Here is a 41,984-nt window from a genome sequence, read left to right as displayed (position 1 = left end):
GTTACGGGGCCCGTCCGGGGTCGGGCTCCACGTCGCCTGCCGGACCACCCGCTCCTCGGTCCGCTCCGAGACGCCGCGGATAGGATCGGAGGATGCCCGCCGCCTCCCCGGAGCCCACCGACTCCAACCCCGGCTACGTCACCCCGCTCGTGCGCAAGCTCGCCGGCGAGAACGGCATCGACCTCTCCACCCTCACGGGAACCGGAGTCGGCGGCCGCATCCGCAAGCAGGACGTCCTCGACGCTGTCGAGGCCGCCAAGTCGGCTCCGGCCGCCCCGGTCTCGGCGCCCGCCGCCGCAGCCGCCAAGGCCGCGCGCACCCCGCTCGAGACCTCGCCCCTCCGCGGCACCACGCAGCCGATGTCGCGCCTGCGCAAGGTCCTCGCGCAGCGCGCCGTCGAGTCGATGCAGACGAGCGCCCAGCTCACCTCGGTCATCGAGGTCGACGTCACGGCGGTCGCCCGCTTCCGCGACTCGGTCAAGAAGAGCTTCCAGGAGAAGACCGGCGCCAAGCTGTCCTTCCTCCCGTTCTTCGCCCTCGCGGCGGCGGAGGCGCTCAAGGCCTACCCGGTGATCAACTCGACCCTCGACGGGGAGTCGATCGTCTACCCGGACCACGAGAACATCAGCATCGCCGTCGACACCGAGCGCGGCCTGCTGACCCCGGTCCTCAAGAACGCGTCCGAGCTGAACCTCGCGCAGATCGCCTCCACCATCGGGGACCTGGCCGAGCGCACCCGCAACAACAAGCTGAAGCCCGACGAGCTCGCCGGCGGCACCTTCACGCTGACCAACACCGGTTCGCGCGGGGCCCTGTTCGACACTCCCGTCGTGTTCCTGCCGCAGACCGCGATCCTCGGCACCGGCATCGTCACCAAGAAGCCGGCCGTCGTGCAGGTGGACGGTACTGACGCCATCGCGATCCGCTCGACCGTCTTCCTCGCGCTCTCGTACGACCACCGCACGGTCGACGGAGCCGACGCGGCGCGCTTCCTGGTCGCGATCAAGGAGCGCCTCGAGGAGGGCTCGTTCGAGAACGACCTCGGCATCTGACACGCTCCCCCTGAGCGCGCCTCTCACGAGGCCGCTCCGGTGTAGACGTCGCGGATGAGCCAGCCGGCCTCCGTCCTGATGATCAGGACGGAGGCCGCTGTCGTCCCCGGGGCCGTCCGGAGGTGCACGACCGCCGATGCCCCGTTCACGTCGACGAGGACGGCCGACGCCTCCCCCGTCGCCGGGACAGCGGAGGCGGGGCCGTCCGCTGCGTCGCCGAGCGGCGAGTCCGCCGTGACCAGACCGCGGGCGCACTCCCGGTCCCCGCACGCGCGCACCGCGTCGATCAGCACCTCCGCCGCCTGCTCGGCGTCGAGTGAGGTCGCCGCGACCGGAGCCGGCGGTGCCGCGGTCGCCACCGCCGGCGGAGCCGACCGAGCCGGAACGGGCGCGGCTGCGGTCGACGCCTCCGCATCCTGCACCTGCCGATCGGGCCCGCCCGCGAGCGAACCGGCGAGCACCGCTCCCAGCACGATCGCCGTCCCGACGGAGAGCGGTCCCCGACGCCGGACGACGAACGCCCGGAGGCGGTCCTGCCAGCCGTCGAGCGGATGGACCCGCCTGTGCCGGGCAGCCGGAGCGGGCACCGCCTCCCGACCCCGGGCATCCGCGCCGGACGTCGGCAGCGCCCGCACCGCTTCGCCTATCCCCTGCGGATCAGCGAGTCCGTAGAGGTTGCCCTCCAGCGCCAGCAGGTCGCGGTGCCGCGCGAGGGCGGCGACCGGCAGCTCCGGGCAGAGCATTCCGAGGCGCTCCAGGACCCGCTGCAGCGCGTCGCGCGCCGCACGCGGGGTGTCGACGGCGGGCGTCGTCAGCAGCACCAGCGGCCGACCCTCCTCCGTCAGGCCGATGTCGTCCGTCGTCGGAGCCAGCCATGCTCCCTCGAGCGCGGCCGACCGGACCGCGCCCACCACGGGGGCGAGGAGGGTGACCGCGGCGCCGAGTGCGATCCCCCGCTCGACCCGCAGGAACCTCTCGAGTGTGGCGACGACGGGAGGGGCGGTCGAGACGATTCGCCTCCTCGGAGACGACTCCACCCGGACGATGCGTTCGCGGTGGCGGTGCTCGGCGAGCCGAGCCACCGCCGACACCTGTAGCGCCTCGGCCTCCCGCGGCCGCATCGTCCGCTCGGCCGGCGGTGCGGCATTCGGCGCAGGCGTCCGCCGCCTCCCCGTCCGCACTCCGCCGATCCTCCGGCCCTGGACCGTCCCGCTGCTCGTCATGAGGCGAGCCTGACCGCAGGTCGGGGCGGAGGACGCCCGTCGATCCCGATCGGTGGACGGATCGGCGCACGTGCCCTCTGTGGAGGAGTCGGATCCGCGTCCGGGGTCCGCCGCCGCGCTCCCGCTCGGTATCCTTGACGTCATGGCACGCAGCACGGAACCGTCGACGAAGGCGGTCAAGGAACCCGGACGTCTCAAGCAGATGTGGCAGGTGTTCCAGATGACCCGCCGCTACGACAGCAGCGCCGTCTGGATCATCCTCCTCGCGCTCCTGCTCCCGATCCTGCTCGGCGTGCTCCTCGGCATCCTGCTCGGCAACGGCAACGGCTTCGTGATCGCGCTGTGGATCATCGTGGGCGTGATGGCCGGCCTGGTCGCCGGACTCGCCGTACTCTCGCGTCGCGCCGAGCGCGCCGCCTACGGGCAGATCGCCGGGCAGCCCGGCGCGGTCGGCGCCGTCCTGCGAAGCGGACTGCGCGGCACCTGGACCGGCGGCGAGATGCCCGTCGCCGTCAACGGCAAGACCCAGGACGCCGTCTACCGCGCCGTCGGCCGCGGAGGCGTCGTGCTGATCGCGGAGGGCCCCGCCTCCCGGACCAAGCGCATGCTCGAGGACGAGCGGCGCAAGGTTTCGCGGATCCTGCCGAACGTCCCCGTCACCTTCGTGCACGTCGGCTCCGACGCCGATGCGACTCCGCTGCACAAGGTGCCGAGCCGCCTCTCGAAGACGAAGAAGGTCCTCACCAAGGCCGAGGTCCTCGCGGTGAAGAACCGGCTCTCCTCACTCAACACGTCGCTGCCCATCCCGAAGGGCGTCGACCCCTTCAAGGTGCGCCCTCAGCGATCGCGCTGACGCACGACGCGACAGGCCGGTCGGGATCTCTCCCGGCCGGCCTGCTTCGTCTGCGGCGCAAGTCAGTAGCGGACGAGAACCGTCCCGGCCACCTTGTCGTGGAAGCCGCGCTGGTCCGAGTCCCAGACGAGCGCCGGCACCAGCACGGCCAGCAGCACAGAGCGCACGATCGGGCGCCACACGCCGACCCAGCCCCCGCCGAGACGGATGACGCGCATCCCGAGCAGGCGGTGCCCGATGCTGCCGCCGATGGTGGGGATGAAGACGACCTGCAGCAGGACGAACAGCAGCAGGCTCGCCCAGCGGTCGTAGTCGAAGAACGCGAGCGACAGCAGAGCGGCGACGGCGAAGTCGACGGCCAGGGCGGCGATGCGGCGGCCGGACCGTCCGACCGAGAGGCGGCCCTCTCGGGGGAGGCCGAGACGCTCTCCCGGGTACGAGCTCGGGGCGGCGTCGGCGAAGGTCCTGCGGTCGGCGGCTGGCATCCTCCGATCCTATCCGCGGCGTCTCGGAGCGGACCGAGGAGCGGGTGGTCCGGCAGGCGACGTGGAGCCCGACCCCGGACGGGCCCCGTAACATGTCGGAAACAACAGGGACACGGTGGGGAAACCCCCCGTCACTACGCTGGAACGGCTGCGCTCTGCAGCACCCCGTTACGCCATTGGAGACCTTTGCATGTTTAAAGATTCTTCCGAGGTGCTCTCGTTCATCAAGGACACGGACGTCAAGTTCCTCGACATCCGGTTCACCGATCTCCCCGGTGTCCAGCAGCACTTCAACATCCCCGCCTCGACTGTCGATGAGGAGTTCTTCTCCGTCGGTCAGCTCTTCGACGGGTCCTCGATCCGCGGATTCGCGAACATCCACGAATCGGACATGCAGCTGATCCCTGACGTGACCACCGCCTACGTGGACCCGTTCCGCGTCGAGCGCACGCTGATCCTCGTCTTCGACATCTACAACCCGCGCAACGGCGAGATCTACTCCAAGGACCCGCGTCAGGTCGCGAAGAAGGCCGAGAAGTACCTCGCGTCGACCGGCATCGCCGACACCGCGTTCTTCGCCCCCGAGGCGGAGTTCTACATCTTCGACGACGTCCGCTACGAGATCACGCAGAACTCCGCGTTCCACTCCGTCGACTCGGTCGAGGGCGCCTGGAACTCGGGACGCGTCGAGGAGGGCGGCAACCTCGGCAACAAGACGCCCTACAAGGGCGGCTACTTCCCGGTGAGCCCCGTCGACAAGCAGGCCGACCTCCGCGACGACATCTGCCTCAAGCTGATCGACGCCGGCCTCATCCTCGAGCGCTCGCACCACGAGGTGGGCACCGGCGGCCAGGCCGAGATCAACTACCGCTTCGACACGATGGTCCACGCGGCGGACGACATCCTGAAGTTCAAGTACATCGTCAAGAACACGGCCGAGCAGTGGGGCAAGACCGCCACGTTCATGCCGAAGCCGCTCTTCGGCGACAACGGCTCGGGCATGCACACCCACCAGTCGCTGTGGAACGACGGCACGCCGCTCTTCTACGACGAGAACGGCTACGGCGGTCTCTCGGACCTCGCGCGCTGGTACATCGGCGGACTGCTCAAGCACGCCCCCGCCGTCCTCGCGTTCACGAACCCGACGGTCAACTCGTACCACCGCCTGATCCCGGGCTTCGAGGCGCCGGTCAACCTGGTCTACTCGGCCGGCAACCGCTCCGCGTCCATCCGCATCCCGATCACGGGCACGAACCCGAAGGCCAAGCGCATCGAGTTCCGTGCGCCCGACGCCTCCGGCAACCCGTACCTCGCGTTCGCCGCCCAGCTGATGGCGGGCCTCGACGGCATCAAGAACCGCATCGAGCCGCACGAGCCGGTCGACAAGGACCTCTACGAGCTGCCCCCCGAGGAGGCGAAGCTCATCCCGCAGGTCCCCGCGACCCTGGGCGAGGCGCTCGACGCCCTCGAGGCCGACCACGACTTCCTCCTCCAGGGCGGCGTGTTCACTCAGGAGCTCATCGACACCTGGATCGAGTACAAGCGCGAGAAGGAGATCAAGCCCCTCGCGCAGCGTCCTCACCCGTTCGAGTTCGAGCTGTACTACGGGGTCTAGCTAGATCCCGCGGAAGTAGCGGAGTCAGTCCGCAACGAGTCCGCACGAGCGGCCAGCACCTGTGCAACGGCCGCTCGTGCGGACTCGTCTTTGTCTGGCCACATGTGCCCGTACGTGTCGAGCGTCGTCTTCGCGGACGAGTGCCGCAGGCGGGCCTGCACGACCTTCACGTCTAGGCCCGAGGCGATCAGCAGCGACGCGAAGTAGTGGCGGCAGTCGTGAATCCGAAAGCCCTCGGGCAGGCCGTCGATTGTCTCGCGCGCGGCTCGGAACTGAGTCTCGATCGTGTACGGAGCGACCGGCCGGCCGTAGGCGCCGACGACGAGCGTGCTGCTCCCCCACTTCGCCGGCACCCGGTTCAGCTCGAGGGCGAGCTCGGTCGGGATCGGGATCGGGGTGCGCGACATCTCCGTCTTGAGCGGCTCGGCCGGGTACTGGATCGCCGGCGTGATGATGCCGCGCATGAAGTCGACGTCGACGGTCCGCAGCGCGGCGATCTCGGCGACCCGCAGGCCCGCAAACGCGCCGAGCAGGATGACCGGCTTCATCCCCTCCGGCATCGCGTCGTAGAGCGCCCAGATCTGCTCGGTCGTCGCCACGTAGGGCCGCTGCTTCCCCGCGCCCGGAGAAGTGCGCCTCGAGACCGGGGAGCGCGGGACGAGCCCGTCGTGGACGGCATCCGAGAACAGGTGCGACAGGCGAGCGTGCAGGGCGTACACCGTCGAGTCCGCGAGGCCCTGCTCCTTCAGCTGAGCAGTCCACGTCTTCACCTCGGAGGGGCGGACGCTCGCCAGGGGTCGCGAGCCGAAGGCCGCGCGAATGTGCTTCAGATGCGTCCGCGCCTGGCGGACTGTCGACGGGCGCTTAGTTGCGTAGCCGGCTAGCCAGCGATCGCACCACTCCCCTACGGTCATGCGCGCGGTCTCGGGGTCGAGGTAATCGCCGCGGACAACGGAGGCGGTCACAGAGTCGAGCCAGTGCCGTGCGGACTCGGCCGGCGCCTTCGGGTTGTCCTTATAGCGGAAGTGTCGAGAGTGCTCCTTGCCCTCCCCATCCCGGTAGCGCGCTCGCCAGGCCCCGTTAGGGCGCTTCTGGATGCTCGCCATGATCGGCTCCGTCAAACTCTTCGGCTTGGTTCCGCCAACGCTCGATCACCGGGTCGAAGCGACGACGGATGCGAGCCAGTCGCTCCTCTAGAAATGGGCGCTGATCGGCCATTTGCAGGTCTCCTGCGCTGGCCCAGATGCTCAAGGTCGCAACGCTTTCCAGTAGCTGCCCAGTCACGAGGTCGAGCGCCGTTACGGCTGCCTCCTCGGTAAGTTCTTCCTCCTGCTCGTCACTGAGCTCGACGTCGCCGAGATCCGAGACCACCCCGGCGACGACGAGGAGGTAGGCGCTTATCGCATCTTTGAAAGCGCGTTGCCCGTCGATGAGCCTCGCGTAGGCCTCATTCCACGCCACGTTGCCGGTGGGCTCGAAGAACAGCCGCACGTCGGTGTGAAGTACGGCGGCGATCTCGACGGCCTCGGTCAGGCGTAGCGGTCGCTCCCCGGTCTCGACTTTCCAGACCGTCGCTTGCGACCACTTCAGCCCGCGGGTTCGCAGCGCCGCCGCCAGGTCCTTCTGGCTCAGCCGCCCGCGAAGGCGAGCGACGTTTCTTCCGATCTGCTCGTCAATGATTGGCACGCACCAAGCTTAGGCGTAAAACGTAGTTGCGGACGACTCCGTATTGTGCGACCCTGGCGACGGCTACAAAACGTAGTCACCGCTCATCCCGTTTGGAGTCGCCGTGAACCAGGCCACACCCGCCCTGACGTCCCGCGTCGCGTCCACCTCTGCTGTGACGCTGCTGACGCTTCCCGAAGTGGCGTTCATGCTGCGCAAGACGCCCCAGGCGCTTCGCTGGCAGATGCACCAGGGAACCGCCCCCAAGAGCGCCCTCATCGGCGGCCGCCGTATGTTCCGGCGCGTCGACGTCGAGGCGTACATCGACGCCGCTTTCGAGGAGGCGGTCTGACGATGTCCGCTGCTACACAGAACGCCCCCGCCGCGGGTGCAACCGCGAGCGAGGGCAACAGCGCCACCCGAACCCATCTCACTGAGAACGAAGGAGCTAACCCCATGATGCTACAGAGCACCCCCATCGTCACCGAGAGCCTCGAGGACGGGTCGGCCGCTTGGCTCAGGCTGCCCGACCCGGACAGCCGAATCCCCGGCGAGATCTTCGCGACGTTCGAGTCCGGACAGTGGCGGACGTACGCACATGTGCAGCCGGACACCGCCGACGGGCTCTTCGACGCAGACCAGTCGAGAGCGATGGCGGCCGCTCTGACTGCAGCTGCAGCTCAGTGCGACGCGCTCAACGCGGAGATCGCGGAAGCGCGCCAGGCCCTGGACCGCACCACCGGCCAGACCCTCCGCGAGCTGCGCCACACCTTCAACTACTCCCTCGAGCAAGCAGCCACTCTCGTCGACTTCCCCAAGCGCGTGCTCAGCGACATCGAGGAGGGCGTGCTCCCCATCTGGGACTCCCTCAATGCGCAGATTACGAAGGCGTACGCGGGAGGCGCAAGGTGACGACCTCGACAGTGCCAGTGTCCAGCGGCGAGACCGTGCGCGCCTCTACGCGGGAGATCGGCGGCGTCGCTCGCGTCCTCTTCTGGACGAAGCGCGCGTCCCTCACGCTCACCCCGGATGAGGCTCGAGCAGTCTCGATCGCCCTCCTCGACCAGGCGCTGAGGGCCGAGCGCGCGGTTGACGACTCCTGGCCCGACGAGGCGCCGTGCTGACGCCGGCCGTCGTCGGAGCGAACGATGCCTGACGCGAGACTCCCTAGCCGTTGGCAGACGGACCCCGATCGCGTCGGGTTGTCCGACGCTGCATGGCGCATCTACTCCTGGGCGCTCATGTGGTCAGCGGAGCAGTGGACGGACGGACGGGTTCCGACCGCCGCCGTCCGGATGTTCCCGGTCGATGAGGGAAGGAGCCGCGCCGCCGTCATCGACGAGCTCGTCGAAGCCAAGCTGTGGCGCGTCACCAAGGTCGGCTGGCAGATCCATCGGTGGGAGGCGACGCAGACCACCGCCAACGAGCACGAGACGAGGCGGCAACAGTGGCGCGATTCGAAGCGCCGCAAGCGCGCAGGAGTGCAGGAAAGTCCACACGACCCAAACGACGGAGCCCGCTCCGATCCCAGTGCTGACGCGGAGGAGTCCACAGAGGAGTCCACGTGGACACCTGAGGATGAGGAAGAGGCTGAGGCTATAGGCGATAGGCAGAGGTCGGAGGACGAGGACAAGGCTCCGGACCCTGCGGTGGATCTCGCTACCGGGGAAGTCCTCGAGCCCGGTTTCACCCGCAACGGGCAACAGGGCCGTTACATCAAGAGGTCGGCCTAGTGGGCGCCGTGATCCCGTGGCCGACGAAGGAGCCGGGTCGTCCGTACCGCTGGCTGCTGCACCTCGAGCATGATCGGCCGGCTCCGACGTGTCCCACGCATCGAGAGAAGACGGACGGTCTCGGCAACTGCGGGGCGTGCATCTACGAGTACCGACTCGCTTTAGATGCCGTCCCTGCCGACGTTTGGACGTACTGCCGTGTCTGCCAGATGCCTATTCACCCAGCAGTAGAAGGAGAAGGGGTCGAGACATGCCCGACGTGCGACGACACTTTCTTCCCTTACAAGGAGATGACATGACCGATTTAGTAGCGACTCGATCGCCGCTCGCAATTCGAGTCGCAGCACTAGAGGCCGATAACGCGCGCTTGCGCAGTGAGCTCGAGAAAGCTCGCAACGACGTCGCCCGCAAAGAGCGGGTGCTGAGGAACAAGTCCCGGAGGACGAACGATGACAACTGACCACGACGACACGATCTTCTGGGAGGACTCGGCGGGTGGCATCGCCACGTTCCCGCGCGAGCAGTACCAGCGGGACTCGACCCACCTGTTCGAGCTCGTCATCACCACAGGCGCCGACTCGAGCGTCAACGTGAGCAAGGAGACGCGGCGGATCTTCGACGAGACGAGCGCCGACTACCTGCTGGCCGTCGCGACCACCGTTGCGGGCACGTTCGCCGGCTACTCCCTCACCCACCCGAACACGTTCCAGGTGTCGGCAGCGCTCATCAACTTCGGCGCGTTCCTCACCACGTTCCGGGCGCTCGTGCCGCCCGCCCCCTACACGCCCCCCACTGACCAGAAGGAATCAGAATGACCCTCGCATCATCCGCTCTCGGCATCCGGAGCATCATTACCCAGTCGCAGGCAGTCGGGGCCACCGTGCCCGCGTCGCTGATCGAAGCGCTCGAGAATCACGAGCGCACCGCCGAAGCAGCGGCGACTCTCTACATCGGCGGCACTGCCCTCGAGGATGCCGTCGCGGCTGCACTCGACGCAGGCAAGGACCCGACCGTCGACAAGACCGTTCAGCGCATCCTGGCCAGCCGCCAGATCGGCGCTCAGGGCGTCGTGCAGTCCGTCGTGCAGTCCGCCCTCGGTCGACTCGTCGCAGCCGCTGAGGACGTCGCACACGATCTCCTCGAAGCGTGGCGCGCGCCGTTCGACCAGGCAGCCGCCGACATCGCGGCCGGCTACAAGATCCTCGGCGACATCGAGCTGCACCAGGCCGAAGAGATCCTCCGCAAGGGAGGCGCCGCCGCCGAGGCATGGATCAAGGCCAACGCCGCGAACCAGCGGATCAAGGACATCCGCGGACTCTTCGTTCAGCTGTCGATCCACACCGCCTTCGTCCCCCACTCGCCCGCGAACGGCGTGCTCATCATCACGGAACCCACCTACGACCAGTGGACGGGTCTCGGTCTGCGAGAGGCGCGCATCGACCCGTGGAACGCGCACCGGATGGGGCTCACGCTGCGGCTCGCCACCCCCGAGGAGTTCACTACCCTCCCCGACCAGTACCAGGCCGAGTGGCACCGCCGGCAGCAGGCGGACCAGCACCGCCAGGCCGGCAAGTTCACGCCCCGCGAACTGGTCGGAGCTGCGGGCCTGTGATGGACGACGAGAAGGTGACCGAGCATCCCCAGTTCGTCACCGATCCTGAGAAGCGCGCGCGGCAGATCGAAGCCGACGAAGCCGAGAAGCTGACGCAGGCACTCGAGCGGGCTCAGGCGACACCTGAGGTATCAGCAGCGCCACCCGAGGCCAAGCAGCAGTGGACACCAGCACCCACGCTCTCCGGTCCGTACGCACCAAGCGAGGGGCGAACAGCGAGCCCGCAGACCACGAGCAGCGAGCACCGCAACCGGCAGTTCGCAGGGCAGCTGTTCAACCCTGACAGCGCTGACTGGACGCAGCACTAGCGATCGTCGCAGAGGCGGCCGACCACCTAATCCGGGTCGGTCGGCCGCCTCTTTGTATCAGTACGAAAGACCATACGAGGGTGGGGGTGGTCCCCTCTCGAAGACGACGAAAGACCTCCGGGTATAGGGATGATCCCTCCCCGACATTTTTTCCACACGCGTGTGTGTTTTGTACCAAGTGGCCGTGGGCCGTTTGTACCAAGCCGCTCGCACTGAACTAGGCGCCCCTGCGGGATCTCTGCGAAGGCGCTTTCACGTACCGAAAGGACTACTCACATGGCTGATAGGACGGTCAAGGTCACAGCAGTACTGCAGGCGCAGCAGTACATCGCTGGGCTGGACAAGATGCAGAAGAAGATGCGCGAGACGACGAAGGACGGCGTCGACAAGCTCGCTGAACAGCGGGAGGCGATGAACCAGCTGGGGACTGCCGCGATCGGCGTCGGCGTCGTCGCGGTGGCCGCGGTGGGACTGGCGGTGTCCAAGTTCGCGGAGTTCGACAAGGCGATGTCGGGCGTCGCTGCTTCGACTCACGAGTCCACGGCGAACATGGGGCTCCTGCGGGATGCGGCTCTCGAGGCCGGCGCGGAAACTGTGTTCTCCGCCACCGAGGCGGCAGGCGCGATCAACGAGCTCGCGAAGGCGGGTGTCTCGACGAAGGACATTCTCGGCGGAGGCCTGACGGGTGCGCTGTCGCTCGCGTCTGCAGGCTCGCTCGACGTCGCTGACGCTGCGGAGATCGCAGCGACCGCTATGACCCAGTTCGGGCTGAAGGGGTCGGAGGTACCCCACATCGCGGATCTCCTCGCAGCTGGTGCCGGCAAGGCGCAGGGTTCCGTCGAGGATCTGTCGCAGGCGCTTAACCAGGGCGGACTCGTCGCCTCGCAGGCCGGGTTCTCGATCGAGGAGACCACCGGGACGCTCGCGGCATTCGCGGCTGCGGGTTTGGTTGGTTCGGATGCGGGTACATCCCTCAAGACGGCGATCCTCGCGCTGCAGAACCCCTCTGAAAAGGCGCGGGGGGTCATGGAGCAGTACGGCCTGTCCGTGTACGACTCTTCGGGCAACATGCTGTCGTTCTCTGACATCGCAGGGCAGCTCGAGAGCAAGCTTGGCGGTCTCACTGACGAGCAGCGGAACGCCGCCCTGGCAACGATCTTCGGAAACGATGCGGTCCGTGCTGCGAACGTCCTCTACTCCAACGGGGCGGACGGCATCACCGATTGGACGTCGAAGGTCAACGATGCCGGTTACGCGGCGATCACCGCGGCCACCAACCTCGACAACCTCTCCGGAGACCTCGAGTACCTGCAGGGCGCGATCGACACCGGGCTCATCAAGGCGGGCTCGGGCGCTAACGAGGTGCTGCGAGAGATGGTGCAGCACGCGACCGATGCTGTCGATTTCTTCGGGCAGCTCCCCGCTCCCGTGCTCTCGGCGGGACTCGCGGCCACCGGCACGGTCGGCGGATTCTCGCTCCTCGGCGGCACGCTCCTGATCGGCGCTACGCGCGTCGGAGAGATGCGACGCAGCCTCGCAGTGCTGAACGAGGAGATGCCCCGAACCGCGAAGTTCGCAACTGGCGCGGCGAAGGGCCTCGGGCTGATCGCGGGGCTCACCACCGTTGCTGTCGTCCTCGACGCGATCGCCAACAGCGGCAATCGGGCGGCGCCCTCTCTCGAGGAGACCGCTCGCGCCATGAAGCAGCTGGACGGCGTGGACAAGATCTTCGCGCAGCTAGACGGAGCTGGCCCGGTCGACGACCTCGACGGGGCTCTCAAGCGACTCCTCGGGAACGATCTGGACGAGAACCTCGACGGATTCAACCGGTGGGCTTCGGGAATCAACCAGGCGCTCGGAGGCCCCGTCAGCGACTCCGTGCAAACTACTCGGGATCAGTTCGAGAAGATCGACCAGGTGCTCAAAGCCCTCGTCGAGGGTGGTGCGGCCGACGAGGCAGCTCGACAGTTCCGGACCATCGCGGACGCGGCAGAAGCGCAGGGAATCCCCACGCAGAAGCTCATGGACGAACTGCTTCCCGGCTACCAGGAGGCCCTGCAGGGGACCGCTACGGCGCAGGAGGACACGGCCGCGGCGACCGAGGCGAACACTGAGAAGCTGGAAGGCCTCTCGGGTAAGGCGCAGTCGGCCAAGACCGACCTCGACGCGCTCGCAGATGCAATCCGCGGGTTCGGCTCCGCGCAGCTCGACGTGAACTCGTCGACGCGTGAGTTCGAGGCCGCTCTCGACGCCGCAACCGCTTCGGTTCAGGAGAACGGCACGTCGCTCGACGTGAGCACCGAGGCCGGCCGATCCAACCAGGCTGCCCTCGACGCGATCGCCTCCTCGGCGCTCGGAGTCGCCTCGGCCACACTGAAGCGAACCGGCAGCGAGGAAGACGCGCGCGCGGCTGTGCAGCGCGGCCGGGAGGAGCTGATCGCGCAGCTCGCACAATTCGGCATCACCGGGCAGGCCGCGGACGACTACGCAGACAACCTCGGGCTCATCCCTGACGACGTCAGCACGGCGGTCGGGCTTACGGGCGTCGACAAGGCGGAGGCGGATCTCGCGTACCTCACCCGCAACCGCACAACGTCCGTCACCGTCGTGACCAACAGCCCCAACGGCGCCGCATTCTCGGACGCGCGCAGCTCGGCCGGCTCCGCAAACGGCAACCTCTTCGCCTACGCGAACGGCGCAGTCGCAGCAGCCAATAACGCGCTCGCCTTCGCCAACGGCGGGTTCGCGCCCGGGATCTACGCCGGCCGTCAGGGGGCGATCCACAAGTTCGCGGAGCCGGAAACACGCTGGGAGGCATACATCTCCGGCAAGCCCGGGCAGGAGCGCCGCAACCTCGCAATCTGGGAGGCGGCAGGCGAACGGCTCGGAGCATTCGGCCGCGGAGGGGGCGGGATCGATAGTCGGACGCTCGCCCCGATGCCATCGCAGTACACGACCAACAACGTCTACGGCGGCAGGACCATCGCGCCGGTGGTGAACCTCAACGGCCCGTTCTACAGCTACGACCCAACTCGTGTCGCGAAGGACATCCAGCGCAAGCTCAGCCAGGCCCTCGCGCTCTACGCCAACTAGCGCCACCACTAAGCCCCCGCGGCTCGCAGCATCACGCTGCGGAACGCGGGGGCTTTCTGTCGTTGTGGGCCTAGAGCGCGCCACCAGCGCCGCAGTTCACGCCGACTCGCCCCGAAGCCCAACCGGCGCTAGACGATGGAGCCATGGACAGCTCCGAGCACTACCTCGTGACGACACGCCGCCCGTGGGACGAAGCGCCAACCGTCGTCGGGATCTTCACTACCTCCGACGACGCGGATGCCGCGGTTGCTTGCGCGCAGCAGGACGGGCTGACGCCCGACCGCTACTCGATCGAGGTGTGGCGGGGGAACCAGCGAGCTTGCGCCCTTCGCAGACCTTAACCCGTCGTGGTAAGCTTCATGAGCAGGAAGGAGACTTCCCGCCTTGCCGAACCCCCGCCCCAGGCGGGGGTTTCGTGCGTCAAGGCCAAGTTCTCGCTCGACCGTTCGGCCACTGGGTACTGCCTACGACAATGCGCCACATATTCCATTTCTGGTCGTGAGCCCTCTTGTCCGTTTCGTTGACAGTTGATATCCGGTTGTAAAGATACGTCAGTAGATCTGCGCACTGTAGCGCTCTCGATGTTGACGAATCGATAAAGTCAATGGACGGATCTACGTGCGGCAACTTTGATGATCGATAACCGTAAGTTCCAGTCGACTGATAGCTTCGGAAATTGGATCGACTTATTTCGGCGGTGTGATGGTCATCCGCAATAATCTTAATGGGCGGTTCGTCAACAGACCAGCAGCCGTTGATCTGCTCGAATAAGTGACTGAAAGCCAATTCCCGAGCTGGGGTGAGAACTGGATAGCCGCGCGCCGCTTGCCCGACGACATCGACGCCCTCAATGTAGATAGAGGCGCCGCTATCTCGGATTGCTTCGAGCGCCTCCTCGTAGATGCGGAACCTAAGCCTTAGTGGTACAGAGCGCCACGGTTCTTCGCTAGCCCGCATCATGGTGCTGCCGTGGAACTCGGTATCGGGTTCGAGGCCATCGGCGGTCGCTGCATGTTTTGCCATGATTGCATCTAATCGTTCCGTCAAGAACTGTTCTTGCTCAATCGAACAGACAATCGAACCCAGAAAATAGAACGCTTCATCGCGTTCAGACTCATCGACGAAGGCGCGCAACACTCGTCCAGTCTGCCGCATCGGTCGGCGGACCGCTGGTGTCGGCAGTACCAGCCACAATCTCGATCATGGGAACCCGCTACGACCCGAACCACCCCGCACGCCCGCGCGAAGTGTCCGTCTACGAACAGGCGTTCCGCGACGTCGGCGACGAGGCGCCCTGGTTGCTCGCCTGGCGCGACGGGAAGGTGATGACCAACCCCGATACCGGTCGGTACCTCTACAGCCATGAGGTGCCGGGACAGAGCGGAGACCTGAAGCGCGGGCGCGGCGGACGACGGCCGTGACCTCAGGGTGAAGGACCCCGTTTGTCCTCGTCCATGGCTGTCCTACTTCGGCGTCGGCACGCGGTGAGGCTGTCCGCACCGAGTCCGCAAGAGTCCCAATCTGAGCCGACCATCGTCAATCACCAACCGCGACCGAATCGGCGCAACGGCGGCGTTTACGGTGGTCTACAGCCACTGCCAATTACGGGTGGAGAGTTCGAGCTGTACTACGGGGTCTGATCCCGCAGCACTGCCGAAGGGCCGTTCCTCCTCGGAGGGGCGGCCCTTCGCCGTCCCCGGCGCGCGGGCGTCAGCGGTAGGAGGAAGCGTCTCCCGCGGCCGGCCCGTAGAACAGGCGCTCGAAGACCGCGCGGGAGCGGCGGGTCACGCCGAGGTAGTCGTCCTCGAGCGCCGTCGCGGACCCGGCCGGGTACTCCAGCAGGCGCGCGACGCCCTCGAGCTGCCGGCGGTCGGTCGGGAGGACGTCGCTGGTGCGGTTGCCCCAGAGCGTGGTGCCCGAGCGGACACGGGACGCGAGGATCCACGCGGCGCGCAGCCGCTCCGCGTCCTGCGGGCCGACCATGCCCTCCTCCTCCGCGACCGCGAGGGCGGTGAGGGTCGAGGTGGTCCGCAGCGCCGGGGTCCGCCGCGCGTGCTGCAGCTGGAGGAGCTGCACCAGCCACTCGACGTCGCTCAGCGATCCACGGCCGAGCTTGAGGTGACGGCGGGGGTCGGCGCCCTGCGGCAGGCGCTCGCTCTCGACCCGTGCCTTGATCCGCTTCACCTCGCGGATGTCGCGGTCGGAGACCGCTCCCGGGTAGCGGACCCCGTCGGCCAGCTCCTCGAAGTCCTCGATGAGCGCCTGGTCCCCCGCCACTCCCCGCGCCCGGAGCAGCGCCTGCGCCTCCCAGGTCAGCGACCAGCGGGCGTAGTAGGCGCGGTAGGAGTCGAGGGAGCGCACGAGGGGCCCGTTCTTGCCCTCGGGCCGCAGGTCGGCGTCGAGGTCGAGCGGCAGGCGGGAGTCCTCCGTGAGCCGGACCAGCTCGGCGACGACGAACTGCGAGTAGAGCTGGGCCTGGTGCGGCTCGGCGGTGCCGGGTCGCTGGACGTACATCACGTCGGCGTCGGAGCCGAAGCCCAGCTCCGCCCCTCCGTACCGGCCCATGCCGATGATCGCGAACTCCGCGTCGGCGCCGGGCCGGGTCGCACTGCCGCGCCGGATGGCGGCGAGCACGCCGCCCAGCAGTGCGCTGATGATGTCGGTGAGGCTGGTCGCGATCTCCTCGATCGAGCTGAGACCGAGCACGCCCCCCATGGCGGTCCGCAGCACCTCGCGCCGGCGCATCGAGCGGAGGACTGAGGCGACCGCGTCGGGCGTCTCGTGCCGGGCGAGCACGGCGCGCACCTCCTCGGCGAGCTGGGCGGCGCTGCGGGGGCGGAGGGCGTCGTCGTCCTCGAGCCAGGCCGCCGACTCCGGGATGCGGTCGAGCAGCTCGCCGACGAAGCGCGATCCGGAGAGCACCGTGGTGAGCCGCTTGGCGGCTCCGGACGAGTCGCGCAGCATCCGGAGGAACCAGGGCGTCCCGCCCAGTGCGTCGCTGAGGCGCCGGAACGCGAGCAGGCCGTAGTCGGGGTCCGGTCCGTCGGCGAACCACTGCAGCATCACCGGCACGAGGTGGCGCTGGATGCTCGCGCGACGCGAGACGCCCGAGGTCATCGCGGCGATGTGGCCGAGCGCCCCGCGGGCGTCCGCGAAGCCGATGGCGGCGAGGCGCGCCTCCGCCTGGCCGGTGGACAGCTCGGCGCCGCCGTCGGAGAGCGCGGCGACCGCGGAGAGCAGCGGACGGTAGAACAGGCGCTCGTGCAGGCCCCGGACGCGGTGCTTGATCCCGTTCCAGACGCTCAGCAGCTCCTCCGCCGTGCGGGCGAGCCCGCTGGAGCGGGCGAGGGTCCGCAGCTCGTGCTCGTCCCGCGGCATCAGGTGCGTGCGTCGCAGGCGCCGCAGCTGGAGGCGGTGCTCGAGCAGCCGGAGTGCTCGGTAGTCCTGCGCGAACTCCTCCGCGGCGGAGCGGCCGATGTACCCGCGGTCGGCGAGGGCGCCTAGGGCGAGCAGAGTCCCGGGCATGCGGATCTCGTCGTCGGTCTGCCCGTGGACGAGCTGGAGCAGCTGCACCGTGAACTCGATGTCGCGCAGTCCGCCGGGCCCGAGCTTGATCTGGTAGTGGACGTCGTTCTGCGGGATGTTCTCGGTGACCCGCTCCCGCATCCGCTGCACCGACTCGACGAAGTTCTCGCGGGAGGCGCTCGACCAGACCTTGGGCGCGACCGCGTCGACGTACGCCCGCCCCAGCTCCTGGTCGCCGGCGAGCGGGCGCGCCTTGAGCAGCGCCTGGAACTCCCAGCTCTTCGCCCACCGGTCGTAGTAGGTGATGTGCGACTCGAGGGTGCGCACGAGCGCGCCCTGCTTGCCCTCCGGGCGCAGGTTCGGGTCGACCTCCCAGAGCTCCGGCTCCATCGCCAGCGCGGAGGTCCCGCGCATGAGGAGCACGGCGAGCCGGGTGGCCACGTCGATCGCACGGGCGTTCGTCAGCTCCTTCTCCGGGTCGCCCTCGGCGACGAAGATCACGTCGACGTCGCTGACGTAGTTGAGCTCGGACGCTCCCGCCTTGCCCATGCCGATGACGGCGAAGCGGGTGGCGGCGACCTCGTCGCGGCCGAAACGACCCGGGCCCGTGCCCTCGACCAGCTCGGTCCGCGCCACGGCGAGGGACGCCTCCAGCGCGGCTCCGGCGAGGTCGGCCAGCGCCCTCGTCACCCGGTCGATCGCCGCGACGGGGTCGGCCTGGCTCAGGTCGTGGACGACGATCCTGGTGAGGAGGCGGCGGTACCGCACGCGCAGCGCCGTCCAGCCCGCCTCCTCCCGGAGCGACGAGAAGCCGTCGACGGCGCCGACCGACTCGAGCAGCTCGGCCTTCATCTCGGCGCGCCCGGGGAGCGTGCGCACCGGCTCGAGCACGCTGGCCAGCTCGTCGGGCCGGCGCTGGAGGAAGTCGGCGAGGCCGGAGGAGGCCCCCACCACCAGAAGCAGCCGGGTCAGGGCCTCGTCGTCGGCGAGGACCGCGTCCATCCGGTCGCGGTGCCGCCGCAGCAGGTCGATCAGAGCGAGCAGCGCCTCGTCCGGGTCCGCCACCCGGGCGAAGGAGGGCAGCACCGACTCGAGCTGCCGCCCGGCGAGCTCCTCCGCCTCGGCCAGCCGCGCCCCGGTCTCGCCGAGCGCGGCGAAGCCGAGGCGTGCGACATCGCGGAGGGAGCGTTCACGGGGCATGGCCGAGGCGTCAGAGCATCTCGAGATTGCTGCGCAGCTCGTACGGCGTGACCTGGGCGCGGTACTCGGCCCAATCCTTCCGCTTGTTGAGCAGCACGAAGTTGAACACCTGCTCGCCCAGCGTCTCGGCCACGAGCTCGGACTCCTCCATCAGCGAGATGGCGCGGTCGAGGCTGGCGGGCAGAGCGCCGTAGCCGAGCGCCCGGCGCTCCGCGTCCGAGAGGGCCCACACGTTGTCCTCGGCCTCGGCCGGGAGCTCGTAGCCCTCCTCGATGCCCTTGAGCCCGGCCGCCAGGAGCAGCGAGTACGCCAGGTAGGGGTTCGCCGCGGAGTCCAGCGCCCGGTACTCGATGCGCGACGACTGCCCCTTGTTGGGCTTGTAGAGCGGAACGCGCACGAGGGCGGACCGGTTGTTGTGGCCCCACGAGACGTAGCTGGGCGCCTCGTCGCCGCCCCAGAGCCGCTTGTAGGAGTTGACGAACTGGTTCGTCACGGCGGTGATCTCGGGGGCGTGCTTGAGCAGGCCCGCGATGAACTGACGGCCGAGCTTCGAGAGCTGGTACTGGGCGCCCTGCTCGTAGAACACGTTCACGTCGCCCTCGAAGAGCGAGAGATGCGTGTGCATGCCCGAGCCGGGGTGCCCGGAGAGCGGCTTCGGCATGAACGTCGCGTAGACGCCCTGCTCGATCGCCACCTCCTTGATCACGGTGCGGAAGGTCATGATGTTGTCGGCCGTGGTGAGCGCGTCCGCGTAGCGGAGGTCGATCTCGTTCTGGCCGGGGCCCGCCTCGTGGTGGCTGAACTCGACCGAGATGCCCAGATCCTCCAGCATGCGCACGGAGCGGCGGCGGAAGTCGTGCGCCGTGCCTCCGGGGACGTTGTCGAAGTACCCGGCGGAGTCGACCGGCTCCGGACCCTCGGCGCCGAAGGACGACGACTTGAGGAGGTAGAACTCGATCTCGGGGTGCGTGTAGAAGGTGAACCCGCGCTCGGCCGCCTTCGCCAGCGTGCGCTTGAGCACGTTGCGCGGGTCGGCGACGGCGGGCTGGCCGTCGGGCGTCGTGATGTCGCAGAACATCCGCGCCGTCGGGTCGATCTCTCCGCGCCACGGGAGGATCTGGAAGGTCGACGGGTCCGGATGCGCGAGGACGTCGGCCTCGAAGGAGCGGGTGAGGCCCTCGATGGCGGAGCCGTCGAAGCCGAGCCCCTCCGCGAACGCGCCCTCCACCTCGGCCGGCGCGATCGCGACCGACTTCAGCGTGCCGACGACGTCGGTGAACCAGAGGCGAACGAATTTGATCCCTCGCTCTTCAATGGTGCGAAGAACGAAGTCCCGTTGCTTGTCCATCCAGACCCCTCCTGTTTCGACCCTCAGGCTACTGCCTCCGACCGGGGCCCGCGGGGCGCCCGAGGCGCGCCGTAGACTGGCGCCCATGTCAGCGCAGCCCGTGAAACGCGTTCGAACCCGCCACTTCCAGAACGCGAAGGACTCCGGTGTCCGCATCACCGGGCTGACCAGCTACGACCAGCTGACGGCGAAGATCTTCGACGACGCCGGGATCGACTTCCTCCTCGTGGGCGACTCCGCCGGCAACACGGTGCTCGGCTACGACACCACTCTGCCCGTCACCGTCGACGAGCTCATCCCGCTGGCGCGCGCCGTCGCCGGAGCCGTCGAGCGCGCCTTCGTCGTCGCCGACATGCCCTTCGGCTCCTACGAGTCGGGTGCCGACGACGCGCTGCACACGGCGTTCCGCTTCATGAAGGAGACGCACGCGCACGCGGTGAAGCTCGAGGGCGGAGTCCGCTCCGCCGAGCAGATCCGGCGCATCGTCGAGGCGGGCATCCCCGTGATGGCGCACATCGGCTTCACGCCGCAGAGCGAGCACGGGCTCGGCGGTCACATGGTCCAGGGGCGCGGCGAGGGCATCGAGCAGCTGCTCGCCGACGCGCGCGCCGTCCAGGAGGCCGGGGCGTTCGCCGTCGTCCTCGAGATGGTGCCCGCGGACGCGGCACATCAGGTGACGGAGGAGCTGCGCATCCCGACGATCGGAGTCGGAGCGGGACCGCACGTCGACGGACAGCTGCTCGTGTGGACGGACTTCGCCGGATTCACCACCGGCCGCATCCCCCGCTTCGTGAAGCAGTACGCGGATCTGCGCGGCGTGCTCACCGGAGCGGTCACCGCGTACCGGGACGACGTGGAGTCCGGCGCCTACCCCGGCGCCGAGCACAGCTACGAGTAGCCGCGGTCAGCGGTCCTCGGCGGCGTCCTCCTCGGCCCACTTGCGGCTGTTCTCGTGCAGCCGCTCGAGGGCGTGCTCCGCCTCCTCGCGAGAGGAGAAGGGTCCCACCCGGTCGACGGAGGGGGACACGAATCCCTGCTCCACCGTGCCGGCCTTGAGGTTGTACCACCAGGAGTTCGCGTCGCCGTCAGCCATGCCGCGATCCTACGCCGCAGCCCGCGTCGGTCCGCACCCCCGCCCTTCGCTAGCATGGCCGCTATGACTGCTGCGGCGACCGCCATCGGGATCGACATCGGGGGAACGGGCATCAAGGGGGCCTCGGTGGACCTGGCCGCGGGCACCCTGCTCAGCGACCGGATGAAGCTCGCCACTCCCCCGGGAGGCACGCCGAAGGACATCGTCGCCACCGTCCAGCAGATCCTCGAGAAGATCCCGGACCTGCCCTCGGACACCCCGGTCGGCATCTGCTTCCCCGCCGTCGTCGTCCACGGACGGACGATGTCGGCGGCGAACGTGTCGGACGAGTGGATCGGCCTCGAGGCCGAGAAGCTCTTCGAGGACGCGATCGGCAGGAACATCTTCTTCGTCAACGACGCCGACGCGGCGGGCTACGCCGAGTCGCGCTTCGGAGCGGCGAAGGACAAGAAGGGCCTGGTCATCATGACCACCCTCGGCACCGGCATCGGGACGGCGCAGATCCACGACGGGATCCTCATCCCCAACGCCGAGCTCGGCCACCTCGAGATCCACGGCGGCGACTACGAGAAGAAGGCCTCGTTCGCCGCCAAGGAGCGCGACGACCTCGACTACAAGCACTGGGCGAAGCGCCTGCAGCGCTACTACTCCCACCTCGAGGCGCTGCTCTGGCCCGATCTCTTCATCGTCGGCGGCGGCATCTCCAAGCACCACGACGAGTTCCTCCCGCTGCTCGACCTGCGCACCCCGATCATCCCGGCGGCGCTCCGCAACAACGCCGGCATCCTCGGCGCGGCCGCACTCGCAGGGCGGGGCTGAGTCTTTTTCCTCGGCGGTCCCCGCCCGCCGAGGCGCGGTCGGCCTCGGGAGGTGACGCGATCCGGGGAGCGGGGTGCGGACGGCTACGGCGAAACGCTGGCACGCGTTTCGCCGGTTCGCCTGGTGCGTGGCGCCACGGCGGACGGACGTGATCAGACTTTCAGGGTTCAGCGGTCGCGGTGAGCCAGGACGGGGGCGGGGGCACCTGGTCCTCGGGGTCGATCCGCAGCGGCGTCTCAGGACCGTCCTCCGGGACCGTCGCCTGCCGGACGTCGTGCTGCGCCGCGTCGTCCGCAGGAGGCAGCGCGAGAGATGGACTGCGCCAGTCTTGACGAGTAGCCGCGCAAGGGTGTATCGAGACCCGGGAACCGCCCCCGCAGGCCGTCGCGCTGACTGCGGGCGGGAGCGCGAAGAAACCGGCGGAGACGCGAGATGCCCCGCCGGGGCGGGGCATCTCGTGGCGAAGGGGTCGGCTGATACGCCGGGTTCTGTTCACGCCGCGCCTCTCGGCGGGCGCTGGACGGCCATCTCTCTCGGAGCCACGTCGCCGTGACCCTCCAGCGGTCTACCCGAGGACCCGACGAGCAGCCGCATCGTCCTCTGTCTGACCTTGCTCCGGGCGAGGTTTACCGAGCGGACCGGATCACTCCGGCCCCTGGTGGTCTCTTACACCACCGTTTCACCCTTACCGCCGGCCGGAGCCGACGGCGGTCTGTTCTCTGTGGCACTGTCTCGCGGGTCTCCCCGGGTGGGTGTTGCCCACCGCCCTGCTCTGCGGAGCCCGGACGTTCCTCGGCACCACGGCTCTCGCCGCGGTGACGCGACCGTCTTGCCGGCCCGTTCGCCCGTCCAGTGTAAGGCTCAGGCGAGGGTGGACTCCTCGCCGCGCACCAGGATGCAGCCGCTGTCGGGGCAGAGGACGACCTCGTCGGGAGCGGAGGCGCGGATCCAGGAGAGGTCCGACTCGGTGAGGGCCACGCCGCTCCCCTCCGACACCTTCCCGCGGAGGAGGGCCGCGCCGACTCCGTAGCGGGCGCGCTGCTTCTCGTACAGCTCGACCAGGTCCTCCGGAAGGGTCGTCACCAGGTCCGCCCGGTCCCGGGCGAGCGCCTCCTGCTTGTCGCGGAGCTTCTCGGCCTGCGCGTCGCGCTCCTCGGCGAGGGTCCCGAGCGAGGCGACGACCTCGTCGCGCTCGGCCTGAGCCGCGGCGACCTCGGACTCGATGCCCTCGATCCGCTCCATCAGGGTCAGCTCGATGTCCTCGAGGTCTCCCCGTCGCTTCACGAGGGAGGTGATCTCGCTCTCGAGCGCGGCGATGTCCTTGGCCGCGGATGCGGTCTGCAGGCGGTCGCGATCGCGGGTGAGCCGCTTCTCGACCACGCTGACGTCGGACTCGATGCGCCCGAGCTCGGTGCGCACGTCCTCGAGGCGCCCTGTGCGCTCGGCGAGGGAGCGGCGGGTCTCGTTGTCGCGGGCCTGCATCGCCTGGATCCGCGCGATCTGCGGGAGCGTCGCGAGGGCGTGGCGCAGCTGCGCGCCCCTCGTGTCCAGACTCGCCAGAGTCAGGAGTTCGCGCTGGTGTGCGGGGCTGGCTTTCACGTGGCGGTCCTCGTTCCCGGCGCGCAGTACGGGCGCGCCGCGTCCATTCTCCCGTGCCCGCGGCGGGTCAGTGCACGATCGCGAAATCCCACGGGTCGGTGCGGGTCTCGCTCACCTCGACGGTGACCGTGGGCAGGGCCTCCCGCAGCGCGGTCGCGGCGACGTCGAGCCACAGCCACTCGCTCGCCCAGTGCGAGACGTCGATGAGGGCGGGGCCGGTGCCGTGCAGGGCCTTCTCGCGCGCCTCGGAGGCCGGGTGGTGCCGGAGGTCGGCGGTGATGAAGACGTCGCTCGTGCGGACGGCGGGGGCGTCCAGGAGGGAGTCCCCCGCTCCCCCGCAGAGCGACACGCGGCGCACGGGTGTCTCGTAGGCGCCCGCGACCCGCACTCCCCCTGCGGTGGCCGGCAGGAGCTCGGCCACGGCTCCGGCCAGGCGTCCGAGCGTCACCTCCTCGGGCAGATCGCCCACCCGGCCGAGCCCGACCGACGGGTCGGCGCCCGGGACGATCGGAGTCGTGCCGGTCAGGCCGAGGCGGGTCGCGATCACGTCCGAGACGCCGTCCGCGACGATGTCGGCGTTCGTGTGGGCCGAGATCAGTGCGCAGCCGCCCCGGACGAGGTCCGCGAGCAGGCGGCCCTTGTAGCCGTCCTCGGCGATCGAGGTGACGCCGCGCAGCAGCAGCGGGTGGTGCGCGACCAAGAGCTGGTATCCGCCGTCGACGGCCTCCGCGACGGTGTCGGAGACCACGTCGACCGTGAGCAGGATCCGCTCCACCGCGGCGTCGGGGTCGCCGGTGACCAGGCCGGGCGCGTCCCAGCTCTCGGCGGCCGCCTCGGGCCAGAGACGGTCGATGACGGCGTGGACGTCGCGCAGTGAGGGCATGCGTCCAGGGTAGGGCCGCTCAGGGCGGGTGGTCGGTCTCCACGGCGCGGATCCCGGCGTCGGCCGCCGCGTCCAGGTCGGCTCGCGGGTGGTCGTCCGACTCCAGCAGGAGGAGGGTGATGCCGCCGTACTGCTCGATCTCGAGCAGGCCCGCGACTCCGGAGGCGGCGAGCACGTGGCCGCCGATCCCTCCGGTGGTGTCGACGACGTGCGTGTGCAGGCCGGCGACGCTGATCCCCTGGAACGGCTGCGGGCCGACGAAGCCCAGCAGCGTGCCCTCGACGCCGGTCAGCCGGACCTCGTGCTGGTCGCGCATCGCGTCCGCCAGGCGGCGGTAGGGCTCCGCCTGCGCGATCGGCCGGCGCAGGGTCGGCGTCTCCACCGCGCGCGCAGGCGGACGCCGACGAAGACGTCCGGACAGGGCACGAGCGAGCGCACCGCGGCCGGTCCGCCGAACGGCGCGATCAGGAGCCGTGGCGGCGCACGGTCGGTGGTCCGTGCTTGCCTGGGGACCATGAACGAGTACCTGCCCTGGGCCGTCGAGGCCGCCCTGCTCCTGGCCCTCCTCATCACGGTCGTCACCGGCCGCCGACGGCGCACTGCGGCGAGAGCGGCGGCGGAGCAGGCCGCGGAGGAGGCCGCGGAGGAGCACCAGCGCACGATCGCCGAGCGCGACCGGAGCCACGAGGCGGCGCTCAAGGCACTGACGCGCGCGCGCGACGCCGAGCGCGACCTCAGTCGGAACGAGCTCGAGACGGCGCAGGAGGAGGTCGAGCAGACCCGTGACGCGCTCGCCAGGACCTGGAGCAGCGAGGCCGTCTCGCACACCCTGATCCGGGAGGCGTGCGCCTCGGCGGGGCTGTCCGGCGTCCTCGCCACGAACGTCGTCTTCGTACCGGTCGACGCGCGCACGACGCGCCGCTTCCTCGCGCAGATCGACCATCTGCTGCTCACCCGGCACGGCGCGCTCATCATCGAGGCCAAGTACTGGCAGGGGGTCGTCTTCGACGGCGTGCGACCCGGTACTGTCCACCCCTCCTACGGCGTCCTCCTCGACGAGGACGCCCTGCCCGAGGCCTTCGCGGTTCAGATCGCACCGGGGACGGTGTCGCGGTGGACGGTGCGCACGCATGTCGAGCAGCACGTCCCCGCCCGGCAGGTCCGGATCCAGGCCGCGAGGCTCAAGGAGCACCTGGCCCTGAACGGTCTGCCCACGCCGTGGTTCGAGACAGCCGTGCTCTACAGCCACCCCGACGTCAGGACGTACGCGCCCGGATGGCAGGGCACGGGAGCGGCACGGACGAGGATCGTGACGGGAGTCGACGAGCTGACGGACGCTCTGGCCGATCTCGCACGGCGCCCGAACACCACGATCGGGGAGGACGCCTGGGGCGAGCTCTCCGGATTCCTCGCCGGATGCGGCGGCCATGTGGAGCCGGTCGGGCCGACGCGTGCGTGACCAGCAGGGGGACCCGGCGGCCGGGCGGGTACGGTCATGACCGGCCTGAGCCGGACAGGACGGCGCCAGACCCTGTAGCGCCGTGAACGACGAAGGTCCGCACTCCCGGAGGAGCGCGGACCTGTTCGGTGGATCCGAGGGGATTCGAACCCCTGACCCCCTGCATGCCATGCAGGTGCGCTACCAGCTGCGCCACGGACCCGTGTTTTGTTCTGTCTTGCTTCGTACTGTCTTTCGCTGTCTCCGCCCGGCGGAAGCAACTCGAATAAACTACAACACGATTCGCGTGAAGTGAAATCGAGCGCTGTCGCCGGGCGTGTTCGTCAGTTCGAGGACGTCGACGAGTCGACGGCGACGGGCTGCTCGAGGGTGAACGGCACCGTCGGGCAGTCCTTCCAGAGGCGCTCGAGCGAGTAGTACATGCGGTCCTCCTCGTGGAAGACGTGCACGACGAGGTCGCCGAAGTCGAGGAGGATCCAGCGGCCCTCCGCACGGCCCTCGCGGCGCAGCAGCTTGGCGCCGGAGTCGTTCAGGCGGTCCTCCACCTCGTTCGCGATCGCGACCACGTTGCGCTCGGAGCGGCCGGTGGCGAGGAGGAAGATGTCGACCAGCGGCAGCGGCCCCGAGACGTCGAGGGCGACGAGGTCCTCACCGCCCTTGGAGTCGGCGGCGGTGGCCGCGAGCTGGAGCAGGGCGCGGGCGGAATCGGTCGCAGTCATGAAGCCTTCAGTGTCGGTGGTGGAGATCAGAAGATGTTGAGCACGAAGCCGCCGATGAACAGCGCGATCGCGCCGACCAGCAGGACGGCCGCGGTGATCGCGAGGACCACCGGGACGCTCACGCCGGCGCGCTTCTGCGGCGCGATCATCGAGGTGCCGGCGGCGTGGGTGGAGACGGCGCTGGACGCCCGGACCGGCTCGGACTCGCCGACGGGCTGCTCGCGGTCGATGCGGTCGACGTAGCGGTCCACATCGGGCGAGTCGTAGAGGTTCGGGTGCTGGCCCGTGGAGCCGAGGCTGCGCGGGAGGTCGAACGAGCCGGTGACGAGGATCTCCCCCGTGTCCGTGCCGACTGTCGCGCCGGGGCCCGTGGTCGGCAGGATCAGCGCGTTGGTGGTGGTGACGGCACCGGTAGCGGCGACTCCGCTCGCGATGAGGGAGTCAAACGAGGCGTCCACCTCCTCCTTCGACTTGCTGTCGAGTTCCTCGGTGATGGCGAGGTGCTCGATCGGCGGCTCGAAGCTCCCGGTGATCTCGGTGGCCTTCTCGTCGGCGATGTCGAGGGATCCGCCCACCGACGCGAAGAGCGCGGTGTTCAGGTGCGGCTGCTCGGGCTGCTCGCCGGCCGTCGGCTGCTCGTCGTCCGCGTCCCGCTCGTCGGAGGCGTCCGCGGACGGCGTCTCGTCGTCGGAGGAGGAGCTCTCGATCTCGGCCTCGTGCACCTCGGCCGCGTCGGCGTCCGCGGTCGCATCGGTGGCGGACTCGTCCGCCTCCTCCTCGGACGCCTCGGGGGCGTCCTCGGTGACGACGTCCTCGTCGCCCTCCGGCTCCTGCTCCGCTGCGCCCTCGGGCACCGGCTCCGCATCACGGGACTCGTCGGCCGCCTCGATCACGGGGACCGCCCCGGTCGGCGGGAGCGCCGAGGCGCGCTCGAGGGCGCCCTCGACGTCGTCGGAGCGCTCGTCGTCGGACCGCTCCTCGTCGGCGGGCGGCTCCGCCTCCGGTGCGGCGGCGACCTTCTCCGCCTGCTGCTGCGCCAGCAGTGCGCGCAGCTCCCGACGGGTCAGCTGGCGGCCCGTGGCGTTCTCGGTGGCGACGATCTCCATCGAGGAGGTGCGCAGGTCGGGCTCGCTCGCGGGGCTCGGCTCGACGGGGGTGATCCGCAGGGCCTGGGTGGGGGTCAACACCGGCATGTCGCCGGCGGTGGTGGCGGTCGCGGTGGCAGCTCGGCGGGACGTCGTCGGAACGGCGGCAGTCGTGGCCGCACCGGCCTCGCGCCTCTCGCGCTCGCGGATCTCGCGCCGGGTGAGCGGCTTCTCCTCGGGCTGAACTGTCATGACGTGCTCCGATACAGGTGGTGCTTCGAGATGTACTGGACGACACCGTCGGGAACCAGGTACCAGACCGGATGACCCCGGTTGACGCGGCTCCGACAGTCGGTCGAGGAGATCGCCAGTGCCGGAATCTCCAACAAGGATACGTCCTGGGCCGGCAATCCCGAAACGTTGAGGACGTGCCCCGGCCGGCTGACGGCGACGAAGTGGGCCAGCTCCCACAGCTCGTCATAGTCCTTCCAGCTCAGGATCTGAGCGACCGCGTCCGCGCCGGTGATGAAGAACAGCTCGGCGTCGGGGTGCGCGGCGTGGATGTCGCGCAAAGTGTCGATCGTGTAGGTCGTGCCGATGCGGTCCACGTCGACTCGGCTGACGGTGAAGCGCGGGTTCGACGCCGTCGCGATCACCGTCATCAGGTACCGGTGCTCGGCGGAGGTCACCGTCTTCTTGTGCCACGGCTGGCCGGTGGGCACGAAGACGACCTCGTCCAGGTCGAACGACTGGGCCACCTCGGAGGCGGCGACCAGGTGACCGTGGTGGATCGGGTCGAAGGTGCCGCCCATCACGCCGATGCGCGGACGCCGCGGGCCTCCGCTCGCGGCGGACGTCACGATCGCTGGGCTCCCCGCCTAGTGTCCGTGACCGTGCTGGTCGTGGGAGCCGGCGCCGGTCTTGTGCGAGTGGCGGTTCGCCACGTCGCGGTAGCTCCAGGTGACGAAGCCGAGGGCCGTGAAGGCGACGGCGGCGATCAGGCCGAAGACGATCGGGGGGAACGGCAGCTCCGTGTGGGCCGCTGCTTCGGCGAGGACGGTCATCGCGAGGGACATGCAGTGCTCCTTGGAGGTCGTGGTCGCCCCGGCGGGGCTCCGACGAGTCTACCCGGACGCCGCTCGACGCCGGATCGCCGGTCCGGGCGCTAGGCGCGGACCTGTCCCGCGCCGCGCAGCAGCCACTTCGTGCTGGTCAGCTCGGGAAGACCCATGGGGCCCCGAGCGTGCAGCTTCTGCGTCGAGATGCCGACCTCGGCGCCGAACCCGAACTCCCCGCCGTCGGTGAAGCGGGTGGAGGCGTTGACCATCACGACCGCGGAGTCGACCTCGGCGAGGAAGCGCTCGGCGCTCCGGAGGTCGTTCGTCACGATCGACTCGGTGTGGTGGGTGGAGTACCGGTCGATGTGGGCCATCGCGGCGTCGAGGTCGTCGACGATCGCGACGGCGACGTCGAGCGAGTAGTACTCCGCGGACCAGTCCTCATCGGTGGCGGGCACCGCGTCGGGCCAGAGCGCCGCGACGCGCTCGTCGCCGTGCACGGTCACTCCCGCTTCCGCGAGCCGACCGAGGACGGGCGAGAGGAGGCGCTCGGCGGCGTCACGGTGGACGAGGAGGGTCTCGAGGGCGTTGCAGGTGCTCGGACGCTGCACCTTGGCGTTGTGGACGATGTCCACGGCCCACTGCTCGTCGGCACTGGCGTCGAGGAAGACGTGGACGACTCCGGCGCCCGTCTCGATCACAGGGACCGTCGACTCGGTCACGACCGACTCGATGAGGCCCGCGCTCCCCCGCGGCACCAGGACGTCGACGTAGCCGCGCGCTCGCATGAGGGCCTTCGCGCCCTCGCGGCCGTGGTCGTCGACCGTCTGCACCAGCTCGGCGGGCAGCCCGACGGAGGCGACGGCCTCCTGCAGCAGCTCCACCAGGACGCGGTTCGTGTTCTCCGCGGCCGAGCCTCCGCGCAGGATCACGGCGTTCCCGCTCTTGAGGGCGAGCGCCGCGATGTCGATGGTGACGTTCGGGCGCGCCTCGTAGATCGCTCCGACCACGCCGAACGGGACCCGCACCTGGGTGAGGGAGGCGCCGTTGGGCAGGTTCGATCCCCGCACCGTCTGCCCGACCGGATCGGTGAGCCCGACGACCGCGACGACGGCGTCGGCGAGGGACCCCAGGCGCGCCGCATCGAGGCGGAGGCGGTCCTGCAGGCCCGCGCTCATCCCGCTCTCGCGGCCCCGCTGGAGGTCGAGCTCGTTCGCCGGGACGACGCGCTCGGCGCTCGAGCGCACCGCGTCGGCGATGGCGAGCAGAGCCCGGTTCTTGAGGTCGGTGGTCGCACTGCGGAGGGAGCGCGACGCGACGCGGGAGGCGGCGAACCGCTCGGTCAGCGCACTGCTGTCGGGGGTCGTCTGCGGCATCCGGCCAGTGTAGAGGCAGACGACCCCGGCGGCGGGAGTCAGCTCTCCTCGCCGGCCTCCGTGCCGTCGCCCTCGTCGGCGACGCGCCAGACGCCACCCTGGCGCTCGCGCTCGAGCTCCGCGCGCGCCTCGGCCTTGGCGTCCATCCGCTCGAAGTAGTCCTCGCGACGCTCGTTGCGGGTCTTGCGCCGGTTGTCCTCGAGGCGGAGGTCCGTTCCGCGGGGCGCGGTGATGAGCTCGGCCGTCGAGGTGAGGGTCGGCTCCCAGTCGAAGACGACGCCGTCGCCGGGGCCGATGACGACGGTGGAGCCGGCGACCGCTCCGGCCGAGAAGAGGCCGTTCTCGACTCCGAGCTTGGCCAGGCGGTCGGCGAGGAAGCCGACGGCCTCGTCGTTCGTGAAGTCGGTCTGCGCCACCCAGCGCACGGGCTTGGTGCCCAGGACCCGGTAGACGTTGCCGTACGAGCCGCCCTCGACCCGGATCTCGAAGTCCTTCTCGTCCACGGCGCGGGGGCGGATGGTGATGCGCTCCACCCGCGGCACAGCGGCGAGCTCGAGGCGGTGCTTCTCGACGATCTCGGCGAGGGCGAACGTCAGCTGGCGGAGTCCCGAGTGGCTGACCGTCGAGATCTCGAAGACGCGGTAGCCGCGGCCCTCGAGGTCGGCCCGGACGAAGTCGGCCAGCTCCTGGGCCTCGGGCACGTCGACCTTGTTGAGCGCGATCAGCTGCGGGCGCTCGATCAGCGGCACCTGTCCGTCGCCGACGGGGTACGCCGCCAGCTCGCCGAGGATGATGTCGAGGTCGGTCAGCGGGTCGCGGCCGGGCTCGAGCGTGGCGCAGTCGAGCACGTGGACGAGCGCGGTGCAGCGCTCGACATGGCGGAGGAACTCCAGGCCCAGGCCCTTGCCCTCGCTCGCGCCCTCGATGAGACCGGGCACGTCGGCGACGGTGAACCGCGACTCCCCCGCCTGCACGACGCCGAGGTTGGGCGCGAGGGTCGTGAACGGGTAGTCCGCGATCTTCGGCTTGGCCGCCGAGATCGCCGCGACGAGGCTCGACTTGCCCGCCGAAGGGAATCCGACGAGCGCGACGTCCGCGACGGTCTTCAGCTCGAGGACGACGTCGCCCTCCCAGCCCGGCGTGCCGAGCAGCGCGAAGCCGGGCGCCTTGCGCTTCGTGGTGGCGAGAGAGGCGTTCCCGAGCCCGCCCTGCCCGCCCGGAGCGATGACGAACCGGAGGCCGGGCTCGTCCATGTCGATCAGCTGGTCGCCGTCCGGCGACTTGACGACCGTGCCGACCGGGACGGGGAGCTCCATGAGCTCGCCGTTCCCGCCCGCGCGGTGGTCGCCCATGCCGGGACCGCCGTTCTCGGAGCTGCGGTGCGGGTGGCGGTGGTAGGCGAGCAGCGTCGTCGTCTGCGGGTCGGCGACGAGGACGATGTCGCCCCCGTGCCCGCCGTTGCCGCCGTCGGGGCCGGCGAGCGGCTTGAACTTCTCGCGACGGACGGAGACGCAGCCGTTGCCGCCGTGGCCGGCACGCAGATGCAGCGTGACGTTGTCGACGAAGGTGACCATGGTGTGAATCCGTCCGTGAGTGCGTGCGGCGCCGGGATGCCGGCGCCGGGGGGCTATGCCCCGGTAAACGCGCAAGGGGCGAGCCGAAGCCCGCCCCTTGCGTCCTGTGCCTGTGCGGCCGAGGAGGTCGACCCTACTGGGCGGCCGCCACGATGTTGACGACCTTGCGGCCGCCCTTGCTGCCGAACTCGACAGCGCCCGCCGAGAGGGCGAACAGGGTGTCGTCGCCACCGCGTCCGACGTTCGCGCCGGGGTGGAAGTGCGTGCCGCGCTGGCGGACGATGATCTCGCCCGCGTTCACGACCTGGCCGCCGAAGCGCTTGACGCCGAGACGCTGCGCGTTCGAGTCGCGACCGTTGCGAGTGGAGCTCGCGCCCTTCTTGTGTGCCATTTCTCATCTCCTCGAGACCGGGGGGCCGCAGCCCCGTGCTGTTGCCCTGCAGGGCGATGGCTCGCTCCGCAGGTCAGCTCAATTCCTTTGCAGGACTACTTGATGCCAGTGACCTTGACGCGCGTGAGGTCCTGACGGTGCCCCTGGCGCTTCTTGTAACCGGTCTTGTTCTTGAACTTCTGGATGATGATCTTCGGACCACGGAGGTCCTCGAGCACCTCGGCGGTGACGGTGACGCCCGCGAGGGTCGCCGCGTCCGAGGTGATCGACTCACCGTCGACGAGCAGCACGGCAGGAAGCTGCACGGTGCCGTTCTCGTCGGCCTTGACGCGGTCCATCGTCACGATGGTGCCGACCTCGACCTTCTCCTGCCGACCGCCGGCGCGCACAACTGCGTAAACCACTTCTCGTACCTGTTTCTCGTCTGGACGGAGCGGAGGCCTCGTCCGGGGCTTGTAGGGACGGGGCTGAGCCCCGGTCTTCCGGTTCGTACCCGTCTCCTCACGACACGAGGGAACCGGCACCGCGGCCCGCGCCCCGTGAGGGGCGGAGCGACAACGGAAATCTGCGTGAGCACATGGATCGCGCCACACCAACGGTCAAGAGTACGGGATCCGCGCTCCACGGTCAAACGCACACGACTGCGAAGCCGTGTCCGCCCGACCGGCGACCCCGTCACGATAGTCGAGGAGGAGGCGCGTGGACGGACGGCGCGCCGCCTACGATCGGGGAATGGCCATCCTCGTCGACGCCGCGCGCTGGCCGGCGCACGGCCGACTGTGGGCGCACCTCGTGAGCGACGTCTCGCTCGAGGAGCTCCACGACTTCGCGCGCCGCCTCGGCGTGCCCGAGCGCGGCTTCGACCTGGACCACTACGACGTGCCCGAGGAGCGGATCGACGAGCTCGTCGCCGCGGGCGCGGTCCCCGTCGGCGCGCGGGAGCTGGTCGAGCGGCTGAGGCGGAGCGGGCTCCGCGTCCGCGGGCGCGACCGGGACGCCGAGAGGGCCCGGCGCCGGCTCTCGCCGGGCACCGGGCCCTCCTGACACCGGGTCGCGCTACTGGTCGGCGCGGCGCGGGGTCTGCTCGGGGATGACCGCGACTCCGGTGAGCGCGGCCGTCGTGACGCGCCGGCTCTTCGCACGGCCCTGGCCGGGCTGCTTCGGAGCCGGCAGAGCGTCGAGCACGGAGTCGAGCAGGTGCTCGGCGACCTCGCTGCGGACGCGGCGCGGAGGCGTGACCGGCGCGATCGGGATGTCGAGGATCGGCGCGGCAGCGGCCGGCTCGATCTCCTTCTCGACCGGGGTCTCGACGGGAGCCGGCTCGACGGCCGCCGTCTCGGCGGCCTCCTGGCGCGGCTCGCGGTCGCGGCTGCGACGACGGCGCTCGCCCCGGGCGGGACGCTCGCCGCGACGGCTCGGCGCGGACGGCTGCTCCTCGGGTGCCGTGGCGGACTCCTCCGGCGCCATGGCCTCGACGGTCTCGGCGGCGTCCTCAACCAGCGCGGCCGCCTCCTCCGCCGCCTGGCGCACGGCCTGGGGGTGGATGGTGCTGGCGGCGATCTGCGCGAGCGCGTTCTTCGCGTCGTCCGTGATGGCGTGGGTGCTGACCGGCTTGGTCGCCGACGCGCCCTGCCCGTTCTGCCCGCCGTTCGAGCGCCCGGAGGCGGCGGGCTGCTGCTCGCCGCCCTTGCCCCGGCGGCGCTGCTCCTGCTGCGGAGCGGCGGTCGACCGGTGCTTGAGCACGGGGTCGTGGTGGACGATGACGCCGCGTCCGGCGCAGATCTCGCAGTTCTCGCTGAAGGTCTCGAGCAGTCCCAGGCCCAGCTTCTTGCGGGTCATCTGCACGAGGCCGAGCGAGGTGACCTCGGCGACCTGGTGCTTCGTCCGGTCGCGGCTCAGGCACTCGACCAGGCGGCGGAGCACGAGGTCGCGGTTGGACTCGAGCACCATGTCGATGAAGTCGACGACGATGATGCCGCCGATGTCGCGCAGGCGCAGCTGGCGGACGATCTCCTCGGCCGCCTCCAGGTTGTTCTTCGTGACCGTCTCCTCGAGGTTCCCGCCCGAGCCGACGAACTTGCCGGTGTTGACGTCGACCACCGTCATCGCCTCGGTGCGGTCGATCACGAGCGAGCCGCCGCTGGGCAGCCACACCTTGCGCTCCAGCGCCTTCTCGATCTGCTCCGTGATGCGGAACTCGTCGAACGCGTCCTTCTCACCCGTGTAGACCTCGACGCGCTCGAGCAGATCGGGTGCGACCTGACTGAGGTAGAGCTCGATGGTCTCGCGGGCGTCGTCGCCGGCGATGACCATCTTCTCGAAGTCCTCGTTGAAGACGTCGCGGACGATCTTGATCAGCAGGTCCGGCTCGCTGTGCAGGAGAGCGGGAGCCTGCCCGGTCGCGGCCTTCGCGCTGAGAGCCGTCCACTGCGCGGTCAGGCGCTCGACGTCGACGGTCAGCTGCTCCTCCGTGGCGCCCTCGGCCGCGGTCCGGACGATGACGCCCACGTTCTCGGGCAGCACCTCCTTGAGGATCTTCTTCAGGCGGGCGCGCTCGGTGTCCGGGAGCTTCCGCGAGATGCCGTTCATCGAGCCGTTGGGCACGTAGACGAGGTAGCGGCCGGGGAGCGAGATCTGGCTCGTGAGACGGGCGCCCTTGTGGCCGACGGGGTCCTTCGTGACCTGGACGAGGACCCGGTCGCCGGGCTTGAGCGCGAGCTCGATCCGGCGGGGGCCGCCGGCGTTGTTCGCGGCGTCCCAGTCGACCTCGCCGGAGTAGAGCACGGCGTTGCGCCCGCGTCCGATGTCGACGAAGGCGGCCTCCATGCTCGGGAGGACGTTCTGCACGCGGCCGAGGTAGACGTTGCCGATGAGCGACGCCTCCTGCGAGCGGGCGACGTAGTGCTCGGCGAGGACGCCGTCCTCGAGCACGCCGATGCGGATGCTGTCCTCCTTCGAGCGGACGACCATGACGCGGTCGACGGCCTCCCGGCGGGCGAGGAACTCGGACTCGGTGACGACCGTGCGGCGCCGGCCGGCGTCGCGGCCGTCGCGGCGGCGCTGCTTCTTGGCCTCGAGGCGGGTCGAGCCCTTGATGCGCTGCGGCTCGGTGATGAGCTCGGGCTCGCGGGCCTCGCGCTGCTCGCGCGGCTGGCGGACCCGGACGACGGTGTTCTCGGGGTCGTCGGAGCCGGACCTCTCGCTCTCGCCGCTGCGGCGGCGCGAGCGGCGGCGGACGGAGCCCTGCTCCTCGGCCGGGCTCTCGCGCTCGTCCTGGACGCCCAGCGGCGCACCGCGGGGAGGCAGCGGAGCCAGCTCGACGTAGTCGGGCAGGACCGGCGCCTGGAACAGCAGCGACGGGCTCGGCAGTGCGGGCCGTCGCGGCTCCTCCTGGTCGGCGCCCGGGGTCTGCGGGAGGGCGTTGAAGAACACCGCGCCCGTCGACGTCGACGGCTCGGCCGCCTCCGCGGCGCTCCCGGTCTCGGGCAGCTCGGTGCCCTCGGCTCCGGTCTGGTCGGTCTCGTTGCTGTCGATGATCGTCTCCCCTGTCGCTGGCGCGCTCGACTCGGTCCGCCGGCTCGCCCGGCGGCCACCGAAGAGGCGGCTGATCTTCCTGGCCCCGCTGCGGGGCCCGTCGCGGTCCGGATCGGATCCGCTCGTACTGTTGTCTTCCACCATTCCTGGTGCACTCCTCGGCCGGGTCGTCCGCCGCGTCGTCTTCCCGGATGCTTCTCTCGTGCGAGGGGCCTCGGCCCGCCGCGAATCCTTCCGCTCCCCCGGTCCCGTCGCGCTCGTGGCGCGGGACTCCGGTTGCAGCTGCACTCTCGGAACTGACTATCCGACACGCGCTCCTCCGCGGTGCGACCTGCGGTCGACTCCCGGCGGAGCGGAGATCCGGCGCGTCCATTCGCGGAACGCTGTCGATCTCCTGTGGCCCGGTGCTCGCCCGGTAAACCTTCTTCGCGTCGATGCGGGGTCCCCCGGACCGACGGCTCCGATTATCGCACGCATTCCCAGAGGCGCCGATCCGGCGCGTGCCATAATCCCCCGGTGTCCAGCGATCCCGGGGTGCGCGACGCCCCCATGCAGCAGCGCCCCGTCCTCTTCGCCGTCCTGCTGATCGTCCTCGGCGTGATCGGCTGGACCGCCGCCTTCGCCCTCACGAACGACAAGTTCGCCGCTCTCGAGAACCCCGATGCGGGCCTCGGCTGCGACTTCAGCCTGCTCGTGCAGTGCAGTGCGAACCTGAACTCGGCGCAGGGCGCGGTCTTCGGCTTCCCGAACCCCCTCATCGGCCTGGCGGCCTGGATCGCGCCGATCGTGGTGGGGCTGGGCCTGCTCGCGGGCGCCCGGTTCGACCGGTGGTTCTGGGCGGCCTTCAACGTCGGCTTCCTGCTGGCCCTGGTGTTCGTGGGCTGGCTCATCGCGACGAGCGTCTTCGCGCTCGGAACGCTCTGCCCCTGGTGCATGCTCACCTGGGCCGTCGTCATCCCGGGCTTCTGGCTGGTGACGCTCCGCAACCTCCGTGAGGGCGTGTTCCCCGTCCGCGCCGGAGTGCGCCGCTTCGCCGGTGCCGCCTACGGCTGGGTCCCGTTCATCACGCTGCTCTGCTACCTGCTGATCGCGGTGATCGCGCAGGTGAGGCTGAACGTGCTCGCCTACCTCTGACGGACGTCGTCAGAGGCAGGCGGCCGAGCGGCTCAGGCGAACCAGAGGCCGAGCTCGCGCGCGGCCGACTCCTCGGAGTCGGACCCGTGCACGAGGTTCTGCTGGACCTTGAGGCCCCAGTCGCGGCCGAGGTCGCCGCGGATGGTGCCGGGAGCGGCCGTGGTCGGGTCGGTGGTGCCGGCGAGGGCGCGGAAGCCCTCGATCACGCGGTCGCCCGCGATGCGCAGGGCGATGATCGGGCCGCTCTCCATGAACTCGACGAGCGGCTCGTAGAAGGGCTTGCCCTCGTGCTCGGCGTAGTGGGCGGCGAGCAGCTCGCGGTCGGCCTCGACGAGCTTCACGTCGACGAGGGAGTAGCCCTTCGCCTCGATGCGGCGGAGGATCTCGCCGGTGAGGTTGCGGGCGACGCCGTCGGGCTTGACGAGGACGAGGGTCTCCTGGGTGGCCATGGTTCAGCGGTCTCCTTCGGTGGGGTCGGTGGGCTCCGCCGCCCGGCGCGTCTGAGCGTCGAGGCGGGTGCCGGTCACCATGCAGTACGTCCACAGCGCCACGAAGGCGGCGCCGATCACGTACATGATCGGGACCAGCAGGCCCGAGGCCACGATAACGAACTGGAGCACCCAGCCGATGCGGAAGCCGACCGGCCGGTTCAGCAGGCCCAGAGTGGCGACGAGCGCGAGGCAGACCACCGCTCCCCCGACCAGCACGACCACGGGGTCGGCCGCCTTCAGCCCGAAGGCCACCAGGGTGGCGAGGAAGACGATGACCGCCTCGAAGCCGAGCACGATCGAGCCGAGGCTCTCCCGGACGGTCCGCGAGCGCCGCGGGCGTCCGGCCCTCACGCGCCCAGCCAGTTCTCGTCGCGGGCCGCGGTGATCGTGCGGCCGACGAGGGTGATCGAGCCCGTGACCAGCAGAGCGCCCTTGTCGGTGCGCGCCGCGAGGACGCGGCCGGCCGTGAGAGCACCCAGCGGGTCGTCGGCGACGCGGACCGCCTCCTCCGGGAACACGGTGCGGGCGAGCGCGGCGAGCTCCTCGGCGGGCATCGCCCGATCGCTCGGCGCCGTGGTCACGATCAGCTCGTCCACCACGGGGCGGAGCTCCCGGAGGATCCCCTCGGCGTCCTTCTCGGCCAGCACGCCGAGGACGGCCGTCACGCGGTCGAAGTCGAAGTAGCGGCCGAGAGCGGCGGCGAGGGACGCGGCCCCGTGCGGGTTGTGCGCCGCGTCGACGACGGTGCGCGGAGCGAGTCCGACGAGCTGCAGGCGGCCCGGGGAGGTCGCGGCGGCGAAGCCCTCGTCGAGGACGTCGCCGGTGAGCTCCTGCGTCCCGCCTCCCAGGAACGTCTCGACCGCGGCGACGGCCACGGCGGCGTTCTCGGCCTGGTGGTCGCCGAAGAACGGCAGCAGCAGCTGCTCGTACGTGGTGACGAGTCCCCGGACGGTGACGACCTGGCCGCCGACGGCGACGGTCGTCGACTCGACGTCGAACTCCGCCCCCTCGACGACGATCGTCGACTCGGTGGCCTCGGCCGCGTGCCGCAGCACCGCCTCCGCCTCCGGGACCTGCCTCGCGGAGACCACCGAGGCGAGCGGCTTGACGATGCCCGACTTGGTGCGCGCGATCTCCTCGATCGTCGAGCCGAGGCGGTCGGTGTGGTCGAGGGCGATCGGCGTGAAGACGGCGACCTGCGCGTCGGCGACGTTCGTCGAGTCCCACTCGCCGCCCATCCCCACCTCGACGACGGCCACATCGACCGGCGCGTCGGCGAAGGCCGCGTAGGCCAGGACGGTGATCGCCTCGAAGAAGGACAGCGGCGCCTCGCCCTGCTCGGCCAGCTCGGCGTCGGTCATCCGCAGGTACGGCTCGACGTCCTGCCAGTTGTCGGCGAGGCTCCGGTCCGAGATCGGCTCTCCGTCGATGACGATGCGCTCGTTGAAGCGCTCGAGGTGCGGACTGGTGAACAGGCCCACCCGCAGCCCGTGGGCGCGCAGCAGGCTCTCGATCATCCGGCTGGTCGAGGTCTTGCCGTTGGTTCCGGCGATCTGGATCACCGGGTAGGCGCGCTGCGGGTCGCCGAGGATCTCGACGGCGCGCCGGGTCGGAGCGAGGCGCGGGCGGACGCTCGCCTCGCCCAGGCGCTCCAGCAGCGCGGCGTAGACGGCGTCGGCGGCCGCGCGGTCGGCGTCGTCCGGCTCGAACGGATCAGACATCGGCGGCCTCGACCTTCTCGACGCGGATGATGGCGGTGCCCGCGGGGCCGAAGGCGATCGCGCCCTCGCCGCCCTCGAGAGCCGTGGTGAGCGGAGTGAACGCGCATCCGGTCGCGAGGGTCTCCTCCGCGATCCAGAGCGCGTGCGGCTCGAGCGCCTGCAGGCTCGGCTCGTCGAGCACGACCTCCAGGACGATCCGGTCGCTGACCTCGAACCCGGCCGCCTTGCGGGCGTCCTGCACCGCGCGGATGAGGTCGCGGGCGAGCCCCTCCGCTTCGAGCTCGGGGGTGGTCGCCGTGTCGAGGAGCACGAAGCCCCCGCGCGGGAGCAGGGCGATGGCGCGGTCGTCGCCGGCCGAGCCGCCGACCTCGAGCGTGAGCTCGTACTCGCCCTCGACCAGCTCGACGCCGCCGGCGGTGACGACGCCGTCCGTCTCGCTCCAGTCGCCGGCCTTGGCGGCCCTGATCACGGTCTGCACGCCCTTGCCGAGCCGGGGCCCGGCGGCGCGCGCGTTGACCGCGAGACGGGAGGTGACGCCGTAGTCGGCGGCGCTGGAGTCGACCAGCGGCACCAGCGACACCTCCTTCACGTTCAGCTCGTCGCGGAGGATCGCCTCGAACGGCGCGAGCTCGGCGGCGTCGGCGACCACCACGGTCAGGCGCGCGAGCGGCAGGCGGACGCGGAGCCCGGCCTGCTTGCGGAGGGAGAGCGCGGTGGACGAGATGCCGCGGACCGCGTCCATCGCGTGCACGAGCGCCGGGTCGGCGGGGAACTCGTCCGCCTCCGGCCAGTCGGTGAGGTGGACGCTGCGGCCGCCGGTCAGGCCCTGCCAGATCTGCTCCGTGACGAGAGGCAGGAGCGGGGCGGCGACGCGGCACACGGTCTCGAGGACCGTGTAGAGCGTGTCGAACGCCTCCGATCCGCGGCCGTCCTCGTCGACGCCCTGCCAGAAGCGGTCGCGGGAGCGGCGCACGTACCAGTTCGTGAGCACGTCGCTGAAGTCGCGGAGCGCGGCGGCCGCGAGCGTGGAGTCCAGCGCCTCGAGCCAGCCGGTCACGGTCTCGACCAGATCGCGGGTCTTGGCCAGCAGGTAGCGGTCGAGGACGTCCTCGGAGCCGGTGCGCCTGGTCGCCTCGTAGCCGCCGCCCGCCGAGGCGTTGGCGTAGAGGGAGAAGAAGTACCAGGTGCTCCACAGCGGCAGCAGCACCTGGCGGACGCCCTCGCGGATGCCCTCCTCCGTCACGACGAGGTTGCCGCCCCGGAGGACCGGGCTCGACATCAGGAACCAGCGCATGGCGTCGGAGCCGTCGCGGTCGAAGACCTCGGCCACGTCCGGGTAGTTGCGCAGCGACTTGGACATCTTCTGCCCGTCGTTGCCCAGCACGATGCCGTGGCTGACCACGTTGCGGAACGCCGGGCGGTCGAAGAGCGCGGTGGAGAGCACGTGCAGCGTGTAGAACCAGCCGCGTGTCTGCCCGATGTACTCGACGATGAAGTCCGCCGGGTTGTGGGTGTCGAACCAGTCCGCGTTCTCGAACGGGTAGTGCACCTGGGCGAAGGGCATCGATCCGGAGTCGAACCAGACGTCGAGGACGTCGCTGATCCGGCGCATCGTCGAGCGCCCGGTCGGGTCGTCGGGGTTCGGGCGGGTCAGCTCGTCGATGAACGGCCGGTGCAGGTCGTCCGGGCGCACGCCGAAGTCGCGCTCCAGCTCGTCCAGCGAGCCGTAGACGTCGATCCGCGGGTACTCCGGGTCGTCGCTCTTCCACACCGGGATCGGCGAGCCGAAGTAGCGGTTGCGGCTGATGGACCAGTCGCGCGCGCCCGAGAGCCACTTGCCGAACTGGCCGTCCTTGACGTTCTCGGGGACCCAGGTGATCTCCTGGTTGAGCTCCTCCATGCGGTCGCGGATCGCGGTGACGCGGACGAACCAGCTCGAGACCGCCTTGTAGATCAGCGGATTGCGGCAGCGCCAGCAGTGCGGGTACGAGTGCTCGTAGCTCGCCTGGCGGAGCAGCCGGTGGTCCGCGCGCAGGAGCTGCGTGAGGGGCTTGTTCGCGTCGAAGACCTGGAGACCGGCGACCTCGCTGATCTGCGGCAGGAAGCGGCCGCCGTCGTCGACCGAGATGATGACGGGGATGCCCGCCGCCTCGCAGACCTTCTGGTCGTCCTCGCCGTAGGCGGGCGCCTGGTGCACGATGCCGGTGCCCTCGCTGGTGGTCACGTAGTCGGCGACGAGGATGCGCCACGCGTTCTGCGTGCCCCAGGCCTCGGTGTCCGCGTAGTGGTCCCAGAGGCGGTCGTAGCTGATCCCCTCGAGCTCGGAGCCGCGGTGGGTGCGCGAGACGGCGGCCAGGGCCGACTCCGCGTCCGGATAGCCGAGGTCCTTCGCGTAGGCGCCGACCTGGTCGATGGCGAGCAGGTACTCGGCCGAGAGCTCGCGCTCCTCGGGCTCGCCCCTGCCGTCGGCCGCGCCGTTCGGGCCGGCGGGGACGACCGCGTACTCGATGTCGGGCCCGACGGCGAGCGCGAGGTTCGTCGGCAGCGTCCACGGCGTCGTCGTCCACGCGAGAGCGCGGACCGCCGTCAGCTGGAGCGCCTCCGCCGTCTCGCCGACCAGCGGGAAGGTGACGGTGACCGTCTGGTCCTGGCGCATCTTGTAGACGTCGTCGTCCATCCGCAGCTCGTGGTTCGAGAGCGGCGTCTGGTCGCGCCAGCAGTACGGCAGCACGCGGTGGCCCTCGTAGGCGAGGCCCTTGTCGTAGAGCTGCTTGAACGCCCAGATCACCGACTCCATGAAGGTGGGGTCGAGCGTCTTGTAGTCGTCGTCGAAGTCGACCCAGCGCGCCTGGCGGGTGACGTAGTCCTGCCACTCCCCGGTGTAGCGCAGCACCGACTCCTTCGCGGCGGCGTTGAAGGCCGCGACGCCCATCTCCTCGATCTGGGACTTGTCGGTGATGCCGAGCTGCCGCTCCGCCTCGAGCTCGGCGGGCAGGCCGTGGGTGTCCCAGCCGAAGCGGCGGTGCACCTGGCGTCCGCGCATCGTCTCGAAGCGGGGGAAGACGTCCTTGGCGTAGCCGGTGAGGAGGTGCCCGTAGTGCGGCAGGCCGTTGGCGAACGGCGGGCCGTCGTAGAAGACCCACTCCGGCGCTCCCTCGCGCTGCCGGATCGACTCCTGGAAGGTGTCGTCCGCCTTCCAGTACGCGAGCACGCGCTCCTCGATCTCCGGGAAGCGCGGCGACGGGGACACGCCCCGGCCGAACGCGGAGCCCTCGGCGGGCTCGGCTCCGTGCCGGTGGTGATGGTGCCTGGATGGGGGCTCCGGGGCGAGTCGCC

At 70.1% G+C, this 41,984-nt stretch carries 40 protein-coding genes, 1 tRNA gene, 1 other RNA gene and 1 pseudogene; 17 read left to right on the top strand and 26 right to left on the bottom strand.

Going from position 1 to position 41,984, the window contains the following annotated elements; all coding sequences use genetic code 11:
- Positions 1-98 precede the first annotated feature (98 nt).
- Positions 99-1,052, top strand: a pseudogene (gene sucB, locus C5D09_RS14865) (2-oxoglutarate dehydrogenase, E2 component, dihydrolipoamide succinyltransferase); the annotation flags it as partial.
- Between the two features lie 23 nt (positions 1,053-1,075).
- Here the strand turns inward: sucB and C5D09_RS14860 are convergent.
- A complete protein-coding gene (locus tag C5D09_RS14860) occupies positions 1,076-2,134 on the bottom strand; it encodes a hypothetical protein (protein ID WP_181135063.1) in 1,059 nt (352 codons plus the stop codon).
- 283 nt (positions 2,135-2,417) lie between these two features.
- On the opposite strand from C5D09_RS14860, the gene C5D09_RS14855 reads away from it, so the two are divergent.
- Positions 2,418-3,128, top strand: coding sequence for a DUF4191 domain-containing protein (locus C5D09_RS14855; protein ID WP_104223728.1), 711 nt, complete (start codon positions 2,418-2,420; stop codon positions 3,126-3,128).
- Between the two features lie 62 nt (positions 3,129-3,190).
- Here the strand turns inward: C5D09_RS14855 and C5D09_RS14850 are convergent, their stop codons facing one another.
- Positions 3,191-3,613 (bottom strand): RDD family protein, encoded by a 423-nt coding sequence (locus C5D09_RS14850; protein WP_104223667.1) that lies wholly within the window; start codon positions 3,611-3,613, stop codon positions 3,191-3,193.
- Between the two features lie 190 nt (positions 3,614-3,803).
- On the opposite strand from C5D09_RS14850, the gene glnA reads away from it, so the two are divergent.
- Positions 3,804-5,228 (top strand): type I glutamate--ammonia ligase, encoded by a 1,425-nt coding sequence (gene glnA / locus C5D09_RS14845; RefSeq protein WP_104223668.1) that lies wholly within the window; start codon positions 3,804-3,806, stop codon positions 5,226-5,228.
- Here the strand turns inward: glnA and C5D09_RS14840 are convergent.
- Entirely contained in the window at positions 5,225-6,334 is a 1,110-nt protein-coding gene (locus C5D09_RS14840) for a site-specific integrase (RefSeq protein WP_104269648.1), read from the bottom strand. The genes glnA and C5D09_RS14840 overlap by 4 nt on opposite strands.
- Positions 6,309-6,914, bottom strand: coding sequence for a helix-turn-helix domain-containing protein (locus tag C5D09_RS14835; protein WP_104269647.1), 606 nt, complete (start codon positions 6,912-6,914; stop codon positions 6,309-6,311). Before C5D09_RS14835 ends, C5D09_RS14840 begins: the two co-directional genes overlap by 26 nt.
- A gap of 103 nt (positions 6,915-7,017) precedes the next feature.
- Here C5D09_RS14835 and C5D09_RS14830 point away from each other — a divergent pair, with 103 nt between their 5' ends.
- From C5D09_RS14830 to C5D09_RS14795, 8 genes are all read left to right on the top strand, one after another.
- Positions 7,018-7,245 (top strand): AlpA family transcriptional regulator, encoded by a 228-nt coding sequence (locus tag C5D09_RS14830; RefSeq protein WP_258067018.1) that lies wholly within the window; start codon positions 7,018-7,020, stop codon positions 7,243-7,245.
- Positions 7,246-7,349: 104 nt separating this feature from the next.
- Positions 7,350-7,805: a RodZ family helix-turn-helix domain-containing protein gene (locus C5D09_RS14825; RefSeq protein WP_104269646.1), complete on the top strand. Its 456-nt coding sequence runs from the start codon at positions 7,350-7,352 to the stop codon at positions 7,803-7,805.
- A 17-nt stretch (positions 7,806-7,822) separates the two neighbouring features.
- Positions 7,823-8,017, top strand: coding sequence for a hypothetical protein (locus C5D09_RS14820; protein WP_146085655.1), 195 nt, complete (start codon positions 7,823-7,825; stop codon positions 8,015-8,017).
- A gap of 24 nt (positions 8,018-8,041) precedes the next feature.
- Positions 8,042-8,626: a hypothetical protein gene (locus tag C5D09_RS14815; RefSeq protein ID WP_104269644.1), complete on the top strand. Its 585-nt coding sequence runs from the start codon at positions 8,042-8,044 to the stop codon at positions 8,624-8,626.
- Between the two features lie 449 nt (positions 8,627-9,075).
- Positions 9,076-9,441, top strand: a complete 366-nt coding sequence (locus tag C5D09_RS14810) for a hypothetical protein (RefSeq protein ID WP_104269643.1) — start codon at positions 9,076-9,078, stop codon at positions 9,439-9,441.
- Entirely contained in the window at positions 9,438-10,238 is an 801-nt protein-coding gene (locus C5D09_RS14805) for a hypothetical protein (RefSeq protein ID WP_104269642.1), read from the top strand. The genes C5D09_RS14810 and C5D09_RS14805 overlap by 4 nt, the downstream gene beginning before the upstream one ends.
- A complete protein-coding gene (locus C5D09_RS14800) occupies positions 10,238-10,546 on the top strand; it encodes a hypothetical protein (protein ID WP_146085654.1) in 309 nt (102 codons plus the stop codon). Before C5D09_RS14805 ends, C5D09_RS14800 begins: the two co-directional genes overlap by 1 nt.
- Positions 10,547-10,822: 276 nt before the next feature.
- Positions 10,823-13,639, top strand: a complete 2,817-nt coding sequence (locus C5D09_RS14795; RefSeq protein ID WP_104269640.1) for a phage tail tape measure protein — start codon at positions 10,823-10,825, stop codon at positions 13,637-13,639.
- 420 nt (positions 13,640-14,059) lie between these two features.
- Here the strand turns inward: C5D09_RS14795 and C5D09_RS14785 are convergent, their stop codons facing one another.
- Complete coding sequence (locus tag C5D09_RS14785) at positions 14,060-14,776, bottom strand: DUF3800 domain-containing protein (protein WP_181135062.1); 717 nt, start codon at positions 14,774-14,776, stop codon at positions 14,060-14,062.
- A 65-nt stretch (positions 14,777-14,841) separates the two neighbouring features.
- On the opposite strand from C5D09_RS14785, the gene C5D09_RS17245 reads away from it, so the two are divergent.
- Complete coding sequence (locus tag C5D09_RS17245; protein WP_146085653.1) at positions 14,842-15,060, top strand: hypothetical protein; 219 nt, start codon at positions 14,842-14,844, stop codon at positions 15,058-15,060.
- 289 nt (positions 15,061-15,349) lie between these two features.
- Here the strand turns inward: C5D09_RS17245 and C5D09_RS14780 are convergent, their stop codons facing one another.
- Complete coding sequence (locus tag C5D09_RS14780) at positions 15,350-18,364, bottom strand: bifunctional [glutamine synthetase] adenylyltransferase/[glutamine synthetase]-adenylyl-L-tyrosine phosphorylase (RefSeq protein ID WP_104269637.1); 3,015 nt, start codon at positions 18,362-18,364, stop codon at positions 15,350-15,352.
- A gap of 10 nt (positions 18,365-18,374) precedes the next feature.
- Complete coding sequence (locus C5D09_RS14775; RefSeq protein ID WP_068253236.1) at positions 18,375-19,712, bottom strand: glutamine synthetase family protein; 1,338 nt, start codon at positions 19,710-19,712, stop codon at positions 18,375-18,377.
- A gap of 85 nt (positions 19,713-19,797) precedes the next feature.
- Here C5D09_RS14775 and panB point away from each other — a divergent pair, with 85 nt between their 5' ends.
- Positions 19,798-20,610: a 3-methyl-2-oxobutanoate hydroxymethyltransferase gene (gene panB, locus C5D09_RS14770; RefSeq protein ID WP_104247262.1), complete on the top strand. Its 813-nt coding sequence runs from the start codon at positions 19,798-19,800 to the stop codon at positions 20,608-20,610.
- 6 nt (positions 20,611-20,616) lie between these two features.
- On the opposite strand, the gene C5D09_RS14765 is transcribed toward panB, so the two are convergent.
- Positions 20,617-20,805 carry an SPOR domain-containing protein gene (locus tag C5D09_RS14765; RefSeq protein WP_104223671.1) on the bottom strand — a complete coding sequence of 63 codons (189 nt, stop codon included), beginning with the start codon at positions 20,803-20,805 and terminating at the stop codon, positions 20,617-20,619.
- A 63-nt stretch (positions 20,806-20,868) separates the two neighbouring features.
- Between C5D09_RS14765 and ppgK the strand changes: the two genes are divergently transcribed.
- A complete protein-coding gene (ppgK, locus tag C5D09_RS14760; RefSeq protein WP_104223672.1) occupies positions 20,869-21,624 on the top strand; it encodes a polyphosphate--glucose phosphotransferase in 756 nt (251 codons plus the stop codon).
- A gap of 461 nt (positions 21,625-22,085) precedes the next feature.
- Here ppgK and rnpB read toward each other — a convergent pair.
- The 4 genes from rnpB to C5D09_RS17605 form a co-directional block, all read right to left on the bottom strand.
- Positions 22,086-22,464: RNase P RNA component class A (gene rnpB / locus C5D09_RS14755), an RNA gene on the bottom strand.
- Positions 22,465-22,485: 21 nt separating this feature from the next.
- The gene (locus C5D09_RS14750) at positions 22,486-23,223 is read right to left on the bottom strand and encodes a zinc ribbon domain-containing protein (RefSeq protein WP_104226713.1); all 738 of its coding nucleotides are present in this window, start codon (positions 23,221-23,223) and stop codon (positions 22,486-22,488) included.
- A 67-nt stretch (positions 23,224-23,290) separates the two neighbouring features.
- Complete coding sequence (locus C5D09_RS14745; protein WP_104226714.1) at positions 23,291-24,106, bottom strand: Nif3-like dinuclear metal center hexameric protein; 816 nt, start codon at positions 24,104-24,106, stop codon at positions 23,291-23,293.
- A 19-nt stretch (positions 24,107-24,125) separates the two neighbouring features.
- Positions 24,126-24,488 carry an acetolactate decarboxylase gene (locus C5D09_RS17605; RefSeq protein WP_181135061.1) on the bottom strand — a complete coding sequence of 121 codons (363 nt, stop codon included), beginning with the start codon at positions 24,486-24,488 and terminating at the stop codon, positions 24,126-24,128.
- A 132-nt stretch (positions 24,489-24,620) separates the two neighbouring features.
- Here C5D09_RS17605 and C5D09_RS14740 point away from each other — a divergent pair, with 132 nt between their 5' ends.
- Positions 24,621-25,565, top strand: coding sequence for a nuclease-related domain-containing protein (locus C5D09_RS14740; RefSeq protein WP_181135060.1), 945 nt, complete (start codon positions 24,621-24,623; stop codon positions 25,563-25,565).
- 129 nt (positions 25,566-25,694) lie between these two features.
- Here C5D09_RS14740 and C5D09_RS14735 read toward each other — a convergent pair.
- The 9 genes from C5D09_RS14735 to rplU form a co-directional block, all read right to left on the bottom strand.
- A tRNA-Ala gene (locus tag C5D09_RS14735) sits at positions 25,695-25,767 on the bottom strand.
- 121 nt (positions 25,768-25,888) lie between these two features.
- Positions 25,889-26,284 (bottom strand): ribosome silencing factor, encoded by a 396-nt coding sequence (rsfS, locus tag C5D09_RS14730; RefSeq protein ID WP_104223676.1) that lies wholly within the window; start codon positions 26,282-26,284, stop codon positions 25,889-25,891.
- 26 nt (positions 26,285-26,310) lie between these two features.
- Positions 26,311-27,621, bottom strand: coding sequence for a hypothetical protein (locus C5D09_RS14725; RefSeq protein WP_104223677.1), 1,311 nt, complete (start codon positions 27,619-27,621; stop codon positions 26,311-26,313).
- Positions 27,618-28,229: a nicotinate-nucleotide adenylyltransferase gene (gene nadD, locus C5D09_RS14720; protein ID WP_104223678.1), complete on the bottom strand. Its 612-nt coding sequence runs from the start codon at positions 28,227-28,229 to the stop codon at positions 27,618-27,620. Before nadD ends, C5D09_RS14725 begins: the two co-directional genes overlap by 4 nt.
- 18 nt (positions 28,230-28,247) lie before the next feature.
- Complete coding sequence (locus tag C5D09_RS14715) at positions 28,248-28,445, bottom strand: hypothetical protein (protein WP_104247267.1); 198 nt, start codon at positions 28,443-28,445, stop codon at positions 28,248-28,250.
- Positions 28,446-28,534: 89 nt separating this feature from the next.
- On the bottom strand, positions 28,535-29,803 hold the full coding sequence (locus C5D09_RS14710) for a glutamate-5-semialdehyde dehydrogenase (protein ID WP_104269635.1): 1,269 nt from the start codon (positions 29,801-29,803) through the stop codon (positions 28,535-28,537).
- A gap of 38 nt (positions 29,804-29,841) precedes the next feature.
- Positions 29,842-31,377 (bottom strand): GTPase ObgE, encoded by a 1,536-nt coding sequence (obgE, locus tag C5D09_RS14705; protein ID WP_104223681.1) that lies wholly within the window; start codon positions 31,375-31,377, stop codon positions 29,842-29,844.
- A gap of 133 nt (positions 31,378-31,510) precedes the next feature.
- Positions 31,511-31,768, bottom strand: coding sequence for a 50S ribosomal protein L27 (gene rpmA, locus C5D09_RS14700; protein ID WP_068209107.1), 258 nt, complete (start codon positions 31,766-31,768; stop codon positions 31,511-31,513).
- A 95-nt stretch (positions 31,769-31,863) separates the two neighbouring features.
- Entirely contained in the window at positions 31,864-32,172 is a 309-nt protein-coding gene (gene rplU / locus C5D09_RS14695) for a 50S ribosomal protein L21 (RefSeq protein ID WP_104223682.1), read from the bottom strand.
- Positions 32,173-32,500: 328 nt separating this feature from the next.
- On the opposite strand from rplU, the gene C5D09_RS14690 reads away from it, so the two are divergent.
- A complete protein-coding gene (locus C5D09_RS14690) occupies positions 32,501-32,812 on the top strand; it encodes a DUF4031 domain-containing protein (protein WP_104226718.1) in 312 nt (103 codons plus the stop codon).
- 12 nt (positions 32,813-32,824) lie between these two features.
- Here C5D09_RS14690 and C5D09_RS14685 read toward each other — a convergent pair whose 3' ends face one another.
- Complete coding sequence (locus tag C5D09_RS14685; protein ID WP_104269634.1) at positions 32,825-35,446, bottom strand: Rne/Rng family ribonuclease; 2,622 nt, start codon at positions 35,444-35,446, stop codon at positions 32,825-32,827.
- Positions 35,447-35,818: 372 nt separating this feature from the next.
- Here C5D09_RS14685 and C5D09_RS14680 point away from each other — a divergent pair, with 372 nt between their 5' ends.
- Complete coding sequence (locus C5D09_RS14680; protein WP_374953285.1) at positions 35,819-36,436, top strand: vitamin K epoxide reductase family protein; 618 nt, start codon at positions 35,819-35,821, stop codon at positions 36,434-36,436.
- Positions 36,437-36,468: 32 nt separating this feature from the next.
- Here C5D09_RS14680 and ndk read toward each other — a convergent pair whose 3' ends face one another.
- Genes ndk through ileS form a run of 4 tightly spaced genes read right to left on the bottom strand, consistent with a single transcriptional unit; the run spans position 36,469 to position 41,898 of the window.
- Positions 36,469-36,885, bottom strand: a complete 417-nt coding sequence (gene ndk / locus C5D09_RS14675; RefSeq protein WP_104267223.1) for a nucleoside-diphosphate kinase — start codon at positions 36,883-36,885, stop codon at positions 36,469-36,471.
- A 3-nt stretch (positions 36,886-36,888) separates the two neighbouring features.
- Positions 36,889-37,278 carry a DUF4233 domain-containing protein gene (locus C5D09_RS14670; RefSeq protein ID WP_104262805.1) on the bottom strand — a complete coding sequence of 130 codons (390 nt, stop codon included), beginning with the start codon at positions 37,276-37,278 and terminating at the stop codon, positions 36,889-36,891.
- On the bottom strand, positions 37,275-38,648 hold the full coding sequence (locus tag C5D09_RS14665; protein WP_104223687.1) for a folylpolyglutamate synthase/dihydrofolate synthase family protein: 1,374 nt from the start codon (positions 38,646-38,648) through the stop codon (positions 37,275-37,277). The genes C5D09_RS14670 and C5D09_RS14665 overlap by 4 nt, the downstream gene beginning before the upstream one ends.
- Positions 38,641-41,898: an isoleucine--tRNA ligase gene (ileS, locus tag C5D09_RS14660; RefSeq protein ID WP_104269633.1), complete on the bottom strand. Its 3,258-nt coding sequence runs from the start codon at positions 41,896-41,898 to the stop codon at positions 38,641-38,643. The genes C5D09_RS14665 and ileS overlap by 8 nt, the downstream gene beginning before the upstream one ends.
- Positions 41,899-41,984: the final 86 nt, after the last annotated feature.

This window comes from Rathayibacter sp. AY1C9 (genome assembly GCF_002932315.1).
GTDB lineage: Bacteria > Actinomycetota > Actinomycetes > Actinomycetales > Microbacteriaceae > Rathayibacter.
The sequence above is the reverse complement of the archived record's forward strand: the minus strand, read 5'-3'. Positions and strand labels throughout refer to the sequence as shown.

Bases quoted from the DNA above. Each gene is read 5' to 3' on its own strand.
- C5D09_RS14800 (WP_146085654.1), top strand. From the start codon at position 10,238: ATGGACGACGAGAAGGTGACCGAGCATCCCCAGTTCGTCACCGATCCT.
- obgE (WP_104223681.1), bottom strand. From the start codon at position 31,377: ATGGTCACCTTCGTCGACAACGTCACGCTGCATCTGCGTGCCGGCCAC.
- C5D09_RS14715 (WP_104247267.1), bottom strand. From the start codon at position 28,445: ATGTCCCTCGCGATGACCGTCCTCGCCGAAGCAGCGGCCCACACGGAG.
- C5D09_RS14685 (WP_104269634.1), bottom strand. From the start codon at position 35,446: ATGGTGGAAGACAACAGTACGAGCGGATCCGATCCGGACCGCGACGGG.
- C5D09_RS14710 (WP_104269635.1), bottom strand. From the start codon at position 29,803: ATGCCGCAGACGACCCCCGACAGCAGTGCGCTGACCGAGCGGTTCGCC.
- C5D09_RS14850 (WP_104223667.1), bottom strand. From the start codon at position 3,613: ATGCCAGCCGCCGACCGCAGGACCTTCGCCGACGCCGCCCCGAGCTCG.
- ndk (WP_104267223.1), bottom strand. From the start codon at position 36,885: ATGGCCACCCAGGAGACCCTCGTCCTCGTCAAGCCCGACGGCGTCGCC.
- C5D09_RS14780 (WP_104269637.1), bottom strand. From the start codon at position 18,364: ATGCCCCGTGAACGCTCCCTCCGCGATGTCGCACGCCTCGGCTTCGCC.
- C5D09_RS14665 (WP_104223687.1), bottom strand. From the start codon at position 38,648: ATGTCTGATCCGTTCGAGCCGGACGACGCCGACCGCGCGGCCGCCGAC.
- C5D09_RS14815 (WP_104269644.1), top strand. From the start codon at position 8,042: ATGCCTGACGCGAGACTCCCTAGCCGTTGGCAGACGGACCCCGATCGC.
- C5D09_RS14805 (WP_104269642.1), top strand. From the start codon at position 9,438: ATGACCCTCGCATCATCCGCTCTCGGCATCCGGAGCATCATTACCCAG.
- rpmA (WP_068209107.1), bottom strand. From the start codon at position 31,768: ATGGCACACAAGAAGGGCGCGAGCTCCACTCGCAACGGTCGCGACTCG.
- C5D09_RS14740 (WP_181135060.1), top strand. From the start codon at position 24,621: ATGAACGAGTACCTGCCCTGGGCCGTCGAGGCCGCCCTGCTCCTGGCC.
- C5D09_RS14855 (WP_104223728.1), top strand. From the start codon at position 2,418: ATGGCACGCAGCACGGAACCGTCGACGAAGGCGGTCAAGGAACCCGGA.
- C5D09_RS14765 (WP_104223671.1), bottom strand. From the start codon at position 20,805: ATGGCTGACGGCGACGCGAACTCCTGGTGGTACAACCTCAAGGCCGGC.
- C5D09_RS14825 (WP_104269646.1), top strand. From the start codon at position 7,350: ATGATGCTACAGAGCACCCCCATCGTCACCGAGAGCCTCGAGGACGGG.
- C5D09_RS14745 (WP_104226714.1), bottom strand. From the start codon at position 24,106: ATGCCCTCACTGCGCGACGTCCACGCCGTCATCGACCGTCTCTGGCCC.
- C5D09_RS14775 (WP_068253236.1), bottom strand. From the start codon at position 19,712: ATGGACAAGCAACGGGACTTCGTTCTTCGCACCATTGAAGAGCGAGGG.
- C5D09_RS17245 (WP_146085653.1), top strand. From the start codon at position 14,842: ATGGGAACCCGCTACGACCCGAACCACCCCGCACGCCCGCGCGAAGTG.
- rsfS (WP_104223676.1), bottom strand. From the start codon at position 26,284: ATGACTGCGACCGATTCCGCCCGCGCCCTGCTCCAGCTCGCGGCCACC.
- C5D09_RS14810 (WP_104269643.1), top strand. From the start codon at position 9,076: ATGACAACTGACCACGACGACACGATCTTCTGGGAGGACTCGGCGGGT.
- panB (WP_104247262.1), top strand. From the start codon at position 19,798: ATGTCAGCGCAGCCCGTGAAACGCGTTCGAACCCGCCACTTCCAGAAC.
- C5D09_RS14795 (WP_104269640.1), top strand. From the start codon at position 10,823: ATGGCTGATAGGACGGTCAAGGTCACAGCAGTACTGCAGGCGCAGCAG.
- C5D09_RS14840 (WP_104269648.1), bottom strand. From the start codon at position 6,334: ATGGCGAGCATCCAGAAGCGCCCTAACGGGGCCTGGCGAGCGCGCTAC.
- glnA (WP_104223668.1), top strand. From the start codon at position 3,804: ATGTTTAAAGATTCTTCCGAGGTGCTCTCGTTCATCAAGGACACGGAC.
- C5D09_RS14725 (WP_104223677.1), bottom strand. From the start codon at position 27,621: ATGACAGTTCAGCCCGAGGAGAAGCCGCTCACCCGGCGCGAGATCCGC.
- C5D09_RS14690 (WP_104226718.1), top strand. From the start codon at position 32,501: ATGGCCATCCTCGTCGACGCCGCGCGCTGGCCGGCGCACGGCCGACTG.
- ppgK (WP_104223672.1), top strand. From the start codon at position 20,869: ATGACTGCTGCGGCGACCGCCATCGGGATCGACATCGGGGGAACGGGC.